General features: G+C 61.7%; 48 protein-coding genes and 16 pseudogenes (1 of these 64 cut by a window edge). 29 read left to right on the top strand and 35 right to left on the bottom strand.

What is annotated here, in order from left to right; genetic code table 11:
* The 4 genes and pseudogenes from M0746_RS00325 to M0746_RS00310 all read right to left on the bottom strand — a co-directional run.
* Positions 1-2075, bottom strand: a pseudogene (locus M0746_RS00325) (alpha-2-macroglobulin family protein) (it extends 2499 nt beyond the left edge of the window).
* Positions 2072-2722 carry a DUF1175 domain-containing protein gene (locus M0746_RS00320; protein WP_258451415.1) on the bottom strand — a complete coding sequence of 217 codons (651 nt, stop codon included), beginning with the start codon at positions 2720-2722 and terminating at the stop codon, positions 2072-2074. The pseudogene M0746_RS00325 and the gene M0746_RS00320 overlap by 4 nt, the downstream one beginning before the upstream one ends.
* Positions 2707-4419 carry a DUF2138 domain-containing protein gene (locus M0746_RS00315; RefSeq protein WP_258447880.1) on the bottom strand — a complete coding sequence of 571 codons (1713 nt, stop codon included), beginning with the start codon at positions 4417-4419 and terminating at the stop codon, positions 2707-2709. The genes M0746_RS00320 and M0746_RS00315 overlap by 16 nt, the downstream gene beginning before the upstream one ends.
* Before the next feature lie 35 nt (positions 4420-4454).
* Positions 4455-5249 carry a YfaP family protein gene (locus M0746_RS00310; protein ID WP_258447879.1) on the bottom strand — a complete coding sequence of 265 codons (795 nt, stop codon included), beginning with the start codon at positions 5247-5249 and terminating at the stop codon, positions 4455-4457.
* A gap of 349 nt (positions 5250-5598) precedes the next feature.
* Between M0746_RS00310 and M0746_RS00305 the strand changes: the two genes are divergently transcribed.
* From M0746_RS00305 to M0746_RS00290, 4 genes are all read left to right on the top strand, one after another.
* Positions 5599-5841 (top strand): exodeoxyribonuclease VII small subunit, encoded by a 243-nt coding sequence (locus M0746_RS00305; RefSeq protein WP_003228627.1) that lies wholly within the window; start codon positions 5599-5601, stop codon positions 5839-5841.
* Positions 5838-6725, top strand: a complete 888-nt coding sequence (ispA, locus tag M0746_RS00300) for a (2E,6E)-farnesyl diphosphate synthase (RefSeq protein WP_258447878.1) — start codon at positions 5838-5840, stop codon at positions 6723-6725. The genes M0746_RS00305 and ispA overlap by 4 nt, the downstream gene beginning before the upstream one ends.
* A gap of 91 nt (positions 6726-6816) precedes the next feature.
* A complete protein-coding gene (gene dxs, locus M0746_RS00295; RefSeq protein ID WP_258447877.1) occupies positions 6817-8715 on the top strand; it encodes a 1-deoxy-D-xylulose-5-phosphate synthase in 1899 nt (632 codons plus the stop codon).
* Between the two features lie 165 nt (positions 8716-8880).
* Positions 8881-10764 carry a TonB-dependent receptor domain-containing protein gene (locus M0746_RS00290; protein ID WP_258447876.1) on the top strand — a complete coding sequence of 628 codons (1884 nt, stop codon included), beginning with the start codon at positions 8881-8883 and terminating at the stop codon, positions 10762-10764.
* 137 nt (positions 10765-10901) lie between these two features.
* Here the strand turns inward: M0746_RS00290 and M0746_RS00285 are convergent, their stop codons facing one another.
* The 12 genes from M0746_RS00285 to nrdR form a co-directional block, all read right to left on the bottom strand.
* Positions 10902-11702: a cobalamin-binding protein gene (locus M0746_RS00285; RefSeq protein WP_258447875.1), complete on the bottom strand. Its 801-nt coding sequence runs from the start codon at positions 11700-11702 to the stop codon at positions 10902-10904.
* Positions 11702-12121 carry an MFS transporter gene (locus M0746_RS00280; RefSeq protein ID WP_258447874.1) on the bottom strand — a complete coding sequence of 140 codons (420 nt, stop codon included), beginning with the start codon at positions 12119-12121 and terminating at the stop codon, positions 11702-11704. Before M0746_RS00280 ends, M0746_RS00285 begins: the two co-directional genes overlap by 1 nt.
* Positions 12118-12735, bottom strand: a complete 618-nt coding sequence (ribA, locus tag M0746_RS00275) for a GTP cyclohydrolase II (protein WP_090286700.1) — start codon at positions 12733-12735, stop codon at positions 12118-12120. The genes M0746_RS00280 and ribA overlap by 4 nt, the downstream gene beginning before the upstream one ends.
* A gap of 251 nt (positions 12736-12986) precedes the next feature.
* The gene (locus M0746_RS00270) at positions 12987-13721 is read right to left on the bottom strand and encodes a substrate-binding periplasmic protein (protein WP_258447873.1); all 735 of its coding nucleotides are present in this window, start codon (positions 13719-13721) and stop codon (positions 12987-12989) included.
* Between the two features lie 31 nt (positions 13722-13752).
* Positions 13753-14256 carry a phosphatidylglycerophosphatase A family protein gene (locus M0746_RS00265; protein ID WP_090286703.1) on the bottom strand — a complete coding sequence of 168 codons (504 nt, stop codon included), beginning with the start codon at positions 14254-14256 and terminating at the stop codon, positions 13753-13755.
* Entirely contained in the window at positions 14253-15218 is a 966-nt protein-coding gene (gene thiL / locus M0746_RS00260) for a thiamine-phosphate kinase (protein ID WP_258447872.1), read from the bottom strand. The genes M0746_RS00265 and thiL overlap by 4 nt, the downstream gene beginning before the upstream one ends.
* Before the next feature lie 27 nt (positions 15219-15245).
* Positions 15246-15746 carry a transcription antitermination factor NusB gene (nusB, locus tag M0746_RS00255; protein WP_258447871.1) on the bottom strand — a complete coding sequence of 167 codons (501 nt, stop codon included), beginning with the start codon at positions 15744-15746 and terminating at the stop codon, positions 15246-15248.
* Positions 15743-16219, bottom strand: a complete 477-nt coding sequence (gene ribH / locus M0746_RS00250) for a 6,7-dimethyl-8-ribityllumazine synthase (protein ID WP_258447870.1) — start codon at positions 16217-16219, stop codon at positions 15743-15745. Before ribH ends, nusB begins: the two co-directional genes overlap by 4 nt.
* Before the next feature lie 90 nt (positions 16220-16309).
* A complete protein-coding gene (gene ribBA, locus M0746_RS00245; protein WP_093097920.1) occupies positions 16310-17401 on the bottom strand; it encodes a bifunctional 3,4-dihydroxy-2-butanone-4-phosphate synthase/GTP cyclohydrolase II in 1092 nt (363 codons plus the stop codon).
* A 21-nt stretch (positions 17402-17422) separates the two neighbouring features.
* The gene (locus tag M0746_RS00240; RefSeq protein WP_090286709.1) at positions 17423-18085 is read right to left on the bottom strand and encodes a riboflavin synthase; all 663 of its coding nucleotides are present in this window, start codon (positions 18083-18085) and stop codon (positions 17423-17425) included.
* Positions 18086-18132: 47 nt separating this feature from the next.
* On the bottom strand, positions 18133-19263 hold the full coding sequence (gene ribD / locus M0746_RS00235) for a bifunctional diaminohydroxyphosphoribosylaminopyrimidine deaminase/5-amino-6-(5-phosphoribosylamino)uracil reductase RibD (protein WP_258447869.1): 1131 nt from the start codon (positions 19261-19263) through the stop codon (positions 18133-18135).
* Positions 19260-19724 carry a transcriptional regulator NrdR gene (gene nrdR / locus M0746_RS00230; RefSeq protein ID WP_172833237.1) on the bottom strand — a complete coding sequence of 155 codons (465 nt, stop codon included), beginning with the start codon at positions 19722-19724 and terminating at the stop codon, positions 19260-19262. Before nrdR ends, ribD begins: the two co-directional genes overlap by 4 nt.
* A gap of 128 nt (positions 19725-19852) precedes the next feature.
* On the opposite strand from nrdR, the gene M0746_RS00225 reads away from it, so the two are divergent.
* The 3 genes and pseudogenes from M0746_RS00225 to trxA all read left to right on the top strand — a co-directional run bounded on the left by M0746_RS00225 (position 19853) and on the right by trxA (position 22024).
* Positions 19853-20317 (top strand): YbaY family lipoprotein, encoded by a 465-nt coding sequence (locus tag M0746_RS00225; RefSeq protein ID WP_093097910.1) that lies wholly within the window; start codon positions 19853-19855, stop codon positions 20315-20317.
* Positions 20314-20967, top strand: a complete 654-nt coding sequence (locus tag M0746_RS00220) for a class I SAM-dependent methyltransferase (RefSeq protein WP_258447868.1) — start codon at positions 20314-20316, stop codon at positions 20965-20967. Before M0746_RS00225 ends, M0746_RS00220 begins: the two co-directional genes overlap by 4 nt.
* A 183-nt stretch (positions 20968-21150) precedes the next feature.
* Positions 21151-22024 (top strand): annotated as a pseudogene (gene trxA / locus M0746_RS00215) (thioredoxin).
* Between the two features lie 4 nt (positions 22025-22028).
* On the opposite strand, the gene M0746_RS00210 reads toward trxA, so the two are convergent.
* A complete protein-coding gene (locus M0746_RS00210) occupies positions 22029-22388 on the bottom strand; it encodes a hypothetical protein (protein ID WP_208939587.1) in 360 nt (119 codons plus the stop codon).
* A 135-nt stretch (positions 22389-22523) separates the two neighbouring features.
* Between M0746_RS00210 and M0746_RS00205 the strand changes: the two genes are divergently transcribed.
* From M0746_RS00205 to M0746_RS00185, 5 genes are all read left to right on the top strand, one after another.
* Complete coding sequence (locus M0746_RS00205) at positions 22524-23123, top strand: DUF2796 domain-containing protein (protein WP_258447867.1); 600 nt, start codon at positions 22524-22526, stop codon at positions 23121-23123.
* Positions 23124-23260: 137 nt separating this feature from the next.
* Positions 23261-23971: an ABC transporter ATP-binding protein gene (locus M0746_RS00200; protein ID WP_016984101.1), complete on the top strand. Its 711-nt coding sequence runs from the start codon at positions 23261-23263 to the stop codon at positions 23969-23971.
* A gap of 1 nt (position 23972) precedes the next feature.
* On the top strand, positions 23973-25238 hold the full coding sequence (locus tag M0746_RS00195; protein ID WP_258447866.1) for an ABC transporter permease: 1266 nt from the start codon (positions 23973-23975) through the stop codon (positions 25236-25238).
* 11 nt (positions 25239-25249) lie between these two features.
* Positions 25250-25768, top strand: coding sequence for a DUF3299 domain-containing protein (locus M0746_RS00190; RefSeq protein WP_203419672.1), 519 nt, complete (start codon positions 25250-25252; stop codon positions 25766-25768).
* 247 nt (positions 25769-26015) lie between these two features.
* The gene (locus M0746_RS00185) at positions 26016-26714 is read left to right on the top strand and encodes an OmpW/AlkL family protein (protein ID WP_258447865.1); all 699 of its coding nucleotides are present in this window, start codon (positions 26016-26018) and stop codon (positions 26712-26714) included.
* Between the two features lie 206 nt (positions 26715-26920).
* Here the strand turns inward: M0746_RS00185 and M0746_RS00180 are convergent, their stop codons facing one another.
* Positions 26921-27853 carry an NAD-dependent epimerase/dehydratase family protein gene (locus M0746_RS00180; RefSeq protein WP_258447864.1) on the bottom strand — a complete coding sequence of 311 codons (933 nt, stop codon included), beginning with the start codon at positions 27851-27853 and terminating at the stop codon, positions 26921-26923.
* A pseudogene (locus M0746_RS00175) lies at positions 27846-28729 on the bottom strand (sugar nucleotide-binding protein). The gene M0746_RS00180 and the pseudogene M0746_RS00175 overlap by 8 nt, the downstream one beginning before the upstream one ends.
* Positions 28730-29032: 303 nt before the next feature.
* Here M0746_RS00175 and M0746_RS00170 point away from each other — a divergent pair.
* Positions 29033-33317: pseudogene (locus M0746_RS00170) on the top strand (DEAD/DEAH box helicase).
* Positions 33318-33440: 123 nt separating this feature from the next.
* Here the strand turns inward: M0746_RS00170 and M0746_RS00165 are convergent.
* Positions 33441-35543 carry a mechanosensitive ion channel family protein gene (locus M0746_RS00165; RefSeq protein WP_258451414.1) on the bottom strand — a complete coding sequence of 701 codons (2103 nt, stop codon included), beginning with the start codon at positions 35541-35543 and terminating at the stop codon, positions 33441-33443.
* A gap of 289 nt (positions 35544-35832) precedes the next feature.
* Between M0746_RS00165 and M0746_RS00160 the strand changes: the two are divergent.
* From M0746_RS00160 to M0746_RS00145, 4 genes and pseudogenes are all read left to right on the top strand, one after another.
* Positions 35833-36758: pseudogene (locus M0746_RS00160) on the top strand (DUF72 domain-containing protein).
* Positions 36755-37552: an endonuclease/exonuclease/phosphatase family protein gene (locus M0746_RS00155; RefSeq protein ID WP_208939579.1), complete on the top strand. Its 798-nt coding sequence runs from the start codon at positions 36755-36757 to the stop codon at positions 37550-37552. The pseudogene M0746_RS00160 and the gene M0746_RS00155 overlap by 4 nt, the downstream one beginning before the upstream one ends.
* Positions 37549-38823 (top strand): cardiolipin synthase ClsB, encoded by a 1275-nt coding sequence (clsB, locus tag M0746_RS00150; RefSeq protein ID WP_203419677.1) that lies wholly within the window; start codon positions 37549-37551, stop codon positions 38821-38823. Before M0746_RS00155 ends, clsB begins: the two co-directional genes overlap by 4 nt.
* Entirely contained in the window at positions 38820-39806 is a 987-nt protein-coding gene (locus M0746_RS00145) for a lysylphosphatidylglycerol synthase domain-containing protein (protein ID WP_258447863.1), read from the top strand. Before clsB ends, M0746_RS00145 begins: the two co-directional genes overlap by 4 nt.
* 112 nt (positions 39807-39918) lie before the next feature.
* Here the strand turns inward: M0746_RS00145 and M0746_RS00140 are convergent, their stop codons facing one another.
* From M0746_RS00140 to M0746_RS00130, 3 genes are all read right to left on the bottom strand, one after another.
* Positions 39919-40677: an alpha/beta hydrolase family protein gene (locus M0746_RS00140; RefSeq protein WP_093097875.1), complete on the bottom strand. Its 759-nt coding sequence runs from the start codon at positions 40675-40677 to the stop codon at positions 39919-39921.
* Entirely contained in the window at positions 40667-41776 is a 1110-nt protein-coding gene (locus M0746_RS00135; protein ID WP_208939575.1) for a DUF3182 family protein, read from the bottom strand. The genes M0746_RS00140 and M0746_RS00135 overlap by 11 nt, the downstream gene beginning before the upstream one ends.
* 299 nt (positions 41777-42075) lie before the next feature.
* Positions 42076-43056, bottom strand: coding sequence for a GlxA family transcriptional regulator (locus M0746_RS00130; protein ID WP_258447862.1), 981 nt, complete (start codon positions 43054-43056; stop codon positions 42076-42078).
* A gap of 101 nt (positions 43057-43157) precedes the next feature.
* Here M0746_RS00130 and M0746_RS00125 point away from each other — a divergent pair, with 101 nt between their 5' ends.
* The 7 genes and pseudogenes from M0746_RS00125 to M0746_RS00095 all read left to right on the top strand — a co-directional run bounded on the left by M0746_RS00125 (position 43158) and on the right by M0746_RS00095 (position 48412).
* On the top strand, positions 43158-43712 hold the full coding sequence (locus M0746_RS00125; RefSeq protein WP_208939573.1) for a cysteine hydrolase family protein: 555 nt from the start codon (positions 43158-43160) through the stop codon (positions 43710-43712).
* A 229-nt stretch (positions 43713-43941) separates the two neighbouring features.
* Positions 43942-44523, top strand: a complete 582-nt coding sequence (locus M0746_RS00120) for a YjfI family protein (RefSeq protein ID WP_258447861.1) — start codon at positions 43942-43944, stop codon at positions 44521-44523.
* A gap of 17 nt (positions 44524-44540) precedes the next feature.
* Positions 44541-45239, top strand: a complete 699-nt coding sequence (locus tag M0746_RS00115; protein ID WP_208939571.1) for a PspA/IM30 family protein — start codon at positions 44541-44543, stop codon at positions 45237-45239.
* A 212-nt stretch (positions 45240-45451) separates the two neighbouring features.
* On the top strand, positions 45452-46102 hold the full coding sequence (locus M0746_RS00110) for a YjfK family protein (RefSeq protein ID WP_258447860.1): 651 nt from the start codon (positions 45452-45454) through the stop codon (positions 46100-46102).
* Between the two features lie 15 nt (positions 46103-46117).
* The gene (locus M0746_RS00105) at positions 46118-46543 is read left to right on the top strand and encodes a DUF350 domain-containing protein (protein WP_208939569.1); all 426 of its coding nucleotides are present in this window, start codon (positions 46118-46120) and stop codon (positions 46541-46543) included.
* Positions 46544-46560: 17 nt separating this feature from the next.
* Positions 46561-47254: pseudogene (locus M0746_RS00100) on the top strand (DUF1190 domain-containing protein).
* Between the two features lie 2 nt (positions 47255-47256).
* Positions 47257-48412, top strand: a pseudogene (locus M0746_RS00095) (glutathionylspermidine synthase family protein).
* Between the two features lie 78 nt (positions 48413-48490).
* Here M0746_RS00095 and M0746_RS00090 read toward each other — a convergent pair.
* Positions 48491-49012: a single-stranded DNA-binding protein gene (locus M0746_RS00090; RefSeq protein WP_042610650.1), complete on the bottom strand. Its 522-nt coding sequence runs from the start codon at positions 49010-49012 to the stop codon at positions 48491-48493.
* Between the two features lie 15 nt (positions 49013-49027).
* Positions 49028-50399 (bottom strand): annotated as a pseudogene (locus M0746_RS00085) (MFS transporter).
* 617 nt (positions 50400-51016) lie between these two features.
* Between M0746_RS00085 and M0746_RS29325 the strand changes: the two are divergent.
* The 5 genes and pseudogenes from M0746_RS29325 to M0746_RS29305 all read left to right on the top strand — a co-directional run bounded on the left by M0746_RS29325 (position 51017) and on the right by M0746_RS29305 (position 53105).
* Positions 51017-51395: pseudogene (locus M0746_RS29325) on the top strand (hypothetical protein).
* Positions 51392-51904: a hypothetical protein gene (locus M0746_RS29320; protein ID WP_446731326.1), complete on the top strand. Its 513-nt coding sequence runs from the start codon at positions 51392-51394 to the stop codon at positions 51902-51904. Before M0746_RS29325 ends, M0746_RS29320 begins: the two are co-directional and overlap by 4 nt.
* On the top strand, positions 51901-52368 hold the full coding sequence (locus tag M0746_RS29315; RefSeq protein ID WP_446731325.1) for a hypothetical protein: 468 nt from the start codon (positions 51901-51903) through the stop codon (positions 52366-52368). The genes M0746_RS29320 and M0746_RS29315 overlap by 4 nt, the downstream gene beginning before the upstream one ends.
* Positions 52347-52646 (top strand): hypothetical protein, encoded by a 300-nt coding sequence (locus M0746_RS29310; protein WP_446731324.1) that lies wholly within the window; start codon positions 52347-52349, stop codon positions 52644-52646. Before M0746_RS29315 ends, M0746_RS29310 begins: the two co-directional genes overlap by 22 nt.
* 177 nt (positions 52647-52823) lie before the next feature.
* The gene (locus M0746_RS29305) at positions 52824-53105 is read left to right on the top strand and encodes a hypothetical protein (RefSeq protein WP_446731323.1); all 282 of its coding nucleotides are present in this window, start codon (positions 52824-52826) and stop codon (positions 53103-53105) included.
* Positions 53106-53515: 410 nt separating this feature from the next.
* On the opposite strand, the pseudogene bfr reads toward M0746_RS29305, so the two are convergent.
* From bfr to M0746_RS00040, 10 genes and pseudogenes are all read right to left on the bottom strand, one after another.
* Positions 53516-53983 (bottom strand): annotated as a pseudogene (bfr, locus tag M0746_RS00075) (bacterioferritin).
* Between the two features lie 145 nt (positions 53984-54128).
* Positions 54129-54365, bottom strand: a complete 237-nt coding sequence (locus tag M0746_RS00070; protein ID WP_258447859.1) for a catalase-related domain-containing protein — start codon at positions 54363-54365, stop codon at positions 54129-54131.
* A gap of 118 nt (positions 54366-54483) precedes the next feature.
* A pseudogene (locus M0746_RS00065) lies at positions 54484-54642 on the bottom strand (hypothetical protein); the annotation flags it as partial.
* A pseudogene (locus M0746_RS29300) lies at positions 54626-54706 on the bottom strand (hypothetical protein); the annotation flags it as partial. The pseudogenes M0746_RS00065 and M0746_RS29300, both read right to left, overlap by 17 nt.
* Before the next feature lies 1 nt (position 54707).
* On the bottom strand, positions 54708-55043 hold the full coding sequence (locus M0746_RS29295; protein ID WP_446731337.1) for a catalase: 336 nt from the start codon (positions 55041-55043) through the stop codon (positions 54708-54710).
* Positions 55043-55153: a catalase gene (locus M0746_RS00060; protein ID WP_258451413.1), complete on the bottom strand. Its 111-nt coding sequence runs from the start codon at positions 55151-55153 to the stop codon at positions 55043-55045. Before M0746_RS00060 ends, M0746_RS29295 begins: the two co-directional genes overlap by 1 nt.
* Before the next feature lie 34 nt (positions 55154-55187).
* A pseudogene (locus M0746_RS00055) lies at positions 55188-55424 on the bottom strand (catalase); the annotation flags it as partial.
* A 71-nt stretch (positions 55425-55495) separates the two neighbouring features.
* Positions 55496-55576, bottom strand: a pseudogene (locus M0746_RS29090) (hypothetical protein); the annotation flags it as partial.
* 264 nt (positions 55577-55840) lie between these two features.
* Positions 55841-56239, bottom strand: a pseudogene (rplQ, locus tag M0746_RS00045) (50S ribosomal protein L17).
* Positions 56240-56281: 42 nt separating this feature from the next.
* A pseudogene (locus M0746_RS00040) lies at positions 56282-56782 on the bottom strand (DNA-directed RNA polymerase subunit alpha); the annotation flags it as partial.

The following is a 56782-nucleotide window of genomic DNA, read 5'->3' as shown; positions in this document are numbered from 1 at the left end:
TCGACTTTGTCGCGTTCCAGCGACAGCAATGCATCGCTGACCGGCTCGGGGAAGGTGATCAGCGCCAGCGCTTCATCGCCGGCCTTGTATTCAGGCTTGTCGAGAACGATCTCGACGGTACCCGGCACGGCTTTGACGCCGTCGCCAGTCACTGAATAACCAGTGGCGCCAAGGACGCGACCGTGTTGATCCTTCAACGTCAGGTTGTAGGTGCCCGGGCGCTCGAACGCGAGGCTGAAGCCTTTGTCGGTGGCGGCGAGTTTGCCTTCGCCGGTGCTCTGGTCTTCGAGACGCACCCAGCCATAGCTGCTCGGCGTCACCGCTTTGCTCTGTTCGGTGCCACCTTCATTCGCGTAGCTGAAGGCAACCTTGTCGCCGACCGCGCTGAAACGCTGCGGCGCGCTTAAACGAAAACTCGCCGCGCCACGGTCGATGAGGATTTCCTTGGTGGTCTTGACCCGATACGCCGCGCCATCGCTGGCAAACACGGTGAGCATGTAACGGCTCGGTTTGTCGGCGGCCGGCAGGTCGAGGGTCGCATTGCCTTTGCTGTCGGTGGTCAGTTCGGTGCTGGTCAGTTCCACCGGGAATTGCCCGAGGTATTGCAGTTCATTGTCGACCATCGACAATTGCTGGGCGCGCAGGCTCAAACTCAGCTTGGCGTTGGCCACCGGTTTGCCGTCCGGGTAGAGCAGCACCAGACTGCCCTTCACTGGCTCGCCGGTGCGGTAATCCTGCTTGGCCAGATTCAGGGAAATCTCGAAGTGCGGCTTGATGTATTCGGCGACACGGAAGGCGCTGCTATAGGCCTGATCCTTGTAGCTGAAACGGATCTCGTAACCGCCGGCCACGGCGTTGTCCGGCAACTGGAAACGGCCCTGAGTACCGGCCTTCGAATCGAGTTTGAGGTCGAGGTGTTGCAACTCGGTACCGGTCGCGTCGAGCACGCTGACGCTGACGTCCGCCGCCCCGGGCAATACCGAATCGCGGGCGTTCTTGAATTCGCGACCGACGATTTTCAGCGACACCCAATCGCCCGGGCGATACAGCGGCCGGTCGGTGAAGGCATACAGTTTGGTGTCGTAGATTTCGCTGTCGTAGTAGAAGTTTTCCGAGACAAACACGCCGCCCTCTTCGTCCTCGCCGATGACGAACGAACGCTCGGGGCTTACGTGTTTCAGGCGCAGCAAACCGTCGCTGTCGGTCGCGCCGCTGCTCATCACCCCGAGGCCGTCGGTCCACAGCACATTGACCTTCGGCACCGAGCTGCCTTCGTGTTTGCGTGCGGCCCAGACCAGCAGTTCGTCACCGGCAATCTTGCTCACCGCCACGGTGTTGGAAACGAAGACCATGGTCGTCGCGCGGTACTTGCCGATCAGCGCCTCGACCAGGTACAAGCCCGGTTTCAGTTGACCCAACGGAATGTAAACGTTGCCCGGCGCGACGCTGACGAAATCACTGGAAGATCCGGCCAGATCGACCCCGGCCGGCGGCTGAATCGGCTTGGCCTGCCACAGCGGATAACGGAACTGGCTGACCACCGGCAGGCCCGGAATCAGCGCAAATTGCGGTTGCGCGTCGTACGGCGTCGGCGCGGCCATCGCGTCGCCCATCTTCAGTTCCGGCACTTCTTCGGTGACCTGTTTGCGCGACTCATAAGAGAACGCGCGCTGCATCACCCGACGGGATTTGCGGTACCAGTTGTCCCACAGGTACGCGAGGGTGTTGGACAGCCCTTCGCCCTTGAACTGGCCGTCGCTGACCACGCGGTGCAGGTTTTTCTGACGCTTGAGAAAATCCAGCGGTTTGTCGATGCGGTACACGCGAATGTCGGCGCCGCCATACGGTTCCATGCGGAAACGCCGGTAGTCACGGCCCGGCGCTTCGAGGCGCACCATGGCCTGTTCGTCCGCCGCAAAACTGCTGTCGGCGAGCAGAAAGAAGCTTTCGCCGGACACCGGCGTGTAACCGCTGGGCTCGACCGAATCGTCGGCATGGACGGTCGCCAGTGGCAGCAACAGGGCCAGCAGCAGAGGAATTCGGGAGCAGATACGCAACATGCGGGCACCGGTCATTGGGAGAGAAAATTCAGTCGATAGACGCCGATGAAGTTGGGGTTGGCTGCGTCGGGTATCCATCGGGTGTCCTTCCATGTCATGAGTTGCTGCAGGCTTGCCGAACGCATGCCGTTGTCTGTGGGAGTGGTGGTGCCGGTGTGATAGGCGATGTAGCGGCCCATCCAGATCATCAGGTGCTGGTCGTCGCCCTGATCGAAAAACATCAGATCACCGGGCCGTGCCTGCGACACGTCGCGGCTGACCAAGTGACTGTTGAACTGAATCAGTTTGATCGCGTTGACGTACGGCCCGACCTTGCCACCACCCTGCTGCCACTGTTGCGCGAGCTTGCGCTGTTCGTCGCTGAGCGACAGTTCCGGCGGCAGGTAGCGATTGGACAGGCCATTGCTGCGCAGCCACCTGTCATCGTGGACCTTCAGCGCTTCGTTGGCAGCGAAGCGCACCAGCCCGGCGCAGTCCTGCTGATACCAGCGCGGACTCGGGCCCTGGCTCAGTTGCTCTTGCGCAATACGCACGAACCAGGCGCGGAACACCTGCGATTGCGCCGGATCCAGCGCTGGCGCTTCGACGGCGCGGGCGCCCGCGCTGAGCAACAGCGCGAGCAGGCCGAGGCTGCGGATCAGTGCAGTCACAGCGCTTTCCATTCCAGCGGCAGCCATTGCCAGTGGCCGTCCGGCTCGCTGCCTTCGGGCAAGGTCAGGGCATATTTGCCATAGCCGCCGAGGGTGCGCAGTTTCGGCAGCAGATAGGTTTGCGCGGCGTTGAAGAATACCGGCTCCATGTCCTGCGGCAGGCTGTCGAGGGTTTCCTGCTGCATCAGTTGGGCCATCGAATCCGGGCCGAAATAGATCGGCATCAGCACGTCTTTCGGCAATACGTCAACCATCGGCGGGAAGCGTTTGTCGAGAGTACCGAGGGCCTTGTCGATAAGTTTGTCGTCCAGCGAAAACAGCAGCGTCGAGCCGTGTCGGGCGAGGCTGACGTTCATGAACGCCTTGCCGGAAATCGCCTCCGGGTTCTGCGCAGTCTTCGCCGCATACGGACCGAAATTCGAGCTGACCTGACGCTGCCAGACGTGGCTCTGGCCTTGCTGTTTCTCGACCACCGGGAACACGTTTTGCGCAACGTTGGGCTCGAACGCGCCGACCATCGAGCCGAACAGCTTGCCCAGATCGTCGTCGAGCTTGCTGCTGTCTTCGTCTTTCAGGCTGGCCACCAGCAGCGGGGTGTACAAGCGTGAATCGGCGTACCAGCAAAGGCCGGCCGCACCGGCGACGTGCTCGGTCAGCGTCTGCGCCACGGCGTCGTCGGCGCCGAGCTTCACCAGTAGCGGTTTCTGCGGTTCGGCTGCCACCGGCAAGGTTACGCAGGCACTGGCGCCCAGCGGCATGGCCTGCCACACCGGTTTGAAATCGAAGTCCGGCTGGTTTTCCAGCTCGTCCATGGCCAGGTAGCTGTGCCAGCCCTTGTCGTCCATGTCGAAACGCAGCCCGGCGAAATTCGGGATAAAGCGCTGATAGCCCATGGCAAGCACGCTGGCATTGACCGACAGCCGCTGCTTGGTTTCAGGGTTTTTCGCCGGCAGACCGAACGCTTCGGGAAAGAGTTTTTCTCCGTTAAGCAATGCCGCCAATGCTTGCGAGGAAACGTGGCCGGATTCTTCAGACGCGCCGTTTTCAGGGTCGTAGTACTTGGCCGGGTTGGACAACACCACGAGTTTGTCGCCATGCGAAGCGAACAGCAGCGATTTGCTGGCGTTGTAGCTGAGCTGATAAAGCGGCACTTCGTCGCTGCCGACCTTGAGATTGCCGATGACGCTGAGCTGGCTGTCATCCAGCGCGACTTTCGCCAATGGTTCGAGCACTTTCGCCAGCCCGCCGCGATCCATCACCAGCAGGAAATCCTTCAAGCGGCCATCGGCGCCACGCCACAGCGCGACATCAGCCGGCTGATCGAAAAGCTGCTCGATCAGGCTGTCCTGCAATTTCAGATCATGCTCGTAGACGATCCGCCGCAGGCTGCCGATCAGGCCGAGGCGATCGGCATGGGTTTCGTAATAGAAGACGAAATCTTCGGTCAGCGTGGCCTTGAGGAACGGCACCGTCAGCAGGTCTTTGGGCAACTGACTCAGCGAGCGGGTTTCCAGCAACGCGTCCGGACGACTGAGACCGAGCTTGTCACTGGCCAGTTCGGCCGGCGGCGCCTTGGGCTTGAGCAGCAGCCAGCCGAACCCGCCCGCCACGCCGGCGATCAGGCACAGCCCGAGCAACATCAACGGCCAGCGCCGCGAAGGTTTGGCAGCCGGAGTAGCAGCAGCCGGGGTAGCAGTGTTATCGCTCATGTTCACAACATCCGAGTTCATCCGTGGCGGGATGCTTAATAGTTGAAAGTCTTGACCAGCAGCAGATCACCGATCGCGCGCAGGGGCACGATGAAGGTTTCGCGTTTTTCGTCGACGGTGTTTTCGTTGAGCACCAGCGTGATTTGCGAGGTGATCACCTCGTTCTGGTTGCTGGTCTCTTCGAAGTTATAGCCGCCGGCGCCGTAGTTGCCCCAATAGTTGACGTAAACCAGATAGGCGCCGTGCAGCGGCGCGGTCATGGTGAACATCTCCGGGCCCGGCCCGTCGACGCCATCCGGGTCGAGACCGCCGCCATTGCTCAGCGCCGGCCGCGCCCAGAACGCATGCTGACCGTCGGGGGTGACAATATGCAGATCGAGTTCGGCTTTCGGGTCGTCCCAGCCCAGGACAAGACGAATCCGCGCCGGCGTGCGCAGATGATTGGCTTCATAAAATTGCACGCGCTTGAGCGACTGACCCTCGGCGCTGATCACCTCGACACTGTTGGAACCGGCGCCGAACGCATACGGCCGGGCGAAGCGGCCCTGGTCGTCGGTGTACAGATTGAGTGGATTGCCATTCACCGCGAGGCTGTGCGGCGGGCGCATATGGCCGAGGGCCTTGAGCTGACCCTGGATCATCGTGCGATTGCGCTGGACGCCGCGATCGATCGGCGGCGTCGGATAGGCGACCTGCGGATTTTCCGTGCGATCGAGCAAACCGTGATAGCGCCAGCCACCCACCGGCTCCGACAATTCGGCACTCGGCGCAGCCGCCCACAGCCCCGGCGCACAGGCCAGGCCGATCAGCAGCAACAGAAATGAACGCATGTGACGCCTCCTGCCATGCCCCAACGAAACCTTGCACCCGATCCTCGGCGCTTCACAGCGGTGAACTGCGTTTCGTCTGATGAACCCGCGAATGCGGGTCGTCGAAGGCGCGAAGATTAGCGATTCGGCAGTTTTTTAACAATCGGATACATGTGCTTTTGCTGTAGGAACTGCGCTGTTTGTGGGACGTGAGCCGAATAGCGCGATTATTCGGCTCACAAAATGAGCCGAATAATCCTCAGCCCTTGTACATCGTCACTGGAACCTTGAGCGTAGACGCCGCTCATTTGCCCATACCCCCCTATCTGCTAGTGTCGCGCCGGTTTAACGTCTACCGGAAATTGCCGCCATGGCCCGCAAAAAAGCTGCACTGGATTTCGAACAGTCCCTCGCCGACCTGCAAACACTGGTCGAGCGTCTGGAGAACGGTGAATTGTCGCTGGAAGACTCGCTGACCGCTTTCGAGCAGGGCATCGGTCTGACCCGTGACTGCCAGGCAGCGCTGGCGCAGGCCGAGCAGAAGGTGCAAGTGCTGCTGGAGCGCGATGGCGAACTCGCCGAGGAACCCTTCGACGCGGAACAGCCAGAATGATTGCAGCGTATTCGGCGACCAGCCAGGCCCGGGTCAACGCGGCGCTGGACAGCCTGTTCAATGCGCCGCTGCCGGAGTTGGCGCGGCTCTACGAAGCCATGCGTTACAGCGTGATGAACGGCGGCAAACGCGTGCGTCCGTTGCTGGCTTACGCCGCGTGCGAAGCGCTCGGTGGCAAGGCCGAGCAAGCCAACGGCGCGGCCTGCGCAGTGGAGCTGATTCACGCATATTCGCTGGTACACGATGATCTGCCGGCGATGGACGACGACGATCTGCGTCGCGGCCAACCAACGACCCACAAGAAATTCGATGAAGCGTGCGCGATTCTCGCCGGTGACGGTTTGCAGAGTCTGGCGTTCAGCGCCCTGCTCGACCCGCGTCTGAGCGATTGCAGCAGCGACATTCGCCTGCAAATGGTCACTGCGCTGGCGCAGGCTGCGGGCCCGGCGGGCATGGTCGGCGGCCAGGCCATCGATCTTGGCTCGGTCGGCTTGAAACTCGATCAGAAAGCCCTTGAACAAATGCATCGGCACAAGACCGGCGCGCTGATCGAAGTCAGCGTGCGCCTGGGCGCCCTCGCCAGCGGCCGGGCCGAGGCGGACGAACTGAAATCCCTGCAGACGTATGCACAGGCCATCGGTCTCGCGTTTCAGGTCCAGGACGACATTCTCGACGTCGAAAGCGATACCGCGACCCTCGGCAAACGCCAGGGCGCCGACATCGCCCGCGACAAGCCGACCTACCCGGCCCTGCTCGGCCTCGACGCGGCCAAGGCCTATGCGCTGGAGCTGCGTGATCAGGCGCTGCACGCCCTGCGACCGTTTGACGCGGCGGCCGAGCCGTTGCGCGAGCTGGCCCGGTATATCGTCGAGCGGCGCAACTGACGGCGAATCGGCCAAAAAAGACCAACGCGTGGGCAGGGGCCGATGCATCAGGTAAACTGCCGCATCTTCTATACCTATAACGATTCGCCTGATGCCCACGACGTTTCATGAGATTCCCCGCAAGCGCCCGACCACGCCCCTGCTCGACCGCGCGAATACGCCGGACGGCCTGCGCCGGTTAGGCGAAGCCGAGCTGGAAACCCTGGCCGATGAGTTGCGCCTGGAACTGCTCTACACGGTCGGCCAGACCGGTGGGCATTTCGGTGCCGGCCTGGGCGTGATCGAGCTGACCATCGCGCTGCATTACGTCTTCGACACGCCGGACGACCGGTTGCTGTGGGACGTCGGCCATCAGGCGTATCCGCACAAGATCCTCACCGGCCGTCGCGAGCGCATGGCCAGCCTGCGCCAGAAGGACGGCATCGCCGCGTTCCCGCGTCGTTCCGAGAGCGAGTACGACACCTTTGGCGTCGGCCATTCCAGCACTTCGATCAGCGCCGCGCTGGGCATGGCGATTGCCGCCCGCCTGCAGGACAGCGATCGCAAGGCCATCGCGGTGATCGGCGATGGCGCGTTGACCGCCGGCATGGCCTTTGAGGCGCTGAACCACGCGCCGGAAGTCAACGCCAACATGCTGGTGATCCTCAACGACAACGACATGTCGATCTCGCGCAACGTTGGCGGGCTGTCGAATTATCTGGCGAAGATCCTTTCCAGCCGCACCTACGCGAGCATGCGCGAAGGCAGCAAGAAAGTCCTCTCGCGCCTGCCGGGAGCCTGGGAAATCGCCCGTCGCACCGAAGAATATGCCAAAGGCATGCTGGTCCCGGGCACGCTGTTCGAAGAGCTGGGCTGGAATTACATCGGCCCGATCGACGGCCACGACCTGCCGACCCTGATCGCCACACTGCGCAACATGCGTGATCTGAAAGGCCCGCAGTTCCTGCACATCGTCACCAAGAAAGGCAAAGGCTTCGCCCCGGCGGAAGTCGACCCGATCGGTTACCACGCCATCACCAAACTCGAGCCACTGGACGCGCCGGCCGCCGCGCCGAAAGCCGCCAGCGGGCCAAAGTACTCGGCAGTGTTCGGCGAGTGGCTGTGCGACATGGCCGCCAGCGACCCGCGTCTGGTCGGGATTACCCCGGCAATGAAGGAAGGCTCGGATCTGGTGGCCTTCAGCGAACGCTTCCCGCTGCGCTATTTTGACGTGGCGATTGCCGAACAACACGCGGTAACGTTCGCCGCCGGCATGGCCTGCGAAGGCGCGAAACCGGTGGTGGCGATCTACTCGACGTTCCTGCAGCGCGGTTACGACCAGCTGGTGCATGACGTCGCCGTACAGAACCTCGACGTACTGTTCGCCATCGACCGCGCCGGTCTGGTCGGCGAAGACGGCCCGACCCACGCCGGCAGCTTCGACCTGTCGTACCTGCGTTGCATCCCGGGCATGCTGATCATGACGCCGAGCGATGAAAACGAGCTGCGCAAAATGCTCACCACCGGCCACCTGTACAACGGCCCGGCGGCGGTGCGTTACCCGCGCGGCAGCGGCCCGAACGCGACCATCGAGAAAGACCTCGAGCCAATCGAAATCGGCAAAGGCATCGTCCGCCGTCAGGGCAGCAAAGTCGCCCTGCTGGTGTTCGGCGTGCAACTGGCCGAAGCGTTGAAAGTCGCCGAGAAGCTTGATGCCACGGTGGTCGACATGCGCTTCGTCAAACCGCTGGATGAAGCGCTGGTTCGCGAGATCGCCGCCAGCCACGAGCTGCTGGTGACCGTCGAGGAAAACGCGATCATGGGCGGCGCCGGTGGCGCGGTCAGCGAATTCCTCGCGCGCGAGAACATCCTCAAGTCGATGCTGCATCTGGGCTTGCCGGATATCTACGTCGAGCATGCTAAGCCGGCGCAAATGCTCGCCGAATGCGGGCTCGATGAGGCCGGGATCGAAGCATCGATTCGCCAACGGCTGGCGCTGCTCGACCGCTAACTCGCTGAACACGCAATACCTGTGGGAGCGGGCTTGCCCGCGAAGGCGTCGGCACAGTCAACCTTGATGTTGAATGTACCGGCCTCTTCGCGGGCAAGCCCGCTCCCACAGTGTTTTGTGGAAGCATAAAGTTTGTGTACATCTGCAATTTCTCACGGACCACCGATGAACCTCTCGCGCCTCGCCCTGCCCTTCTTCCTGCTGCCGACCGCCAACACCTTCGCCGATACCTTCGAGCGCGACCAGGCCCTGAAGCTGCCCGACATGCTGATCAGCGCCAACCGCCAGGTCGAAGCCCGCAACGACAGCAGCGCCGCCAATACCGTGTTCACTCGCGAAGACATTGATCGACTGCAACCGAGCGACGTCCCTGACCTGCTGCGCCGCGTACCCGGCGTGCAAGTGGCGCAGACCGGCGGGCGCGGCAGCCTGCCGGGTATTTACATTCGCGGCACACAGTCGGCGCAGAGTCTGGTACTCGTCGACGGCCAACGCATCGGCAATTCGACGTCCGGTGACAGTAATTTGCAGCATTTGAATATCGAGCAGATCGAGCGCGTCGAAGTGCTGCGCGGTTCACGCTCGGTGATTTATGGCAGCGATGCGATTGGCGGGGTGATCCAGATCTTCACTCGTCGCGGCAATGGCCAGGGCTTGCAGCCACGCCTGCACATGGGCTTGGGCAGCAACCAGAGCTGGGAGCGCAGCCTCGGCTTATCCGGGGGCGACGATAAAACCCGCTTCAACCTTGGCGCCAGCCTCGATGAAAGCGCCGGCATCGACCGCACTCACGACTCCTACCCGAGCGACGGCGATCACGACGCCTACCGCAACCAATCCATCAGCCTGAGCCTCAGCCATGCGCTGACCGCAGACATCGAGGTCGGCGCCAATCTGCTGGATAACCGTGGCAAAAGCGAATTCGACAGTCCATTCGGTAGATATGACTTCGCGACGAATCGGTCCTACCAACAACAGCCCTACAGCGATTTCAACGTCAGCAGTCTCAACAGCTACGTCGACGCGCGGGTCAATGAACGCTGGAAAACCCGCCTCGAGTTCGGCCACACAGAGAACCGCGAAAAAACTTTCGACAAGCTCAGCGACGAACGCACGGTATTCAACACCTACCGTGATTCGGTGAACTGGCAGAACGACCTGACCCTCGATGCGCGCAACAGCCTGATTCTCGGCGGCGACTGGTACGAGGACCGCATCAACAGCAGCACCGCGTTCGACGAGGACAGCCGCTGGAACCGCGCCGCGTTTATCCAGCACCGCTACCAGGGCGACAGTTTTTCCACTGAGCTGGGCCTGCGCCATGACGACAATCAGCAGTTCGGCAGTCAGAACACCTGGAGCGGCACCTTCACCCTGCCGCTCAACCCGGACAACGATGTGTTGCTGAGCTACAGCGAAGGCTTCCGCGCGCCGACCTTTAATGACCTCTACTACCCGGATTTCAGCAATCCTGATCTGAAACCGGAAACCTCGAAAAGCTACGAGCTGCAATGGCGCAGCCAGTTGAGCGACAGCAGCCGCCTCGAAGCGTCGATCTATCGCACCGATCTGGAGGACGCGATTATTTTCGGCAGCAATTCGCGCCCGGAAAACGTCGCTTCGGCACGGATCAATGGCTTTGAAGCGGCGCTCAAGCAGGACCTGTTCGGTTGGCAGAACAATCTGGGCGTTTCGATCATCGACCCGCGCGACCGCGACAGCGGGCACACCCTGGCGCGACGTGCGCGGCGAACGCTGAACTGGGATCTGGATCGGCAGTTCGACCGCTTGAGCCTGGGCGCGAGCTGGCAGGCGGTGAGCAGCAGTTATGACGATCGCGACAACCAGCAATCATTGGGTGGCTATGCGCTGTTCGGCTTACGCAGCAGTTGGGCGCTGAATCGCGAGATCAAGCTGGATCTGAAGGTCGACAACCTGTTCGACAAGGGTTACAGCCGGGCCAATTACAGCTATGACGGCAGCCAGTATGGGTATCGCGAAGAAGGTCGGGTGTGGATGTTTGGGGTGACCTGGACGCCAGAACTCTAATCGGGTTTTGTGGTGGTTTGGCGGGCCTCTTCGCGAGCAGGCTCGCTCCCACAGTGGATCTCTGTTGCACTCAGATCCCGGGTTAAACCCCGATCAAAAGTGGGAGCGAGCCTGCTCGCGATGCAGGCGCTGCGGTCTCAACGGTCGGGCGCAATCAACCGGCAAAGCTTGGCAGTGGCGCTGATCATTTGGCCACTGGGGCGCTCAAGACCTTTGTCAGTCACCAACAGCAACTTCCGCTGCTTCACCGCCGCCACCTGCGGCCAGCTCTTCCACGCCTCCAGCTGCGCTTGGTCTCCCGCCAATATCACCTCGGGATCACGCTGCAACACCGCCTCGATACTCACCTGCGGCGCCGGCAAACTCAGGTCGGCGAAGACATTGCGCGCCCCGCACACCTCCAGCGCATCACTAATGATCTGTCCGCCGCCAATGGTATAGAGCGGCTTGTCCCAGACCTGATAGAACACCCGCAACGGCACCTCGCGACGATAGCGCTGGCGTAGTTCTGCAAGCTGCTGACGCAGATACCCCGCGCGCTTAAGTCCGCGCTCCGGTCGTCCCAGGCGCGTGGCAATCGCTTCAATCTGAGTGGTGAGTTGTTCGAGGGAATGCGGCTCGGCGACAAAGGTCGCAATCCCCAGCCGCTTGAGCTGATCACGCTGCGCCGCGCCGACACTGCCGGGCCAGAGCAACAACAGATCAGGTTTGAGGCTGAGCAAACGCTCGACGTCGAGCTGGCCATATCGCCCAACCGAGGCCACATGCGCAATTGACTCGGGGCGCTCCCCGGCATCGAGCACGCCGACCAGTAAATCGGCGGAATCCAGCTCAACGACAATTTCCGACAGCGACGGCGCGAGGCTGACCACGCGCAGATCCGCCAACACCGGTCCAGCGCCGGTCAGCAGCAGAACCGCCAACCAGAGCCGGCGCATCAGCCGAGTTGACGCGGAATACGGTAGAGGTAAAACAGTACCGCCGTGGACAGTGCCAACAACATTAGCGGCACCGCTTCGAGTCCGACGAACACTGCCAGCGCACCGATCCACGCCGGCAGGGAGGCGACCAGAAACGCCGCCCGACGGCGCGCCGCCAGCGCAATCCACGCCGCCGGTTCATCGGGCGTGTCGAGGGCTTTTTGCGTGGCGATCAGCGCATGCTTGTAGCGGCTGAAAAACTTCAGGCTGACGAACATCGACGCGACGCCGGCAATGAACAACGGCATCGCCAGTACCGGCAGCAGCCCTTCGCCCGCGCCGAACAACGCATTGATGACGAACAGCGGCAACAGCGCCAGCGCCAGGTATTGCCACCAGGCCACCGACAATCGGCGCCGCACCTGTCCACGCGTCACGCGCGGTCGACCTCGCCCTGATGCTCGTTGCCCATCATGTGGTCGAGCTTGCTGGCCTTGGTCGCCAGGTAGAGTTTGTTGTGCGGGTTGTGACCAGTGTGCAGCGGCACGCGCTCGGCGACGACGATGCCCATCTCGGTCAGGGCTTTGACCTTGCGCGGGTTGTTGGTCATCAGGCGCAGGGATTTGACCCCCAGATGTTCGAGCATCGGCAGGCACATGGCGTAGTCGCGCTGATCGGCGGCAAAGCCCAGACGTTCGTTGGCTTCAACGGTGTCGGCGCCACCGTCCTGCAATTCGTAAGCGCGGATCTTGTTCAACAGACCGATGCCGCGACCTTCCTGGCGCAGATACAACAGCACGCCACGGCCTTCGCGGGCGATCGCCTGCAGGGCGGCGTCCAGTTGCGAACCGCAGTCGCAGCGCTGGCTGAACAAGGCATCGCCGGTCAGACATTCGGAGTGCAAACGGCCGAGTACCGGAGCGCCGTCGGCAATTTCACCCAGGCTCAGCACGACGTGCTCGCGGCCGGTGGTTTCATCGAGAAACCCGTGCATGGTGAATTGCGCATAAGGCGTTGGCAGCTTGCAAGCGGCAACAAAGACGACAGGCACCGGTGTGCTCCTGATCTAAAAATTCTGAAAATTCGCAGGCCGGCATTGTAACAGCAGGTACCTGTGGACGCTTAGGCTGAATTATCGGCGATAACGATCAAAAAGTTTGATGACACTGGCCTGCACCCCACCCCTGTGGGAGCGAGCCTGCTCGCGAAGACGTCAGTTCAGTCAACCAAGTGATGACTGATCGACCGCTTTCGCGAGCAGGCTCGCTCCCACAGGTGCATCGTCAGTCATTAGATCTACGATCAGTTCGAGGTGAACGGATACGGCTGCTTCCACTTCTCGAAAACGGGCTTCAGCTCGCCGCTCTTGACCAGTTGCGCCATGCGCCGGTCATACAGGGCCATCAACGCCCTGGCCTGCGGGGTATCGGCGAAACCGAGGAACAACGGCAACTCGGCCAGATGCGAATAACGGTATTGCGCCGGGTCCACCGCGTCACGCACGACGGCTTCGACCTCGGTCCGCGCGTCGATGTAATAATCCGCCCGCCCCTGCTTGAGCATCGACAGAATGCCGCTGCGCCGCTCGATCTGGTTGTAGCGCTTGATGTTCGGCAGGTAGTTTTCGTAGCGATAGCCGCGCACCCACGCCAAGCGGTATTTGCCCAGCGTCGCCAGGGTGGGTTCGGGACTGCTGGCCAGCCCCAGCGCATAGATGTGGTCGGAGTCGAAATGCCATTTCGGATACAGCACCTGCTGGGCTTCATCGCGGTAGGAGCCGACCAGCGCGTCCACCTCCTTCAATTGCACCAGGCCGATCGAGCGGGTGTAGGGCACCGTGCGAATGTCCAGCTTCACGCCAGCCGGTTCGAACACTTTGCGCAATACATCCCAGGCCAGGCCATGACCATCGGCAGCGGTGTAGTCTTCCCAGTCTTCGCTGGCCAGATGGATCACCGCAGGCGGCGGCGCTTCGTGCGCATGGGCGAACGCGCCCAACAGAGCCAAAACCAGCATCGCCAACCCGCGTCGCAGCATTTACCTGCCCCTCACTTGCCCCTGACCCTGATCAGGCGAACAGCCACACCAGCCCCTGCATCGCCAGCCAGGCAAACACCCCGGCGAGCACGTCGTCGAGCATGATGCCGACGCCGCCATGCACGTGTTTGTCGATCCAGCGGATCGGCCACGGCTTGAGAATATCGAAGAAGCGGAACACCAGAAAACCCGCCAGCAGCCAGTACCAGCCTTCCGGCACCAGCCACAGGGTGATCCACATGCCGACCATTTCGTCCCAGACGATGCCTTCGTGGTCGTGCACGCGCAGATCGTCGGCCACTTTGCCACACAGCCAGAAGCCGAACAGCATGGTGATGCCGAGCATCAGCCAATAGCCCCAGTCCGGCAGCATCTGCCACAACGGAATGAACGGCAGCGCCACCAGTGAGCCCCAGGTGCCCGGGGCTTTGGGCAGCGTGCCGGAACCGAAGCCGAACGCGAGGAAATGCCAGGGATTGCGCCAGACCGACGGCGGCACGAATTCAGCCGGAACCTGTTTCGGGTGATCTGTCACGGTGTCTCCTGAAAATGTTGATAACCGCGGGTATGCGGGGTGATATCGCGACCGTCACGATCCAGCAGCACTACGCCCTGGCCGTCGCTGACGCGGCCGATCACGTGGATTGGCCAGCCGGCCGCCAGCAGTGCCGGCAGCTCGTCGGACGGCAGCGTGAAGGCCAGCACGTAATCATCGCCACCACTGAGCGCCGCACGTTCGGCACCGCGCTGCCCGAGAAACGCCACTAAGGCATCCGACAACGGTACACGCTCGCGTTCAATCTCAAGTCGCACCTTCGACGCCAGTGCGATATGACCGCAGTCGGCGAGCAGGCCGTCGGAGATGTCCAGCGCCGCTGTGGCTTTACCCCGCAAGGCCTGACCGAGGGCCAGCTGCGGCTGAGGCGACCAGTAATGATCGAGCAGCGGCTGGGCGATTTCGGCCGCGGCGTCGCGTTGCCCGAGCACCAGCGGCAAAGCCCCGGCGGCATTGCCTAATTCACCGCCGACACAAAGCAGGTCGCCCGTTCGCGCGCCGCTGCGGGTCAACGCCTGGCCAGCGGGTACGCGGCCAAACACGGTGACCGTCAGGCTCAACGGGCCACGCGTGGTGTCGCCGCCAACCAGCGCCACGCCGCAACTCTGCGCCATGCGGTTCAAACCGCGGGCATAGGCTTGCAGCCAATCAGCGGTCACCGTCGGCACAGTCAGGGCAAGGGTAAAGGCAACAGGCGTGGCGCCCATGGCGGCCAGGTCACTGACCGCAACGGCCAGCGAGCGCTGACCGAGCAGAAACGGATCGCAGGGGTCGGCGAAATGCACACCGGCCACCAGCGTATCGGTAGAAATGGCCAACTGTTCCCCGGCGGGAACCGTCAGCAAGGCGCAGTCATCGCCAATCCCGAGAGCAACGCCTTCGCCGCCCTGCGCACAGGGCGCGGCGGCGAAGAAATTGCGGATCAGCTCAAACTCGCCCATGGCTGAGACAAAGTGCTCAAGCGCCGATCAGCGCTTGAACGCCTTCACTTCAGCTTCACGCAGGCGCGGGGCCAGCTTGTCGAGCACGCCGTTGACGAACTTGTGGCCGTCGGTCGAACCGAAGACTTTCGCCAGTTCGATACCTTCGTTGATCACCACGCGGTACGGCACGTCGACGCGCTTGAGCAGTTCCCAGGTGGACAGGCGCAGAACCGCCAGTTCAACCGGGTCCAGCTCTTCGATCGCCAGATCCAGGCAAGGCGTCAGGGCGGTGTCGATTTCGCTCTTGAACTGCGGAACCCCGTGCAGGATCTCGCGGAAATAGGCGCCATCGACATCGGCGAAATCGTTATCAACGCGAAACTGCGCTTCGATCTCGTTCAGCGATTGCTTGGCCATGTGCCACTGGTACAACGCCTGAGTCGCGAGCTGACGGGCTTCGCGACGCTTGACGCTTTTCGAGGGCTTGCCGGCATCCGCAGGTTTCGGATCGCGCGGGTTGAAACGATCGCTTTCGTCGCTAATCACTTGGCCTCCAACTGCGCCAGCAGGCTGACCATTTCCAGAGCGGACAGGGCAGCTTCGGCACCTTTGTTACCGGCCTTGGTGCCGGAACGTTCGATGGCTTGCTCGATGGAATCAACGGTCAGCACGCCGAAAGCGACCGGCACGCCGAACTCCATGGACACCTGAGCCAGACCCTTGGTGCATTCGCCCGCCACGTATTCGAAGTGCGGGGTGCCACCACGAATGACCGCGCCGAGGGCGATGATTGCGGCGAACTCGCCTTTCTGCGCGACTTTCTGCGCAACCAGCGGGATTTCGAAGGCGCCCGGTGCGCGGATGATGGTGATGTCGTTTTCGCTCACGCCGTGGCGAACCAGGGCATCAACGGCACCGCTGACCAGGCTTTCAACCACGAAGCTGTTGAAGCGGCCCACTACCAGAGCGTAGCGGCCTTTGGGGGCGATGAAGGTACCTTCGATGGTCTTCAGGGTCATTCGTCAGTTCTCTTAAAGAGCCGGGACGCGTCTGTTACGCGCCCCTCAGTGATTATTTGCCGCGAATTGGAATCCGGAAACAGCCGGTCATTATTCGGAGGGCACGTATTCTACAACTTCCAGATCGAAACCGGATATCGCGTTGAACTTCATCGGTGCGCTCATCAAGCGCATTTTGCGTACGCCGAGGTCGCGCAGGATCTGCGAACCGGCACCGACGATGCTGTAGGTGGTCGGTTTTTTCGGCGCCGGCTGATCGCCGGTTTCGCGAATGTGCGCCAGCAGCACGTCACCGTCGAGCGGGTGGCCGAGCAACAGCACCACACCGCTGCCCGCCTCGGCGACCGCAGCCATGGCGGCGCGCAGGCTCCAGCGGCCCGGTTGCTTGACCATCAACAGGTCGCGCAGCGGGTCCATGTTGTGCACGCGCACCAGCGTCGGTTCTTCGGCGCAAACGGTGCCCAGGGTCAGCGCCATGTGCACGTCGCCTTCCACCGAATCACGATAGGTCACCAGGTTGAATTGGCCCAGTTCGCTGTCCAGCGGCTGCTCGGCAATCCGCTGAACGGTACGTTCGTGGATCATCCGATAGTGAATCAGGTCGGCAATGGTGCCGATCTTGATGTTGTGCTCAGCGGCGAAGGCTTCGAGTTCGGCGCGACGGGACATGGTGCCGTCGTCGTTCATCACTTCGCAGATCACCCCGCTTGGCTCGTAACCGGCCATGCGCGCCAGATCGCATGCGGCTTCGGTGTGGCCGGCGCGTGCGAGGGTGCCGCCGGCCTGGGCCATCAGCGGAAAGATGTGGCCGGGGCTGACGATGTCTTCAGCCTTGGCGTCCTTGGCAGCAGCGGCCTGCACGGTGCGCGCGCGGTCAGCGGCGGAGATGCCGGTGGTCACGCCTTCGGCGGCTTCGATCGAGACGGTGAACTTGGTGCCGAAGCCGGAACCGTTGCGCGGCGCCATCAGCGGCAGCTTCAACAGCTCGCAGCGCTCGCGGCTCATCGGCATGCAGATCAGGCCACGGGCGTGCTTGGCCATGAAGTTGATGTGTTCAGCCTGGCAGCACTCGGCGGCCATGATCAGGTCGCCTTCGTTCTCGCGGTCTTCGTCATCCATGAGGATGACCATCTTGCCTTGGCGGATGTCTTCAACCAGTTCTTCGATGCTATTGAGCGCCACAAGGCACCCCCTTCTTTTGAATTATTTGAGGTAGCCGTTTTGGGCCAGAAAGCTTTCGGTGATCGTGCTGCCGGCGGTCTTCTCGGCGGCCTTGTCACCCAGCAGCAGACGCTCCAGATAACGCGCCAGCAGGTCGACCTCAAGATTCACCCGGCGACCTGGCTTATACGACGCCATGATGGTTTCGCTCAGGGTGTGCGGGATGATCGTCAACATGAATTCGGCGCCATCGACCGCGTTCACGGTCAGGCTGGTGCCGTCGACAGTGATCGAGCCTTTATGGGCAATGTACTTGGCCAGCTCCTTCGGCGCGCGAATGCAGAATTCCACGGCGCGGGCGTTGTCGCTGCGCGATACCACTTCGCCGACACCGTCGACGTGGCCGCTGACCAGATGCCCGCCGAGACGGGTGGTCGGGGTCAGGGCTTTTTCCAGATTGACCGGGCTGCCGCTTTTCAGGTCGTTCATGGCAGTGCAGTCGAGGGTTTCGCGGCTGACGTCGGCGGCAAAACCATTGCCCGGCAGCTCAACTGCGGTCAGGCAGACGCCGTTGACGGCGATGCTGTCGCCGAGCTTGACGTCGCTCAGGTCGAGCTTGCCGGTGTCGACATGCACACGCACATCACCGCCCTTGGGGGTCAGTGCACGGATGCTGCCGATGGATTCGATGATGCCGGTGAACATGGGGTTCTCCTTGAGAACGGGGCCAGCGCTAAGGCGATGGCCGGGAATTATACGCGCGCCGCAGGGACAGGGCGGGCAGTGACTCGCCAGTCATCGCCGACCGCGCGGATTTCAGTGATTTTCAGCTGCGGCGCATCCCTCATAGAGGCCAGCGGCCAGTCGAGCAGCGGACGCGCCGTGGAGCCGAGAAACTTGCCAGCGATGAAAATCACGAACTCGTCCACCAGACCAAGCTGCGCGAAAGCCCCGGCCAGACGCGGGCCAGCCTCGACCAGCACCTCGTTGACGCCGCGATGGGCCAGCTCCAGCAAGAGTTGGTGCAGATCGACCTGACCGTCGTCACCCGGCACGATCAAGCATTCCGGGCCGTTGGCGTACTGTTCCTCGACGGCCACGCAGGTGGCGACCAGCGCCGGGCCGGCCTTGAAGAACGGCGCATCCAGCGGCACCCGCAGGCGGCCGTCGATCAGCACGCGCAACGGCGGCCGGCTCATGGCTAGCGCGGTTTGCTCGGCATCCAGCCCCAACTCGTCAGCGCGCACGGTCAAGCGCGCACCGTCGGCCAGCACGGTATCGGCGCCGGTCAACACCACAGCCGCCTCAGCGCGCAAACGCTGTACCGCTGAACGCGCCGCCGGGCCGGTGATCCATTGGCTCTCGCCGCTTTCCATCGCTGTGCGACCGTCGAGGCTCATGGCCAGCTTGACCCGCACGAATGGCAAGCCATGCTCCATGCGTTTCAGAAAACCTTGATTGAGCTTGCGTGCTTCTGCTTCCAGCACCCCGCTTTCAGTGGCGATACCGGCATCAGCCAAGCGCTGCAAACCGCGTCCGGCGACTTGCGGATTGGGGTCACGCATCGCTGCCACCACCCGCGCCACGCCGGCATTCACCAGCGCATCGGCGCACGGCGGCGTGCGGCCGTGGTGGCTGCACGGTTCGAGGGTGACATATGCCGTGGCGCCGCGGGCCTGCTCACCAGCAGCGCGCAACGCGTGAACTTCTGCGTGCGGTTCGCCGGCGCGTTCATGCCAGCCTTCGCCGACAATCTGCCCGTCGCGCACCACCACACAGCCGACCCGCGGATTGGGATGGGTGGTGTAGTGACCTTTGCGCGCCAGTTCCAGCGCGCGCGCCATGAAATGCGCGTCGAGGATGGCCTGCTCGGCGGCGGTCATTCTTGCACCGGTTCGCGGGCGAGGCGGTCGATCTCTTCGCGGAATTCGTTGAGGTCCTGGAAGCGCTTGTACACGGAGGCGAACCGGATGTAGGCGACCTCATCGAGCTTTTGCAGTTCGGCCATGACCAGTTCGCCGACCACAAGGGATTTGACCTCGCGCTCGCCGGTGGCGCGCAACTTGTGCTTGATGTGAACCAGAGAGGATTCGAGGCGCTCGACGCTCACCGGACGTTTCTCCAGCGCGCGCTGCATGCCGGCACGGAGTTTTTCTTCGTCGAACGGTTGGCGGCTGCCGTCGGTTTTGATCAGGCGCGGCAACACCAGTTCGGCCGTCTCGAACGTCGTGAAACGTTCGCCGCAGGCCAGGCATTCACGCCGGCGGCGCACCTGTTCGCCCTCGGCGACCAGACGCGAGTCGATGACCTTGGTGTCGTTGGCACCGCAGAAGGGACAGTGCATGGTGGCTGGCAACAAAAAAAGGGAGGGCCATGGTAGCGCATCCCGGTGGCAAGACAAGCCATAGCCTTTGCGGTATACAGAACGGCATGATCGTTTGATCCATGGAATTCATTCTGCCGGAGCCTCCAATGCCGTTACGTCCGCTCGTATTGCTCAGTCTTTTCAGCCTGCTGGTGGCCTGTGGCAGCGACGCACCCAAGCCCCAGCCGCCAACGCCGGGCCCTGCGCCACAGCAGGCACAGAAAAAAGCCAAGGAGGCCGCCGAACTCGGCCCGCTGCCGGCCTATCAACGGGAACTGAGCGGCACCCTGCAAGGCGTACCCGCCGGGGCCGAAGTCGAGCTGGCGTTGCTGGTGATCGATGAAAAGGATCGCCCGCAACAACTGCTCGCCAGCTCGAGCCTGATCGGCACCAATCAGCTGCTGCCGTTTCGCCTGCGCTTCAATCCCGAAGCGTTTCCGGCCGGTGCGCGGGTTGAGCTGCGTGGTCGCGCCAGCCAGTCCGGCCAGTTGATTCTGCACCTGCCGTCGCAGACCATTTCTCAGCCGACCACCCAGGCACTGGGCCAACTGCAATTCGTCAAAGCCCCATGACGGCACCGCTCGACCTGCAACAGGCCTTGGGCGAATTGCTCGGCGACGCCCGCCTGAAAGCCTGCGCGTTGCCGGACACCGATTTGCAGTTATGGCTGATCGACGGCGACAACATGGCCCGCGAATTCAGCCAGGAAGAAACCCAGCGCATCCTGCACGAGCCGCCCTACTGGAGTTTCTGCTGGGCCAGCGGCCTGGCGGTGGCGCGCTATCTGGCGGCGTTTCCCGAGTGGGTGCGCGGCAAGCGCGTGCTGGATTTCGGTGCCGGTTCCGGAATTGCCGGGATCGCGGCGGTGAAAGCCGGCGCGCTGGAAGTGGTGGCCTGCGATCTCGATCCGCTGGCGATTGCGGCGTGTCGGGCGAATGCTGTGTTGAATGATGTCGAGATGAATTATTCGACCGACTTCTTCGCCGAGGCCGATCGCTTCGATCTGATTCTGGTCGCGGATGTGCTGTATGACCGGGCGAATCTGCCGCTGCTCGATGCCTTTCTCAGTCGTGGCCGCGAGGCCCTGGTGGCGGATTCGCGGGTTCGGGATTTCCGCCATCCCTTGTATGAGCGGATCGAAATGCTCGAGGCGATGACCCTCCCCGATCTGGCCGAGCCTGAAGAATTTCGGCATGTCAGCCTTTACCATGCGCGGCGCTAGCTAAAAGCATCGCGGGCAAGCCCGCTCCCACACGGGACTTGTGTCGTTCATAAATCACTGTGGGAGCGAGCCTGCTCGCGAAGGCGCCCTCCCCAGGCAACACATATCCAAAACCCGCCCCGCTTCCGGCCAACCCCCACCAAGCCTTATAGTTGCCCCATCCACGCTTTGACGAGATCCCCCATGAGTGAGCAAACGCCGTACATCTTCGACGCCACGACGGCCGATTTCGACCAGTCGGTGATCGAGGCTTCCTTCACCAAACCGGTGCTGGTGGATTTCTGGGCCGAATGGTGCGCCCCGTGCAAGGCGCTGATGCCGATGTTGCAAGGTATCGCCGAGAGCTATCAGGGCGAGTTGCTGCTGGCCAAGGTCAATTGCGACGTCGAGCAGGACATCGTTGCCCGCTTCGGCATTCGCAGCCTGCCGACCGTGGTGCTGTTCAAGGACGGTCAACCGGTCGACGGCTTTGCCGGTGCGCAACCGGAATCCGCAGTGCGCGCGCTGCTCGAACCGCATGTGCAAATGCCGCCACCGGCCGCTGCCGATCCGTTCGAACAGGCTCAGGCGCTGTTCGATGACGGGCGTTACGCCGATGCCGAAGCGGCGTTGGTAGCCATGCTCCAGCAAGACAACAGCAATGCCAAGGCGCTGATTCTGTATGCACGCTGCCTGACCGAACGCGGTGAGCTGAGCGAAGCGCAGACCGTGCTCGACGCGGTCAAGAGCGACGAGCACAAAGCCGCACTGGCCGGCGCCAAGGCGCAGATCCAGTTCCTCAGGGCTGGCCCGTGACCTGCCGGACGCCGCCGAGCTGAAAAGCCGTCTGGCGCAAAACCCGCAGGACGATGAAGCGGCCTATCAACTGGCGATCCAGCAGCTCGCCCGTCAGCAATACGAAGCGGCGCTGGAAGCCCTGCTCAAATTGTTCATTCGCAATCGCAGCTACGGCGAAGGCTTGCCGCACAAGACCCTGCTGCAAGTGTTCGAGCTGCTCGGTAACGATCACCCGTTGGTGACCGCTTACCGCCGCAAGGTCTTCGCTGCGCTGTACTAAGGGTTCACTCGATCCAGCTATAGAGCGGCGTGTCGGCGCCGCTCTGCACTTTCACCTGCGAACTGTGGCGCAGCCGCACCAGCAAACGCTTGCCCGCCGCTGCACTGCCGGTCAGCCCTTCCAGCTGATCAAGCAAGTCCGGCCCGCTGAGCTGCCCGGCCTGACGCAACAGATCCTTCGCCACCTGCCACAACGCATCGTCCTGGCCCTGTGGTTTGGCCGCCGGCACCGATGCCGCCACTTCAGACTGAGCCAGCGGCGCCTGAGCACTGAGCGCCGAACCAAGCCTGGCCCAGTCACTGTCATCCAGCTCCACCGTCAAATCCACCGGCACCGCGCCGACGGTTCCGCGTATCCGCAACATTGAATTCGCTCCTGCCTTTTTCCGACCTGCATGCTCCCACGGGACTTGTGTAACGCCAAGCACACGGGCAAACTCTGCGCACTTTCGTTATAAGATTACATAACAAACTTTTCATTTCACGTCCCGGAGTTCGCCATGCGTCGTTTGTTGCTCGCTTTGCCGTTTGCCCTGTTGCCGCTGGCCGTTGCCTACGCCGCTGACGAGCATGACCACGATCACGACCATGAGCACGGCAGCCTCGGCGCCCATGAACACGGCGTGGGTCGACTGAATGCCGCGCTCGATGGCCAGACTCTGGAGCTTGAGCTGGAAAGCCCGGCGATGAATCTGGTGGGTTTCGAGCATGCGGCCACTTCGGACGCTGACAAGGCCAAGATCGCTGCCGCTCGTGCGCAGCTGGAAAAACCGTTGGCGCTGTTCAGTCTGCCGGCGGCGGCCGGTTGCAAAGTGGCCAGTCAGGAACTGAAAAGTCCGCTGTTCGGCGACAAGCCGGATGCCGACGATCATGACGAAGATGAAGCGGACAAGGACGGCCACGAGCATCACCACGAGCACAGCGAAATCCATGCGCACTATCAGTTCACTTGCACTGCGCCAGGTGCGTTGAAGACGCTGGATCTGACGAACCTGTTCAAGACCTTCCCGGCCACGCAGAAGGTTCAGGTACAACTGATCAGCGCCAGCGGCCAGCAAGGTACGGAAGTGACGGCCAAAGCCGCGTCGCTGAAGTTCTAAGACTCACCGAATATCCACTGTGGGAGCGAGCCTGCTCGCGAAAGCGGTACTTCAGTCACACTTATATCGACTGATCCGGCGCCTTCGCGAGCAGGCTCGCTCCACAGGGGTTCAGTCTCAACCATGAAATTGGTGCCATGACCCAAGCACTCATCGAACTGTCCGACCTGGGCTTCAACTGGCCCGGTCACCCGCCGTTGCTGGACATTCCGGCGTTTCGCCTGGAAGCCGGCGAGACTCTGTTCCTCAAAGGCCCGAGCGGCAGCGGCAAGACCACGCTGCTCGGTTTGCTCGGCGGTGTGCAGAAGCCCGGCCGTGGCAGTATTCGCCTGCTCGGCCAGGAGCTGACCGAGCTCTCCGCCGGTGCCCGCGACACCTTTCGTGTCGATCACACCGGCTACATTTTCCAGCAATTCAACCTGCTGCCATTTCTCTCGGTGCGCGAAAACGTCGAATTGCCCTGCCACTTTTCGAAACTGCGCGCCCAGCGAGCGAAACAGCGCCACGGCAGCGTCGATCAGGCCGCCGCGACCCTGCTCGCTCACTTGGGGTTAAAGGACGAAAGCATCCTCAGCCGCCGCGCCGATTCGTTGTCGATCGGCCAGCAACAACGGGTCGCGGCTGCGCGCGCCCTGATCGGCCAGCCGGAACTGGTGATCGCTGACGAGCCGACTTCAGCACTGGATTACGACGCCCGCGAGAATTTCATTCGCCTGTTGTTCGCCGAGTGCCGCGAGGCCGGTTCCAGCTTGCTGTTTGTCAGCCATGACCAGAGCCTGGCGCCGCTGTTCGATCGTCACCTGTCCCTGGCCGAGCTCAATCGCGCCGCCACGTCTGCCGAGGTCTGAGATGTATCTGTTTCGTCTGGCCATGGCCAGCCTGGCCAACCGCCGTTTCACCGCTTTGCTCACCGCGTTCGCCATCGCTTTATCAGTGTGCTTGCTGCTGGCGGTCGAGCGCGTGCGCACCGAAGCCAAAGCCAGTTTCGCCAGCACCATCAGCGGCACCGACCTGATCGTCGGCGCCCGCTCAGGCTCGGTGAACCTGCTGCTGTACTCGGTGTTTCGCATCGGCAATGCCACCAACAATATTCGCTGGGACAGTTTCGAGCACTTCGCCAACAACCCGAAAGTGAAGTGGGCGATCCCGATGTCCCTCGGCGATTCCCATCGCGGCTACCGGGTGATGGGCACCACCGAAGCCTATTTCGAGCATTACCAGTACGGCCGTCAGCAGCACTTGGCGCTGGCCGACGGACGTGCGTTTGCGACAGATCCGTTTGAAGTAGTGCTCGGTGCCGAAGTCGCCGAAGCGTTGCACTACAAGCTCGGCGACAAACTGGTGCTGGCCCACGGCGTGGCGGCGATCAGTCTGGTCAAGCACGACGACAAACCGTTCACCGTGGTTGGTATTCTGCAGCGCACCGGGACCCCGGTCGATCGCACGTTGCACATCAGCCTCGGCGGCATGGAAGCGATCCACATCGACTGGCACAACGGTGTGCCGGCGCGCGGTAATGGGCGGATCACGGCGGATCAGGCGCGCAACATGGACCTGACGCCACAAGCGATCACCGCGTTCATGCTCGGCCTCAACAGCAAGATTTCCACCTTCGCCCTGCAACGCGAGATCAACGAATTCCGCGGTGAGCCGATGCTGGCGATCCTCCCGGGTGTGGCACTCCAGGAATTGTGGAGCCTGATGAGCACCGCCGAAAAAGCGTTGTTCGTGGTCTCGCTGTTTGTGGTGTTGACCGGGTTGATCGGCATGCTCACGGCGATTCTCACCAGCCTCAACGAGCGGCGACGCGAGATGGCGATTCTGCGTTCGGTGGGCGCGCGGCCCTGGCACATCGCGAGCCTGCTGGTGCTGGAGGCATTCGCCCTGGCGCTGACCGGGGTGATCGCCGGACTGGCGCTGTTGTACATCGGCATCGCCGCCGCGCAGGGTTACGTGCAAGCCAACTACGGGTTGTATCTGCCGCTGGCGTGGCCGAGCGAGTATGAATGGACGCTGCTCGGTGGCATTCTGGCGGCCGCGCTGCTGATGGGCAGCGTGCCGGCCTGGCGCGCTTATCGCCAATCTTTGGCCGATGGCCTGTCGATCCGTTTATGAGGAAGTTCACCATGCCCCGCGCCGTGCTCGCGCTGCTGTTGCTGATCGCCCTGCCCGTTTGGGCGGCAGCGCCGAAGGACCTGACGTGGTCGGAAATGATTCCGCCGGACGCCGCTCCGGAAGTGCCGAACATGACCCCGCTGCATGACCTGTCGAAGATGGGCGATGCACTGTCGGCCGAGTCCGCGCCGGCGGCCAAGCAGGACCTGCCGAATGCGCCGGTGGTGCAGAGCCTCGACGGGCAGAACATTCGTTTGCCGGGCTACATTGTGCCGCTGGAAGTCAGCGAAGAGGGGCGCACCACGGATTTCCTGCTGGTGCCGTATTTCGGCGCCTGCATCCACGTGCCGCCACCGCCGTCGAACCAGATCGTGCATGTGAAAAGCGAACTCGGCGTGAAGCTCGACGAGTTGTATCAGCCGTACTGGGTCGAGGGGCCACTGCAGGTCAAGGCATCGAGCAGCGAACTGGCGGATGCCGGGTATCAGATGGAGGCGCAGAAGATTTATGCGTATGAGCTGCCGGAGTAAATACCGGTGGTTTTGTGCTGTTTGTTAGGGCCCCATCGCTGGCAAGCCAGCTCCCACAGATTTCGTTGGTGATCACAAAATTGGTGAACGACTCGATCATTGTGGGAGCTGGCTTGCCAGCGATGGGGCCATCAAAGCCCCCACTAAACCTCGCCCCATCACTGTTTCATTGAGCTGAGTCAAAAGACCGGATCAGCTGGCTTCGTACCATAGGGCATCAGATTTCTTATGTCCTTTCGGAGCCCCCATGAACAAGTCCTTGCTCAGCGCCTCGCTGTTGGCCCTCGCGCTCGCAGCCCCGCTCGCCCACGCCCACGAGGCCGGCGACATTCTGATCCGCGCCGGTGCGATCACCGTCAACCCGAAGGCCGACAGCTCCAGCGTCAAGGTCGATCAGGGGCCGTTGAGCGGCGCTAATCTGGGCGGCAAGGCGACCATGAGCAGCGACACCCAATTGGGCCTGAACTTCGCATACATGCTCACCGACCACGTCGGCCTCGAACTGCTCGCAGCCACGCCGTTCGAGCATGACGTCAAACTCAAGGGCACCGCTCTGCCCGCCGCTAACGGCAAGCTCGGCACCCTCAAACACCTGCCACCGACCCTCAGCGTCGTGTACTACCCGCTGGATTCGAAATCGGCGTTCCAGCCCTACGTTGGCGGCGGCATCAACTACACCTGGATCTATGACGAGCACGTCGGCAGCGAAGCCAGCGCCAACGGGTTCAGCAACTTCAAGGCGAAAAACTCCTGGGGCCTGGCCTGGCAGGTCGGTGCCGACTACATGCTGACCGACAACATCATGCTCAACGCCCAGGTGCGCTACATCGACATCGATACCCGCGCTACCGTCGAAAACAACGCCGTCGCGCCGGGCACTCGCGCTCGGGTCAACGTCGATGTCGATCCGTTCATCTACATGGTCGGTTTGGGCTATAAGTTCTAAGTCGATTGACCGAACGTTCACGTGGTGGTGAATGAGGCTTCGTGGCAGGCAGGCGTAGAACTGACGACGACGGTACGCCATTGATCGGGGGACAATGTTCCCTTGCCACTGGGATGGATTGCTTGTTCCGGCCGTGAAAAAGGCGCCTGTTGAAGGGCGCCTTTTTCATGGGTGGGGATTGGTGGTGCGTTCCGATGAGGGCTCTATCAGCCACGCCCAAGCAACCGCGCCAACCCCACACTCATCGGCGTCTGCCGCGGCATTTCAAACCGCTCCAGCAAGCGCCGGTTATCCGCCCGCGAATGGCGAATGTCACCCGCCCGCGCCGGGCCATAACTTATTGGCGGCAGTTCACCGACCACCACTTTCAATGCTTCGAGCATCTGCTTGAGGCTCATCGACTGATTCCAGCCAACGTTCACCGCGCCCACCTGCACATCAGACTTTTCAATCCCCTGCACCAGCAGACTGACCAGATCCTCGACATAGAGAAAATCGCGCGTCTGCTCGCCATCGCCAAACACGGTGATGGGCAAACCTTGCTGCGCGCGTTCGCTGAAAATGCTGATCACCCCGGAGTACGGCGAGGATGGATCCTGGCGCGGGCCGAAGATGTTGAAGAAGCGAAAGATCACCGGTTCCAGGCCATGCTGGCGGCGATAGAAATCGAAATACTGCTCACCGGCCAGTTTGTCCGAGGCGTACGGCGTCAGCGGGGCTTTCGGCGTGTCTTCGCTGATCGACTCGCCCTCGCCGTTGTTGCCGTAGACTGCTGCACTGGAGGCGTATAAAACCCGTTTGACGCCGGCCAGACGCATCGCTTCGCAGACATTCAGCGTGCCGATGAAATTGCTCTGGTGAGTCTTCACTGGATCGTCCACTGACGCCTGCACCGACGCCACCGCCGCCAGATGGGCGACTGCGCTGCAGCCGTGCATGGCGTGCGCCACCAGCGCCGCATCGGCGACATCGCCGACGATCAGTTCAACCTTGGGATTATCCAGCGGCAGGTTGCTGCGTTTGCCGGTCGACAAGTCGTCGAGCACCCGCACCGAGTGGCCCTTGGCGAGCAACGCGTCGGTCAAGTGCGAGCCGATGAAACCGGCTCCGCCGGTGATGAGAACGATACCTTCAGCCATGACGGTAGAACCTGTCCAGTAAGCCCGGGAGTGCAGCACGCCAGGCGCGCGGCTTGATCCCGAAAGTGTGCAGAATTTTCTTGCAGGCCAGCACCGCGTGTTGCGGCTCTTCGGCAGCGTCGGGCCGTGCGGCGTGTGCCTGGGCGGTCGGCGCTTCGATGGCCAGCGCGTGCAGGCTGCGTGCTTCGGTGAGAATCGCCTGGCCCAGCGCCAGCGGCGTGGTCGCTTCATGGCCGGCGTAGTGATACGTGCCCCACAGCGGCGCCGCGCAGTCGAGTTGCTTGAGTACCGAAATGATCACCCGTGCGGCGTCGTCGACCGGCGTCGGGTTGCCGCGGCGGTCATCGGCCAGCAGCAATTCTTCCGGTTGCTCGGCGCGGGCGAGAAAACGCCCGAGCGTGCCGTCCGGGCTGTCATCGAGCAGCCAGCCGAAACGCAGCAGCACATGCTGCGGGCAGGTGGCGCGTACGCTCTGTTCGATACGCCACAAGGCTTGCCCGCGCAGGCCCAGCGGCACTGGCTCGTCTTTTTCGCTGTAGGCGGTGGCGCGCGAACCGTCGAACACCCGATAACTGGACGGCTGCACGAGGACGATGTTGTGATGCTGGCACAGTTCGGCCAGACGCTCGATCGCACGTTCCTGCCCGGCCATGCGGGTTTCGCTGACGGTCTCGGCCTGGAACCAGTCGAAATAGTAGGCGAGGTTGATCAACGCATCGGGACGGGTGTCGTCCAGCAGTTGCGTCAGGCTCGCGGCATCCCAGCCGTTTTCGGGCGGGCGGGGGCGAGGAAACCGATGTCTTCCTCCGCACCGAGGCGAATCAGCGCCTGCCCAAGGGCATTTCCGCCGCCCAGTAACATAAGGCGCATTCGCATAGAGTCAGCAGGCCCAGTCTGATTGGAACGATGGCTTTAGCGACGGTTCTCGTGGAACCGTCGTCGATAATTGCCGGAATCGTTGCATTTTGCGGGTTTAGTGCGCAACCGTCATCCGTAATGTGCAGATCCCGCAATTTGTATTGAGGCAACCGGCCTCATCGCTGGCAAGCCAGCTCCCACAGGTTTTGTGCCAGGCATGAATCCTGTGGGAGTTGGCTTGCCGACGATAAGGACCTGACTGCCTCTGAAGATCCCCAGCGGTACTTGCATCTTCCTTCCCCCGCCCGCATAACTTTATCCATGAATCTGCCCCTCCCCGCCGACAGCGCCCTGGCCGGTTTTCACCCCGCCGTCAGCGCCTGGTTCAGCCACACGTTCCCGGCGGTCACCGCTGCCCAGGCTCGTGCCTGGCCGTTGATCCGTCAGCGCCGCTCGACGTTGATCGCCGCACCGACCGGTTCCGGCAAAACCCTGACTGCGTTTCTTGCCGTACTCGATGATCTGGTTCATCGCGGCCTGGAAAACCCCGACGGCCTGCCCGACGAAACCCTGGTGGTCTACGTTTCGCCGCTCAAAGCGCTGTCGAATGACATCCAGATCAACCTGCAGAATCCGCTGGCCGGCATCACCGAACAACTGCGCCAACTGGGCCTGCCCGAGCTGCAGATCACCACCGCCGTGCGCACCGGTGACACCCCGCAAAAGACCGTGCGGCGATGCGCAAGACTGCGCCGCATATTCTGGTGACCACGCCGGAATCGTTGTACGTGCTGCTCGGTTCCGAGTCAGGCCGCAAAATGCTCGGCACCACGCGTACGGTGATCATCGATGAAATCCACGCGATGGCCGCCGGCAAGCGCGGCAGTCATCTGGCGCTGAGTCTGGAGCGCCTGCAAGCGTTGTGCAGCGAACCACTGACGCGCATCGGCCTGTCCGCCACGCAGAAACCGGTCGAAGCCGTGGCGCAATTTCTCGTCGGCCATGAGCGGCCCTGCGAAATCATCGACATTGGCCACGCTCGCCCTCGGGATCTGGGCATCGAAGTGCCGCCGGTGCCCTTATCGGCGGTGATGGCCAATGACGTTTGGGAGCTGGTCTACAACCGCCTCGCCGAACTGGCCCGCGAACATCGCACCACGCTGATTTTCGTCAACACGCGGCGTTTGGCCGAACGCCTCAGCCGGCACCTGAGCGAACGCCTCGGCAAGCACGCCGTCGCGGCGCACCACGGCAGCCTTGCCAAGGAGTTTCGCCTCGATGCCGAGCAGCGGCTCAAGCGCGGCGAGTTGCAGGTGCTGATCGCCACCGCGTCGCTGGAACTGGGCATCGATATCGGCGAAGTCGATCTGGTCTGCCAGATCAGTTCGCCGCGCTCGATTGCCGGTTTCCTGCAACGGGTCGGCCGCTCCGGCCACCAGGTCGGCGGCACGCCGAAGGGACGCTTGTTCGCCACCACCCGCGACGATCTGATCGAATGCGCCGCCCTGCTCGACTGCGTGCGTCGTGGCGAACTCGACACTTTGCATATTCCACAGGCGCCGCTGGATGTGCTGGCGCAGCAGATCATTGCCGAAGTCAGCTGCCAGGAATGGCCGGAAGACGCGCTGCTGGCCATGTTCCGCCGCGCCGCGCCCTATCGCGACCTCGACGAAAATCACTATCAGGCGCTGCTCAGCATGCTCGCCGAGGGTTACAACGGGCGCCAAGGCATCCGCAGCGCGTACCTGCACCGCGACGCCGTCAGCCGCACCTTGCGTGGCCGGCGCGGTGCGCAACTGACTGCAGTGACCAGCGGCGGGACGATTCCCGACAACGCCGATTACAGCGTACTGCTCGAACCGCAAGGCCTGAACATCGGCAGCGTCAACGAAGATTTCGCCGTCGAGAGCATTGCCGGCGACGTGTTCCAGCTCGGCAATACGTCGTACCGCATCCTGCGCGTGGAGGCCGGCAAGGTGCGCGTCGAGGATGCCCACGGCCAGCCGCCGACCATTCCGTTCTGGCTCGGCGAAGCGCCGGGGCGTAGCGATGAGCTGTCCGCCGCGGTGGCACGCCTGCAAGCGCAACTCGACGAATTGCTCGGCGCCAACCCCGGCGATCTGCAACCGGCGCTCGACTGGCTGACCCAGACCCTGGGCCTCAACCGCGCCAGCGCCGAGCAACTGATCGAATATCTGGCCCGCGCACGCCAGACCCTCGGCGCCCTGCCCTCGCAGGACACGCTGCTGATGGAGCGGTTTTTCGACGAATCCGGCGGCACACAACTGATCATCCACACGCCGTTCGGCAGCCGCATCAACCGCGCCTGGGGCCTGGCCCTGCGCAAGCGCTTCTGCCGCACCTTCAATTTCGAATTGCAGGCCGCCGCCAGCGAAGACGCGATCGTGCTGTCGCTGTCGACCAGTCACAGCTTTGAACTCGACGAGGTGTGGCGCTACCTGCACAGCAACAGTGCCGAACACATCCTCATCCAGGCCGTGCTCGACGCGCCGCTGTTCGGCGTGCGCTGGCGCTGGAATGCCGGGGTCGCGCTGGCGCTGCCGCGCTTTACCGGCGGGCGCAAAGTCGCGCCGCAGTTGCAGCGAATGAAAAGCGAAGACCTGATCGCCAGCGTGTTTCCCGATCAGATCGCCTGCCTGGAAAACCTCGCCGGCGAGCGGGAAATCCCCGAGCATCCGCTGATCGAACAAACCCTCGACGATTGCCTGCACGAAGCGATGGACAGCGAAGGCTGGCTCACGCTGTTACGCCGCATGGAGCGCGGCGAGGTGCGCCTGATCAGCCGCGACCTGCCGGCGCCCTCGCCGCTCGCCGCAGAAATTCTCAGCGCGCGGCCGTACACCTTTCTCGATGACGCGCCGCTGGAAGAGCGCCGCACGCAAGCGGTGATCAACCGACGCTGGAGCGATCCGCAATCGACCGATGACCTCGGTGCACTGGATGCCGACGCCATTACAGCCGTATGCGAAGAAGCGTGGCCAACGGCGAATTCGGCGGATGAAATGCACGAAGCGCTGATGAGCCTGGCCTGCATCAGCGCAGCGGAAGTGGCCGCCAATGACGGCTGGCGCGAGTGGCTGCAGACCCTGGCCAGCAGTGGCCGCGCGTGTTGTCTGCAGGTCGATGCCGAGCATTCTTTGTGGCTGGCCCGCGAACGTCTGACCTGCCTGCAGGCGCTTTATCCACAGGCCACGCCGCATCCCGAGCTGGACGCATTACCGGGCTTCGACGCGGCGTGGAGTTTCGATGACGCCTTGCTCGAAGTGATCCGCGCGCGCCTCGCCGGGTTCGGCCCGCTGCCGTTACTCGCCATCGCCCAACCGCTGGCGTTGCCGACTGCGCAGGTCGCGCAAGTCCTCGCCCGACTGGAGCGCGAAGGTTATGTGCTGCGCGGCCAATTCACGCCGAACCTTGATCAAGAGGAATGGTGCGAACGGCATCTGCTCGCGCGCATCCATCGCTACACGGTCAAGCGCTTGCGCCGGGAAATCGAACCGGTGGCGTTGCAGGACTTCATGCGTTTTCTGTTCGACTGGCAGCACCTGTCAGCCTCGACGCGCGGTCAGGGCAGCGCGGTGTTGCCGGCAATTGTCGGCCAGTTCGAAGGCTACGCGGCAGCGGCTTCGGCGTGGGACAGCGACATTTTGCCGGCGCGGCTCAAGGACTATTCACCGAGCTGGCTGGATGAGCTGTGCCGCAACGGCAAACTGGTGTGGACGCGCCTCAGCGCTCGGCAAAAGGTCAGCGGCACGGCGTTGCGCAGCACACCGATCGTGTTGCTGCCGCGCAGTCAGGTCGGCTTGTGGAGTGCGCTGGCCGAACAGACGCCGGTAGACGAGCTGTCGCCGAAAACCCGCAAGGTCTTCGACGCCTTGAGCCAGCACGGCGCGTTGTTTTTCGATGAGCTGATTCACGAAGCGCACCTGTTGCGCAGCGAACTGGAAATCGCCTTGCAGGAACTGGTCGGCGCCGGGCTGGTGAACGCTGACAGCTTCGCCGGCCTGCGCGCGCTGATCACCCCGCCGAGCAAGCGCCAGCAGCGTAGCAGTCGGCGCGGGCGCGGCGCGTTTGTCGGCGGCATGGACGATGCCGGACGCTGGGCCTTGTTGCGGCGCGGTACAGCTGTGGATAACAACGAAACGCTGGAGCATGTCGCCATGACGTTGCTGCGTCGCTACGGCGTGGTGTTCTGGCGCTTGCTCGAGCGCGAGGCGGACTGGTTGCCGAGCTGGCGCGAATTTTTGCGCACATTCCATCGGCTCGAAGCGCGTGGCGAGATTCGTGGCGGGCGCTTCGTCAGTGGTCTGGCGGGCGAACAATTCGCCCTGCCCGAGGCGATTCCCCTGTTGCGCGAAGTGCGCCGACGCCCGCACGACGGCAGTCTGGTGATGGTCTGCGGGGTCGACCCGCTGAACCTCGCCGGGACCCTGTTGCCCGGGGTGAAAGTCCCGGCGCTGGCGAGTAATCGGCTGGTGTATCGCGATGGGGTTGCGGTGGCGGCAATGATTGCCGGCAAGCAGCAGATCTGGGGGAATGGGGTCAGGTGGTCGTTGAGCAGATAGGCAGGAAACTCATCCGCAATTGAGGGTGTCTGTTCTGGCCTCATCGCGGGCAAGCCCGCTCCCACAGGGTTCTGCGGTGTACACAAAACCAATGTGGGAGCGGGCTTGCCCGCGATGAGGCCGGGACATGCAACGCATCATTCAGATCAGGTCCGCGATTCCTGCGGCACCTGCGCCCCCGCCACCTCATCCACCGCCTGGCGCTTGGGCATCACCACCTGCTGTGGATAAGTCTGGGCAAAATGCACATTCGCAGTGTTATCCACAAGCTTCTTCAAACGCTGGTTGAACGCCCGGCTCACCGCATACTGTCCGCCTGAGACCGTGCGAAATTGCGCGGTCAGCACCACGCCGTTGAGATCCATTCTGTCGACCCCGAACACATCCAGCGGGCCTTGCAGGTTGTACTTGAGGAACGGGTCTTCGCGGATCGAATCGCCGGTCTCGCGGATCAGTTCGATGGCCTTGTCCACGTCAGTGTCATAGGTGAACTGCACCGAGAAAAATGCGAAGGCGAACTGCCGCGACTGGTTGGTAACCGCTTTGATCTGGCCGAACGGCACCGAGTGCACGAAGCCCTTGCCGTCGCGCAGGCGCAGGGTGCGGATGGTCAACCCTTCGACCGTACCGGCATGCCCGGAATCGAGCACCACCCAATCGCCGATCGACAGGGTGTCTTCGATGATGATGAACAGCCCGGTGATCACATCCTGAACCAGTTGCTGCGAACCGAAACCGATTGCCAGACCGACCACCCCGGCCCCCGCCAGCAAGGGCGCAACGTTGATCCCCAGATTGGCCATGGTGGTGATTGCGCAGATCACTACCAGGATGATTTTGATCGCGTTGCGCAGCAGCGGCAGGATGGTTTTCACCCGCGTGCTCGGCTGGCGTGCCGCACGTTTGCTCAGCGGCGGTTTCAGCGCTTCCTGAATGGCCGTGTCCAGCACCACCCACAGCAGCCACGTCACCAGAAAGATCAGACCGATGCTGCTCAAGGCTTCGCTGATCGCCCGGCCCACCGCGCTGCTCTGGGCAAAATCAAGCAACGACACGCCCCAGATCCGTCCGAGAATATCGAGGAAGGCAATCGCGATGACGATCCGCAACAACGCGTGCAACAGGCTAAGAAAGCGTTCCTTGTAGGCGCTGCTGCGCTGGATCGCTTCGGCCTTGCGCGACTTGAACAGGTGCTGCAGCACAGTGCTGAGAAACACCGTGCCAATCAACAATACCGTAGTGAACAAGGCGCAGCGCAGGGCTTTCTGGTTGTCCTCGCCGATGCCGATCAGGCTGACTGCCGAGACCAGCACCATCAGCACGATCGGCCAGTACCACAGCCCGGAAAAAATCCGCAGCGACTCTTGCAATGACGGCTGTTTCAGGCGCTGGCTCAGCGAGCGGTTGCGGATCAGATGCGCCACCGGGCGGCGCAGGCGAATCACCAGCAGGCCGAAAATGATCGAAGCGATCAGGCCGGTGAACACGGCGATGCTGCTGGTGATGTTGCCGCCCAGTTGCCGAGCGATCTGCGGGCTGGTCAAGGCATCGCTGAGCGCGGCAAGAAAGCCGATCAGGAACAGCGGTCGCGGACAGTATTGGCGGATGATTCGCGCGGCGGTGCGTTTATGCCCGACATTGAACACCACGACCACGCACAGCAGCATCGAGGTGGAAAAGATGCCACTGCTGGTCGCGTAAGCCAGACACAGCGCCAGCGCGCGGCCCACCGAGGCTTGCAGAAAATGACTTACATAAAGGGTCAGCGGCAGGCAGATCAGTGCTGGCACGGTGAACGGCAGCAGATAACCGAGCAGGTCCTGACCGCGCTGGCGCGTGCGCAGCCAGCGGCCTTCGCGCAGGCGTTTGGCCAACAGGCTGCCAAGTACGGTCAGCACGGCAAAACTACCGAGCCAGGCGCCGGACAAGCTGAGGAAATCCCCGGCGACGCTCCAGCCCGAGCGATTCGAGGGTTGCTTGACCAGTTTGTCGACCTCATCGGCGGCGCGGTCGGCACGCAGGCGCCAGGCGTCGACCAGATCTTCGTTGAGGTCGAGTTTTTCCTGCACGTCATCAATGCTGGTACTGATCGCGCCGAGCAGCCCGCCCTGCACCAGCGGCTCGGGCTCGGCGGCTTTTTCGCTGGTTTCGGCGTTGGCCGGAACGCCCGGCAGCGCAGCAGCCTCGACTTCACTGGCGCCGAGAAACAGCAGCGCTCCCAGCACAATGGCGATCCTGAACCTGGTCAACACGCGGAGCTCCTGTGAGTGAACCTGTAAGGAACTGATCGGTAATCGCGCGGCAAGTTCAGCATCAGGGCCACACACATCCCTGTGGGAGCGAGCCTGCTCGCGAAGGCGGCTTCATATTCAACCGCTCTGCTGACTGACCCAGCGCTTTCGCGAGCAGGCTCGCTCCTACAATGAACCGGAGGCGATTGGCGATCGTGACCGCCCGTAACACCGCCGAAACTTTCCCGCCCCCGCCGCAGTCATCACAAAACACCGGCAACACGAGGACTTTCTACGGGAGGATGGGATGGCGGCGATTCACATCGGTATTTCAGGCTGGCGTTACGCCCCGTGGCGCGGGGACTTCTACCCGAAGGGACTGGCGCAGAAGCGCGAATTGCAATTCGCCTCGCGCGCCGTCAACAGCATCGAAATCAATGGATCGTTCTATGCGCTGCAACGGCCGGAACGCTACGCCCAGTGGTACGCCGAAACCCCGGACAACTTCGTCTTCAGCGTCAAGGCGCCACGTTTCATCACTCATGTGCGGCGCTTGCGCGAAATCGAAAAACCGCTGGCGAATTTCTTTGCTTCGGGCGTGCTGGAACTCAAGGAAAAGCTCGGGCCGATCCTCTGGCAGTTCCCGCCCAACTTCAAATTCGAGCCTGAACGCTTCGAAAACTTCCTCGCTCAATTGCCGCGCGACACCGAAGCCGCCGCCGCACTCGCCCGTCAGCATGATGAGCACCTGCGAGGCCCGGTCAGCGTCAAAGCCTGGCGTAAAAGCCCCTGCGCCATGCGGTGGAAATCCGCAATGACAGCTTTATCGATCCTGAATTCGTACGCCTGCTCAAGCGCCACAACACCGCGCTGGTGATCGCCGACACTGCGAATAAATGGCCGTACCGCGAAGACGTCACCAGCGACTTTGTCTACCTGCGTCTGCACGGTGCCGAAGAGCTCTACGCCAGCGGATATAGCGCCGAGGCTCTGGAGCGCTGGGCCGAGCGCATCGATGCCTGGCACCACGGCGGGCAACCGCAAGACGCGCAGTTGATTGCCCCGCGCCTGAAACCGCGCGCGCGCAAATCCCGCGACGTGTTCTGCTATTTCGACAACGACATCAAGGTTCGCGCGCCCTACGACGCACGCAACCTGTTGCAGCGTTTCGATCTCGACAAGGACCTCGCCACCGCCCCCGGCGAACCCGCTGGCGAAGGAGTGTTGGCATGAGCATTCCAGAACCGGTCGGCTTCACCGATGAAGGCTCGGTAAGCGCGCCGTCGGTAAGCACCTTCACTGTACTGACGGTCAACACGCACAAGGGTTTCACGGCGCTAAACCGGCGCTTCATCCTGCCGGAGCTGCGCGAAGCGGTGCGCAGTGTCGCCGCCGATGTGGTGTTTTTGCAGGAAGTCCACGGCACCCACGAACACCACCACAAGCGCTTCGACAACTGGCCGACGATGCCGCAGTACGAATTTCTCGCCGACAGCCTCTGGCCGCAGTTCGCCTATGGACGCAATGCGGTATACCCGGATGGCGACCACGGCAACGCGCTGCTGTCGAAATTCCAGATCATCCGGCACGATAACCTCGACGTGTCGATCAGCGGCCACGAGAACCGCGGCCTGTTGCATTGCGTGCTGCGCTTGCCCGGCGACGGCGCTGAGGTGCATGCGATCTGCGTGCATCTGGGCTTGCGTGAGAGCCATCGCAACGCGCAACTGGATCTGCTGATGCAACGCCTGGCCGAATTGCCGCAGGACGCGCCGGTGATCGTCGCCGGCGACTTCAATGACTGGCGCCAGCGCGCTGATGCGCAACTCAAGCCGTGCGGCTTGCGCGAAGTGTTCGCCGAACATCAGGGCAAACCGGCGCGCAGTTTTCCGGCGCGCCTGCCGACCCTGCGCCTGGACCGCATCTACGTGCGCAACCTCAAGGCCAGCCAGCCGAAAGTTCTGGCGAACCGGCCCTGGTCACACCTTTCCGATCATGTCCCGCTGTCGGTGGAGATCCAACTATGAGCAGCTCGCCACTGGAGAAATCCGCCGTGGAGCCGATGACCATCACCCCGCCGGTCCGCGAGCCCGGCCATGTCGATGTCGAGTACCGCTGGCACGGCGGTAATCGCATCGAACTGCTGGAGAACGGCGAGGAATACTTCCCGCGAGTGTTCGAAGCGATGCGCGCGGCGAAAAGTGAAATCCTCCTTGAGACGTTTATCGTTTTTGAAGACAAGGTCGGTGCCGAGCTTCAGGAAATTCTCATCGACGCCGCGCGGCGGGGCGTGCGCACCACGGTCAGCCTTGACGGCTTTGGCTGTGGCGAGCTGAGCACCGGTTACCTCACGGCACTCAGCGACGCCGGCGTGCATTTGCAAATCTTCGACCCCGCCCCCAAGCACCTGGGCATTCGCACCAACTGGTTCCGCCGTCTGCACCGAAAGATCGTGGTGGTCGACGGCACGATCGCGTTCATCGGCGGGATCAATTTTTCCGGCGATCACCTGGCCGATTTCGGTCCCGAAGCCAAGCAGGATTACTCGGTGGAAATCCAGGGCCCGGCGGTCGCCGATATTCACCACTTCGCCTTGCTGCAAAGCGGTCGTCCGGGGCGAGCGAAATTCTGGTGGCAACGCCGGCGCCAGCGACGCGCCGAAATGGCTTTCAACGACCACGACGGCCAGGTGCGCCTGGTGTTTCGCGACAACGACCAGCATCACACCGACATCGAAGATGTGTATTTGCAGGCGCTGCGCCACGCCAAACACCGGGTGGTGATCGCCAACGCCTACTTCTTCCCCGGCTATCGCTTGCTGCGCGAAATCCGTAATGCCGCGCGCCGGGGCGTCGAGGTACGCCTGATTCTGCAAGGTCAGCCGGACATGCTGGTGGCCAAGATCGCCGCACGCATGACCTATGACTACCTACTCAAGGCCGGCGTGCAGATTCACGAATATTGCCAGCGCCCGCTGCACGGCAAAGTCGCGCTGATGGACGAAGAGTGGAGCACTGTCGGCTCGAGCAATCTCGATCCACTGAGCTTGTCGTTGAACCTTGAAGCCAACGTGCTGATCCGCGACCGCGCCTTCAATCAGCATCTGTACGAGCGCCTCGAAGACCTCAGCCGCAACCACTGCAAAGCCATGGACCCGGCGAAGCTGCCGCGCGGGCGCATCTGGCACATGACTGTGGGTTTTCTGGTGTTTCACTTCCTGCGGCATTTCCCGGCCATGGCCGGCTGGCTGCCGGCACATAAACCAAGGCTCAAGCCATTTCGAGGGAACCTGACATGAGCCATTCCGAAACGCATTCGGCCGAGCACTCGGCACCCGCGCAACATTCGAAGTGGAGCCGCTGGAAGCGTCCGCTGACGCTGCTGTTCTTTCTCGCCCTGATCGTCTTGCTGACCATGTTCGCCATGCGCATCGAATGGGCCGAAGTGCTGCAGACCCTTGCCGATTTCAAAGTGCGCACGCTGATCATCGCCGCCAGCCTGACCCTGCTGAGCTTTCTGGTCTACGCCAGTTACGACCTGATTGGCCGCACCTACATCGGCCAGGATCTGACCTGGAAGCAGATCCTGCCGGTGGGGATCATCAGTTACGCGTTCAACCTCAATCTGAGTGCCTGGGTCGGCGGCATCGCCATGCGCTACCGCCTGTATTCGCGGCTGGGGGTGAGCAAAAGCAACATCGCCAAGATTCTCGGCCTGAGCCTGGCGACCAATTGGTTCGGCTACATGACCATCGCTGGCGTGGTGTTCACCAGCGGTTTGGTGAGCATGCCGCCGGGCTGGAAAATCAGCAGCACCGCGTTGCAGGGCATCGGCGTTTTACTGTTGCTGGTGAGCGCGGGTTATCTGGCCGCGTGCCGCTTTTCCAAACGCCGTGAATGGTCGATTCGCAATGTTGAAATCAACCTGCCGTCGCTGCGCATGGCAGTTCTGCAACTGCTGCTCGGTGCGTTGAACTGGTCGTTGATGGCGGCGGTGATTTTCACCTTGCTGCCGAGCAAGCTCGATTATCCGTTGGTGCTGGGCGTGTTGCTGATCAGTGCGATTGCCGGCGTTATCACCCATATCCCGGCCGGACTTGGCGTGCTCGAGGCGGTGTTCGTCGCGCTGCTGCAACATGAGGTGTCGCGCGGCAGTCTGGTGGCGGGGTTGCTGGCGTATCGGGCGATTTATTTTTTGCTGCCGTTGCTGATTACGCTGGTGATGTATCTGGTGGTGGAAGCGAAGGCCAAGGCGTTGCGGATCGAGAAGAAGCCTTCCTGAGATTAGTGGTGAAGCTGATGGCCCCTTCGCGAGCAGGCTCGCTCCCACATTTGGAATGCATGCAACCTGTGGGAGCGAGCCTGCTCGCGAAGAGGCCAGAAAACCCAACACATCATCTGGACTGGATGATACTCAACCGCTCCCCGACCACCATCTCGGTAATCCAGTCCACCAGAATCGAGGTATACGCCTGCTGCGACACCGGATCGCTCAGCGCGTGATCGGCGCCGTCGATGATCCGGTGCGTCAGTGAGTGGGTCTGCTGACACGCCGCGCGATAACTCATGATCGTCGCGTGCGGGACGAAGTCATCGGTTTCGGATTCCACCAGCAACACGTCCCCGGTGAATTGCGAACAGGCATGCAAGGCGCGGTTGCTGTCCGCTCGCACCAGCGTGCCGCGATAGTCACGCAGATCCGCCTTGTCCAGATCGCGCTTGGGCGTGTGCCACTGCTCGTCGCGGTACAGCGCCGGCACCCGCAGCGCCAGCCAGCGCACCGGGCGCAACGAAGTCAGAATCGAGGCCAGATAGCCGCCATAACTGGTGCCGACCACGGCGATCGCCGAGGTATCCAGCGCCGGGTGCGCCAGCAGGCGATCGTAGGCGGCGAGCAAGTCGCGCAGATTATCCTCCCGGGTCACCCGGCTCAGCGGAATACCGGTGCCGCCGGTGTGCCCGCGCAAATCGAAGGTGAGGCACACGCAACCCAGACCGGCGATGCCCTTGGCGCGCTCCAGGTCACGCTCCTGACTGCCGCCCCAACCGTGCACGAACAAAACGCCCGGCACTTTCGATTTGGGACTCAGAAAGGTCCCGCTCATCTGTTCATCATCAATGTCGATTTGAATGCTTTCGCTTCTAGCCGTCATAGGATTTGACCGTTACATATTTGAGAAGAAATTCGCTGTTCTCGGCCGGGCCGCGATAGACCTCGATGGCGTCCGCCGGCAGCGCCTGATCGGTGTAGGTTTCCACCGAAGACACACGGATCGCGCGCATCCCCGGATCGTTGACGAAACTCTGCAGCGCCGCGACTTCGGCGCTGCTTGCCCCGCCCATGCGCCAGGATTGCTCAAGTACGCCGCTGCGCGGGTTGCCACTGCTGTCGAGGCCTTGGGCGATGTCGTAATTACGTCGCGAGGCGAAGAATCGCGGGTAGGCTTCGTCAGCGGCGCTGTCGAACACCTGGGCCTGTTCGATGGCCAGGCGCACGTCGTCGGGCAGATCCAGCGCCAGCAAGGCTTCATAACCGCCCTGCACCACCAGCAGATTGGACCCGCCGTAGACTTCCTCGCCCTGACCATCCTCGGTCAAGTATTGCTCGCCGCAGTAACTCAGCACTTTGCCGCCGATGAATGACTGGCCAACGCTGTGGGTCACCACTTTGCTCAAATCCTGCTCGAGCACCACGCCTTCGCCGAACAGCTTTTCAGCGTCGGGCCGGGCGAGGATTTCATCGAAGGCGTCGAGGCTTTTGATGACTTCCTGGCCGCGACCGGCGCAGGCATGAATCGGCTTGATGCGAATCGGCCCGGCATACAGCAGATGCTCGGCGGCTGGCCGTGCATCTTCCAGGGCGAATACGCTGAGCCCATCGAGCACGACGTTGCGCACCCGCTCGGAAAACAGTGGTGACCAGCCCGGCGGCGCGTGGGCCAGGTGGCTGCGTAAACCGTGGCTGATAGCTTTGGTGCAGATGAAGTCATGTTCGACGTAGCCGCCCCACAGATCGTCCGGGCCGCTGATGCCGAGCCCCTCGGCGTGGGCGGCACCGACGATAGTCTGCGTGGGCAGTAGATACAGGTCGCGGCCGCGGTGTTTTTCCGCATCGTAACTGCCGCCGAACTTGCACCCTAGAATCTGCGCCAGCCAGCGCGCCAGGGCTTTGTTGGTCTGGACTTCGTGTTGCGGCGCGTCGGGACGCACCGAGTGAGCGACAACGATTTTCTTGCGTGGTGTCGGGGTCATGCGTTCCCCTTTTGCTGGTTCAATGGTTTCCCGTTGAGAGGTGCAGAGATCAGGCCAATCGTTGCACGCGGCAAAGCTACTGAAAATCAATCAGTTACCGAGAAAATGCTGGCACCACGCCTGTTTCAAACTGCACGACAGCGCAGAAAATTCCGGCAAATTGCACGATTAATGGCTTCCACAACACACCTGTGGGAGCTGGCTTGCCAGCGATTTCGGTAGGTCCCTCACCAATGGCTTTAGCTGGAAGACCGAATCGCGGGCAAGCCCGCTCCCACAGGTTTTTCAGGCGCTGCTGACTAACGGGACAGACCAAACCGCCCCCGATAATCACTCGGCGTCAGCCCGGTAATCTTCTTGAAAATCGCGCGAAACGCGCCGGGATCCTGATAGCCCACCGTCCACGCAATGTGATCGATCGTGCCGTTGCTGAACTCCAACATCTCCCGCGCCTTGCCCACCCGCAGATGCTGGCAATACTCGGTCGGTTTCAACCCGGTCGCGGCGCGGAACCGGCGCAGAAAGGTACGTTCCTCCAACACCGCACGTTCAGCCATTGCGGCTAACGAAACATCCGTCGCGCCGGTGCTTTGCAGCCAGTGCTGGACCTTCAGAATGGCGGCGTCGCCATGGCTGAGAATCGGCGCGAAGTTGCTGCCGCAGGCGCTGGCGCTGTCGCTGTGCTCCATCACTAGAAAATGCGCGGTGCGAGTGGCGATGCTCGGGCCGAGCAAGCGGTTGACCAGGCGCAGGCCCAGCTCCGACCAGGCCATCAGCCCGGCCGTGGTGATCAGGTCGCCATCGTCGACGATCGGCGTATCGGCTTTGAGCTTGATCTTCGGGTAACGCTCGCTGAAGCCCTGCGCCGCCGTCCAGTGCACCGTCGCGCTGCGGCCGTCGAGCAGGCCGCTTTCGGCGAGCATCAGCGAACCCACGCAAACCCCGCCCAGCGTTGCCCCGCGTGCGTGCTGATCACGCAGCCACTGCATCAGCCGGGTCGGCGTTTGCGCCGCCGAGAAGCCGCTGATCGACGGCGGAATCAGCACGGCCTGCAAATTGGCTTCATCACCGGCGAGACTGGCGTAGATCCGCGTCGGCGGCCGATCATCTTCGGCCTGCCAATGGCTGACACGCAGCCTCGGCAGATGTGCGGTCTGCTGCTCTGCGGCAATCCGGTTGGCCACCGCAAACAGGTCAGTCAGCCCATGCACCGCGGCCATCTGCGCGCCGGGATAAATCAGCACGCCGAGTTCAGCGATGGCGGCGTTTTCTGCGCCCATTGTCAGTTTTCCCCTGTCTATTGTCGGTGCGGCCAATCCTCGAAGCGCTGCTCAGCGCCAATACTGGAGTCACTTCCAGCCAACACATCGAGGACACACCCATGGCCAAGCAAGCGCTCATCGTAGTCGATATCCAGAATGACTACTTCCCTCAAGGCAAGTGGCCGCTGGCCGGCGCCGACGCCGCTGCCGACAATGCCGCCCGATTGATCGAAGCCTTCCGCGAGGCGGGCGATTCAGTGGTGCACATCCGCCACGAATTCACTTCGCCGGACGCGCCGTTTTTCACCCCGGGTTCGGACGGCGCCAAGCTGCATCCGAAAGTGCTCAACCGCGCCGACGAGCCGGTGGTGCTCAAGCACTTCGTCAACTCGTTCCGCGAAACCGAGCTGAAAGCGGTTCTCGACGAAAAAGGCATAACTGACCTGGTGGTGGTTGGCAGCATGAGCCACATGTGCGTCGACGGCATCACTCGCGCCGCAGCAGACATGGGTTACAGCGTCACGGTGATTCACGACGCCTGCGCCAGCCGTGACCTGGAGTTCAACGGCGTGACCGTGCCGGCCGCGCAGGTGCATGCCGCGTTCATGTCGGCGCTGGGTTTCGCCTACGCCAGCGTGGTCTCGACAGACGAATTCCTGCGCAGCAATGCCTAGCAACAACTGCAATGCCCACTGGCCCGCCGCGTTGCGGGCCTTTTTTGCCTGTCATGAAAATCTCACGCGTGAGTCATTGATGGCACTTTGAATTGGTTGTAGTGTGGCCCACGCGTGAGACATTCATAACCGGATTTCAGCCATGACAAGCCGCTCAAAGGCGCACGCCGCAGCAAGCCCGAAAGGCGAGCGCGCCAAAACCTCCGCAAAGAAACCGTCGAGCTTTTATATGAAGCAGATGCGCGCGGGTCTGGCCGCCGCCGGTTATGTGAAACACGAAACTTGGGTGCTTCCCGAAAACCGAAGCTTGCTCAAGCAAATGGAGCAACAGCTACGCCAACCGATTCTGGCTGGCTCATTCATGTCGGAGAATTACATGAGCGCAGGCAACAACTGGACCATCGATAGCCTCTTCAACGCCCTCAAGGCCCTGGACGAGGTGGCTTCGCAAGAAATCACGCTGTCGCTGATCCAGAGCTCCGAGCCGAGCATCAAGCTGGAAATGAACGAATTCGGCGGTCTGCCGATTCACATTGCCCTGGCCGGCCAGCAGATCATCGTCGACACCGTACTGGTCGATATCGATTCGATCAGCAACGTCCCGGCCTTCAACGACGCCGTGCTGCGCAGCCGGGAGATGTTCCCGCTGTCGTCGATCGGTATCGAGTCGATGCCCAACGGGCAGACCGTTTACAACATGTTTGGCGCCCTCAGCGCCGACTCGAGCTTGACCAACATCGTCACCGAGGTGAAAACCCTGGTCGACAACGTGCAGCGCGCCAGCGAAGCCTTCGAACACTTCTTCAAGTAATCAACAGGGAATATCCAATGACTCAGTCCATCTGGAGCAAGTTGTTCACCGCACTGCGCGGCGGCGCCAATGAAGTCGGCGAAGCCATCGCCGATCAGCAGGCCCTGCGCATCCTCGATCAGGAAATCCGTGACGCCGACAGCGCGCTGTCCAATGCTCGTCGCGAACTGGTCACCATCATGGCCAAGCACAAACTGGCCGCTGATCGTGTCAGCGAGTACGACGCCAAGATCAAGGACCTCGAAGCCAAAGCCGTCGCTGCACTCAACGCCGGCCGTGAAGACCTGGCGCTGGAAGTGGCCGAAGCGATTTCGACCCTGACCAATGACCTCGATGCCGAGAAGAAACTCAGCGATGAATTTGGCGCCTACGCCGACAACATGCGCAAGGACATCAGCAAGGCCGAGTCGCGCATCAAGAGCCTGCGCCAGCAAGTGGACATGGCGAAGGCCCGCGACAGCGTACAAAAGGCACAGGTCAGCGCTTCCATCGCCAGCGGTGGTGCCAATGGCAAGCTGGAAACCGCCGTCGGCACCCTGAACCGCCTGCAAGCCAAGCAGCAGCAACGCGCTGCTGAACTGAGCGCTGCCGACGAACTGGCCGACGCGTCGACCGGCAACGACCTGGAGCGCAAACTGCGCGACGCCGGCATCACGCCGAACGAAGGCAGCGCCAATGCGATTCTCGAGCGCCTGAAGCAGAAGTCCGCGCAGTAAGCTATTGCGCAAACCCTTGTAGGCCTTCGCCTGCTCGCGACGGGGCCGGAACATTCAACTTCAGTGTTGACTGACCCGCCGCCATCGCGAGCAGGCTCACTCCTACATCGTTTGCGCTGAGCAATTGCCTCTGCTCGTTCACCGCTTCGCCCGGTACACTACCGCCACTTTTACACCCCCGAACACCTCCACCCGCTTCAAGGAACGTACCCATGGGATGGTTTAAAGACTTGCTCGGCACCAGCAATTGGCAGGCCGCTGCGCCAACGAGCACCGGCGCCAGCGGCCCGCTGGGCATGGCGCAGGGCAAAGGCGTGCGTTTCGACACGACCCTGGCCTTGCTGCTCGAAGGCTCGACTTCAGTGCGGGTGCCCTTCGATCAGGCAGTCTGGAGCGCAGGCTGGGTCGACCTCGGCCAGTCCAACAAACTGCACCGCTATTACATGAATGACGAAGATTTCTGGGTGCAGATCCACGTCACCGGTGAGGACCAGATCGAATCGGTCACGCTGTTCAATTACCTCAGTTACGTGACCGTCAACAGTGACGCCGAACTGCAGCGTCTGGCCGGTCCGAACAGCCAGATCGGTTTGCCGAACTACACCCACGCAGGCATCGCCTACGCCCGCGAGTGGGGTACCGAACAGGGCCAGACCGAGCTCGTGCCGATGACCGAACATGTGGTGAATCCGGACGAGAGTTACACCATCAACCACCATTCGATGCTTTACGCGCGTGACACCGGCCTGACCGATCGCCGCGAATTGCTGCTGTTCTCCGTCGAACAGGACGAAGAAGGCACCGTCAGCCTGAGCACTTCGCTGGGCATCTCGCTGTACACGACTGATTTGAGCGCCATTTAAAAAAGGAAGTTTTTCATGCTGGAAGTGTTGGCCGTTTCCCTGAACAAGACCGCACTGGTCGGTTTCGTCGTCTACCTGATTGGCGCCGTGCTGCTGTTCATGTTGTTTCAATTCGTCTACACGCGCATCACCGCGCACAAGGAGTTCGAGCTGATCCGCGCCGGCAACACCGCCGCCGCTGTCGCACTGTCCGGCGCGATCATCGGTTTTGCCATTCCCGCCAGCAACGTGATCGCTTATTCGGTCAATGTGCTCGACTTCGTACTCTGGGCGGTGATTGCCGCCGTCGTGCAATTGCTGGCATTCCTCGCCACCGGTCTGGTGCTCAAAGGCACGTCCCAACGCATTGCAAACGGCGAAGTCGCCGCCGGCATTTACGTCGCTGCGGTGGCAATCAGCGTCGGCATGCTCAACGCCGCGTGCATGACACCGTCCAACTGATCGGCAGGAAGCCTTCGATGAAACGCAGCAAATACGTTCAGTTGTCCTCGCCGCCTCGGTGGCCATGGCCGTTTCCGGCCAGGCGAGCGCCGCGGAGCAACCGCGCAGTTTCCAGAGCGTCGAGCAATGCGTCGACGCCGAAATGGCCGCCGATGTCTGCTCCAACGCCTACGTCGCGGCCTTGGCCGAACACCGACGCATCGCGCCGGCGTATGACGACAAAGCCAAGTGCGATGCGGATTTTGCCGCTGACTGGTGTCAGAAAAATTCCGATGGCCGCTTTGTGCCGAAACTTGGCGGGTTCAAGATTCCGCAGAACGGTGAAGCCGAACAGAACCTCGATGCAATCGCCAATGCGCAAATACCTGCCGGTGACAGCACCGCACAGAATGCGGGAACCACTTCGCACTATTCCGGTGGCGGTGGTGGTGGCGGCAATGGCTGGCTGACCGGTTGGCTGATCGGCAACGCCATGAGCAATAACGCCGATCGCACGGTTTATCGCGACCGCGAAACCCGCCAGACTTACAACACCTCGACGCAGTACCGCCGAGCCGAAACGACGGCGCGCAGCCAACCCGATTACGAAAGCAGCAAGAGTAAACCGGTCAACGTGGCTTCTTCGACCTCCCGTGGGGCTTCGGCAGCCAGTCCAGCGCCCGCAGCGGCTGGGGTGGCTGGAGCAGCAGTTCCGGGCGTTCGAGCAGCTGATCATGAAGAAGATCGCCTGCACCGAGCGGCCCGACTGGAAGCACACCGCCGAGAGCCTCGGCTTTCTGTTCCATACCATCGACAACGAGCCGTACTGGGACGAAAGCGCGTATTACCAGTTCAGCCTGACGCAGATTGAAAACGATCTCGAGGACCCGACCACCGAGCTGCACGAGATGTGCATGGATCTGGTCGACCGCGTCGTGCACAGCGAAGAACTGCTGGATCGCCTGAGCATTCCGCCCTCGTACTACGACCTGATCCGCACCTCCTGGCTGGAAGGTCATCCGCATCTGTACGGGCGTATGGACTTTTCCTACAGCGGCAACGGCCCAGCGAAACTGCTCGAACTCAATTACGACACGCCGACCAGCCTCTACGAAGCCGCAGCGTTTCAGTGGGGCTGGCTGGAACAGTGCATCGAGCGCGGCACGCTGCCGCGCCATGCCGACCAGTTCAACAGCATCGACACCAAACTGCACCAGGCTTTCGCCGAACTGCAGCTCAAGCGTCCGTTCTATTTCGCCTCGATGAAGGATTCGCTCGAAGACAAGGGCACCACCGATTACCTGCGCCTGATCGCAGAAAAGGTCGGCATCGAGTCGCGGCACATCGATATCGAAGACATCGGCCTGACGACTGAGGGTCGCTTCGTCGATCTTGAGGATCGCTGGATTCCGCACCTGTTCAAGCTGCATGCCTGGGAGTTCATCTTCCACGAACCGTTCGGCGCAGCGATTGCTGAATGCGACACGCAGTTTTTCGAGCCGGCGTGGAAAGCGATTCTGTCCAACAAAGGCGTGCTGCCCTTGTTGTGGAGATGCACAAGGGCCACCCGAATCTGCTGGCGGCGCATCTCGATCCAAATCCGCAAAGCGCGGTGCCGAAAGGCTGGGTGCGCAAGCCGTACTTTTCCCGCGAAGGTGCCAACATCGAGCTGCAAACCGCTGAAGGAATAATCGTCAAAGAGGACGGCCCCTACACCGATGCGCCATTTATCCTGCAGGAATTTGCGCCGTTGCCGAGGTTTGGCGACAGCTACACGCTGATCGGTTCCTGGTAATTGGTGATGAGGCGACGGGAATTGGCGTGCGTGAGGACAACAGCCTGATCACCAAAGACTCCAGTCGCTTCTTGCCGCACCTGATCCTCGACTAGACACCAATCCCAAAGGCACAAAAAGGCCCGTCGCGTAACACGACGGGCCTTTTCATTTACAGCGGATGCAGCAGCAAATCAGAACGGAATATCGTCATCGAAGCTGTCGAAATCCGGAGCCGGTTGCGGTGCGGCCTGCTGTGGCGCTGGCGGGGCCGAACGCTGCTGTGGTGCCGACTGCTGCGGGCGCGGAGCCTGCTGGCGTGGCGCCTGCTGCTGGTAGTTGTTGCCGCCGCCTTGCTGGTCGCCCTGTTGTGGACGGCCGCCGAGCAGTTGCATGGTGCCTTGCATGTCGACCACGATTTCAGTGGTGTAACGCTTGATACCGTCTTTTTCCCATTCACGGGTCTGCAACTTGCCTTCGATGTACACCTGCGAACCCTTGCGCAGGTATTCGCCGGCAATCTCGGCAACCTTGCCGAACATCGAAACGCGGTGCCACTCGGTCTTCTCGACCTTCTGACCGGTTTGCTTGTCGGTCCATTGTTCGCTGGTGGCCAGACTCAGGTTGGTCACGGCGTTACCGTTCGGCAGGTAGCGAACTTCGGGATCCTGGCCGCAAGTGCCGACCAATATGACTTTGTTAACCCCACGGGCCATAACGTTCTCCTAGGCTTAGCACGCAGCCCCGGCCGGGTTTTTCACCAGGCGTTCGAGGGTGTCGCGATCCACTAATTCTTTGTCCAGTTTGATGTAAACAGCCGCCTCGTCAGCGACTATCACTGCATCCGTTACCCCTACGAGGGCCTTGAGACGCTCGACCAGACCCGCTTCGCGGATCGCTTCGGGCGACAACGGCAAGCGCAGGCTCGTCACGTAGGGAGGTTCGCGCATGGTAACAGCAAAGGCCAGCCAAAGTGCAGCCAGCCCGGCACATCCAAGGAACACAACCGACAGACCGCCATGCTGAAACAGCCAGCCGCCGAGTATCCCGCCGAGTGCCGATCCGAGGAACTGGCTGGTGGAGTACACGCCCATGGCCGTGCCCTTGCCGCCCGCCGGTGAAACCTTGCTGATCAGCGACGGCAACGAAGCCTCCAGCAGATTGAACGCGGTGAAGAACACCACCGTCCCGATCACCAGAGCGCGCAAGCTATCGCCGAACTGCCAGAAGAATAGTTCAGTCAGCATCAGTGTCATGACGGCGCCGAGCAAAACTCGTTTCATTTTGCGTCGCTTCTCGCCATAGATGATGAAAGAAAAGGATCATGGCGAAGAAGGAAATCACCAGTGCGGTGAGATACACCCACCAGTGCTGCTCCTTGGGCAAACCGGCTTTTTCCACCAGCGCCAATGGCAAAGCGACGAAGCTCGACATCAACATGGCATGTAACACAAAGATGCCCAGGTCGAGGCGCAGCAGGTCCGGATGCTTGAGCGTCGGTAACAATGCCTGCCGCGCCACCCCGGATTCACGATGCTGCAGCGGCCCGGTTGAGCGCGGCACCATGAACATGATGATCAGAATGCCGACCAGCGCCATGCCGCCAGTGGCGAGGAACAGACCGGACAGCCCGAACGCACGGGTCAGCAACGGCCCGACCACCATCGCCACGGCGAACGACAGGCCGATGGTCATGCCGATCATCGCCATGGCTTTGGTGCGATGTTGTTCGCGGGTCAGGTCGGACAGCAGCGCCATCACCGCTGCGGAAATCGCCCCGGCACCTTGCAGGATCCGTCCGGCGATCACGCCCCAGATCGAATCGGCCTGCGAGGCCAGGACACTGCCGAGGGCGAAGACGATCAGTCCCAGATAAATCACCGGACGGCGGCCGATGCGGTCGGAAATGATCCCGAACGGAATCTGGAAAATCGCCTGGGTCAGGCCGTAAGCGCCGATCGCCAGGCCGATCAGGGCCGGAGTCGCGCCCGCCAGATCCATGCCATAGGTCGCCAGTACCGGCAACACCATGAACATGCCCAGCATACGGAAGGCGAACACCAGGGCCAGACCGCTCGCCGCGCGGGTCTCGCTGCCACTCATGCGTTCGCTGTGGGATCATGCATGGAAAAACCTCGTGTGAACCGGCGGCGATTCTACCAGTCCCATCGGAAGACGGGGTATATCGCGACGCTATGACGCGTATAGATGAAACTCTCTTCATGAACGGTGAAACGCCCTTCGTTTGATAGTGTGCATCCATCCAGTATTTGCCCGTATACTCCTACGTTTTCGACGCCCGCCGAGCGAGGCCACTTTGGACAAGATCCTGATACGTGGGCCCGTACCCACAACCTGAAGAACATCGACCTGACCCTGCCACGGGACAAACTGGATTGTCATCACCGGCCTGTCCGGATCCGGCAAGTCGTCCCCGCATTCGACACGCTGTATGCCGAAGGTCAGCGCCGCTATAGTCGAATCGCTGTCGGCCTACGCCCGCCAGCGTTCCTGTCGATGATGGAAAACCCGACGTCGACACCATCGAAGGCCTGTCGCCGGCGATCTCCATCGAGCAGAAGTCGACCTCGCACAACCCGCGTTCCACGGTCGGCACCATCACCGAAATCTACGACTACCTGCGCTTGCTTTACGCTCGCGTGGGTACGCCGCGCTGCCCGGATCACGACATTCCGCTGGAAGCGCAGACTGTGAGCCAGATGGTCGATCTGGTGCTGGCCCAGCCGGAAGGCAGCAAGCTGATGCTGCTGGCGCCGGTGATCCGTGAGCGCAAAGGCGAACACCTGTCGGTCTTTGAAGAGCTGCGCGCAGGGCTTTGTCCGCGCACGGGTCAATGGCCGCATCTGCGAGCTCGACGAACTGCCGAAGCTGGATAAACAGAAGAAGCACTCGATCGATGTGATCGTCGACCGCTTCAAGGTCCGCGCCGATCTGCAGCAGCGCCTGGCCGAGTCGTTCGAAACCGCGCTGAAACTGGCCGACGGCATCGCCCTGGTGGCACCGATGGACGACGAACCGGGCGAAGAAATGATCTTCTCCGCGCTTCGCCTGCCCGATCTGCGGCCATGCGATCAGTGAGCTGGAAACCCAAGCTGTTTTCCTTCAACAACCCGGCCGGCGCCTGCCTGACCTGCGATGGCCTTGGGGTGAAACAGTTCTTCGATATCAAGCGCCTGGTTAATGGCGAGCTGACCCTGGCCGAGGGTGCCATCCGCGGCTGGGACCGGCGTAAGTCTACTACTTCTACAAGCTCGGGGCGCTGGCGCTTCGCATTAAAGTTCAGCCTCGACAAGCCTTTCAACGAACTGACCGCCGAGCAGCAGAAAAAACATCCTGCACGGCAGCGGTTCGCAGAACGTCGACTCCAAATACCTCCACGACCGGGGCGATATCGTCAAGCGTTCGCACCCGTTCGAAGGCATCGTGCCGAATCTCGGAGCGCCGCTACCGCGAGACAGAGTCGGCAAGCGTACGCGAAGAGCTGGCCAAGTTCCTCAGCCACCAGGCTTGCCCGGATTGCCGCGGCACTCGCCTGCGCCGTGAAGCGCGGCACGTCTGGGGTCGGCGAAAAACCCTGCCGGCCGTGACCAACCTGCCGATCGGCGATGCCTGCGAATATTTCGCCGGGCTGAAGATGACCGGCCGTCGCGGCGAGATCGCCGACAAGATCCTCAAGAAATTCGCGAGCGCCTGCAGTTCTGGTCAACGCCGGGCTCGATTACCTGTCGCTGGATCGCAGCGCCGACACCCTGTCCGGGGCGAGGCGCAGCGCATTCGTCTGGCCAGCCAGATCGGCGCGGGTCTTGTGGGCGTCTTGTACATTCTTGATGAACCGTCCATTGGCCTGCATCAACGCGATAACGACCGCCTGCTCGGCACGCTCAAGCACCTGCGCGATATCGGCAACACGGTGATTGTGGTCGAGCACGACGAAGACGCGATTCGTCTGGCTGACTATGTCGTGGATATCGGCCCGGGCGCCGGCGTACATGGCGGGCAGATCGTCGCCGAAGGTACCCTGACGAAGTCATGGCCCACCCGGACTCGCTGACCGGTAAATACCTGTCGGGCCGGGTGAAGATCGAAGTGCCGGCCAAGCGCACGCCACGCAACAAAAAGCTCAACCTGTCGCTCAGAGGCGCGCGTGGCAATAATCTGCGCAACGTCGATCTGGACATTCCGATCGGCCTGCTGACGTGCGTGACCGGCGTGTCCGGCTCGGGCAAGTCGACACTGATCAACAACACGCTGTTCCCGTTGAGCGCCACCGCGCCCAACGGCGCGACCACGCTGGAAGCGGGCCGCACACGACAGCATCAAAGGGCTTGAGCATCTGGACAAGGTCGTCGATATCGACCAGAGCCCGATCGGCCGTACACCGCGTTCCAACCCGGCGACGTACACCGGGCTGTTCACGCCGATACGCGAATTGTTCGCCGGCGTGCCGGAGTCGCGTTCGCGCGGTTACGGGCCGGGGCGTTTTTCGTTCAACGTCAAGGGCGGGCGTTGCGAGGCCTGCCAGGCGATGGCCTGATCAAGGTGGAGATGCACTTCCTCCCAGACATCTATGTGCCGTGCGACGTGTGCAAGAGCAAGCGCTATAACCGCGAAACCCTTGAAATCAAATACAAGGGCAAGAGTATTCACGAGACCCTCGAGATGACCATCGAGGAAGCCCGCGAATTCTTCGACGCGGTGCCGGCGCTGGCGCGCAAGCTGCAGACGCTGATGGATGGGCCTGTCGTACATCAAGCTCGGGCAGTCGGCGACCACGCTATCGGGTGGTGAAGCACAGCGGGGTCGGGGTTGTCTCGCGAGCTGTCCAAGCGGGAACTGAACCGGCAAAACCCCGTACATCCTCGATGAGCCGACCACCGGTTTGCACTTCGCCGATATCCAGCAATTGCTCGATGTACTGCATCGCCTGCGCGATCACGGGCAACACGGTGGTGGTGGATTGAACACAACCTCGATGTCATCAAGACTGCCGACTGGCTGGTCGACCTTGGAGCCGGAAGGCGGTTCCAAGGGCGGACAGATCATCGCCACGCGGTACGCCAGAGGAAGTGGCCGGGGATGAAGCAATCTACACTGGCCATTACCTCAAGCCGCTGTTGATCCGCGACCGGGCGTAAACGCCGGGCATGAAAAAGCCCCTGTCACCGTTGAAGTGACAGGGGCTTTACTATCGGTTACAATCAGGACGCGTGGGACTGCAGGTAGTTCTCGAGACCGATGAGCTTGATCAGCCCCAACTGCTTTTCCAGCCAGTAGGTGATCTTCTTCGGTGTCGTTGAGCTGAACCCGCAGGATCTCGCGAGTGACGTAATCTTTATTGCAGCTCGCCACAGCTCGATGCCTTTGCACAGGGCAGCGCGAACTTTGTATTCGAGACGCAGATCCGCCTCGAGCATGGGTCGGCAACGTTGTGCCCACATCCAGATCATCCGGACGCATGCGCGGCGTGCCTTCGAGCATCAAAATCCGCCGCATCAGCGCGTCGGCGTGGCCTGCCTCTTCTTCCATTTCGTGGTTGATTCGCTCGTAGAGCTTGGTGAACCCCCAGTCCCCTTACATCCGCAATGAACAAAATATTGGTCACGCGCGGCCAGTTCGCCGGTCAGCAACGTGTTGAGGTAATCGATTACGTCTGGGTGGCCTTGCATCGCCTACATCTCCCTGCTTGAAAGTCTGTAGTTTGAACCAACCTGACCACAAGGTCACCCGCTGAGCGCAACAAAAGCGAAGAATATCCGAGAAAAGCAGCAAATAACGCAAAACCGCCCAAATGAGGGCGGTTCTGCTTCTCGTTTAGACTTCGTTAAGCTGTACGTTGAGCAGCTTTGCGATTGCTTCTCCATACGCCGGATCGGCTTTGTAGAAATGCTGCAACTGGCGGTCTACCACATCGCTGGAAACCCCGGCCATTGCACCGGCAATGTTGCTGACCAGCAGCGCTTTCTGCTCTTCACTCATCAAGCGGTACAGTGCACCGGCGTGGCTGTAGTAATCGGTATCTTCGCGGTGATCGCTAACGATCGGCGGCACCACTCAAGGCCAGCAGGTTCAGCATAGTGCGGCGGCCTTGCTTAGGCGGGATTCGATGTAGCTGTTCGGCTCGTAGTTAGGCGCCGCACCACCGTTGCTACCAAACGCCATCGAGCCATCACGCCTGATAGGTGTTCACCGGGCTGCGCGGGGCGTTCACCGGCAGTTGCTGGTGATTGGTGCCGACGCGGTAGCGGTGGGGCGTCGGCATAAGCGAATACACGACCTTGCAGCATGCGATCTGGCGACAGACCAACACCCCGGACCATGTTGCTCCGGGCCAAAGCGCGGCTTGCTCGACTTCGGCAAAGTAGTTGAGCGGGTTGCGGTTCAGCTCCCAGCTCACCGACTTCGATCAGCGGAAATACCCTTCTGCGACCAGGTTTTGGTCACGTCGAACGGGTTTTCGTAATGCGCGGCTGCCTGGCTTCGGCTTCCGGTCATGATCTGAATGCACACGCGCCAATTCGGGAACACCGCGTCCCCCTCGATCGCTTCGAACAGGTCGCCTGGGCGTAGTCCGGATCGGTGCCGGCCAAGGCGTGCAGCATGGCGGGGGCGCAAGGTTCTTGATGCCCTGCTGGGGTCTTGTAATGCCATTTCACCCAGTGACGCTCGCCCCGCGTTGATCAGGCTATAGGTGTGGCTGCCGAAACCGTGCATGTGGCGGTAGCCGATCAGGAATGCCGCGATCGGAGAACAGAATCTCGTACCTGGTGCAGTGCCTCAGGCGAGTGCGACCAGAAATCCCACATCATCTGCGCCTTTTCAGATTGCTCTGCGGGCAGGCGTTTTTGCGTGTGGATAAAGTCAAGGGGAATTTCAGTGGGTCGCGGTCGAAAACACTGGTGTGTTATTGCCGACGATGTCCCAGTTACCTTCTTCGGTGTAGAACTTCAGTGCGAAACCGCGTGGATCACGCTCGGTGTCGGCTGAACCGCGTTCGCCACCCACAGTGGAGAAGCGCAGGAACGTCGGGGTTTGCTTGCCGACCGCTTCGAACAGCTTGGCGCTGGTGTAGTCGGTGATATCACGGGTGACGGTGAAGGTGCCATAAGCACCCGAGCCTTTCTCGCATGAACGCGGCGCTCAGGGATGTTTTCGCGGTTGGAGTGGGCAAGCTTCTCGATCAGGTGAAAGTCATCGAGCAGCAACGGATCGCGTGGGCCGGCGGAGCGAGAATTCTGGTTGGTCAGCAACAGGTGCGCCACTGGCGGTTGTAAGCGCTTTGGTCTGGCTCATGCGGTCTTCTTCCTCTGTCATTCCTTCTAACTTGCCGGCTAATGGCAATGTGGAGAGTATCGATCATCGCTGCGACAGCCACAAATTCATTAACTTGCAGAAGTCGACAGATAATTACTAATTATGTTCCGCCCGCACATACTGGCATTACGACGTGTCAGAAACTCTGTACGAACCGCGCATTTCTAGCAGGTGAGAAAAAGCCCGGGGCACTAAGGCCCGGTCCTTTGTCCTCAGACTGACGTCTTACTCGGCGCAGATGCAGCCTCGCCGGCAGTAGCACGATCAACCAACTCGACGTACGCCATAGGCGTTGTCGCTCCAGCGCGGAAACCGCACCCGAGGATGCGCAGGTAGCCACCCTCACGGGTAGCGTAACGCTTGCCCGGTCCGTTGACTTACCAAACGATGGCTTTCGAACGAGTACGGTCGAAAGCCAGACGGCGGTTAGCCAGGCTATCTGTCTTGGCCAGAGTGATCAGCGGCTCGGCAACGCGGCGCAGTTCTTTGGCTTTTGGCAGAGTAGTTTTGATCAGCTCGTGCTCGAACAGCGCACACCGCCATGTTTTGGAACATGGCCTTGCGGTGCGAGCTGGTGCGGCTCAGGTGACGACCACTTTACGATGACGCATGGTTCATTCCTTACCAAACACTACGTTCGGTGATTACGACGATCAGGCGGTCGCCTTGTCGTCCTTCTCTTAAGACTTGCAGGCGGCCAGTTGTCGAGGCGCATGCCGAGGACAGACCGCGGGAGGCCAGAACGTCCTTGATTTCAGTCAAGGATTTCTTGCCAAGGTTCGAGTCTTCAACAGCTCTACTTCGGTACGCTGAATCAGGTCGCCGATGTAGTAGATGTTTTCCGCCTGCAGTTAGCCGAACGTACAGTCGGTTCCAGATCGTCAACCGGGCGAAGCAGGATCGGATCGATCTCGTCTTCCTGCTCGACAACCACTGCCTCACTGTCACCCTTGAGGTCGACGAACGCAGCCAACTGCTGTTGCAGAATGGTTGCAGCGGCGGATAGCCTCTTCAGGATCCAGAGTACCGTTGGTTTCCAGATCAATAACCAGCTTGTCGGAGGTTGGTACGCTGTTCGACACGGGCGTTTTCCACCACGTAGGCGATACGGCGAACCGGGCTGAACGAAGAGTCGATCTGCAAGCGGACCGATG

It is taken from the genome of Pseudomonas sp. S11P7 (assembly GCF_023195435.1).
Classification (GTDB): Bacteria; Pseudomonadota; Gammaproteobacteria; order Pseudomonadales; family Pseudomonadaceae; genus Aquipseudomonas; species Aquipseudomonas fluorescens_G.
The sequence above is the reverse complement of the archived record's forward strand: the minus strand, read 5'-3'. Positions and strand labels throughout refer to the sequence as shown.

Excerpts from the sequence above, each read along its gene's own strand:
- M0746_RS00125 (WP_208939573.1), top strand. The coding sequence starts at position 43,158 with ATGGCCAAGCAAGCGCTCATCGTAGTCGATATCCAGAATGACTACTTC.
- M0746_RS00320 (WP_258451415.1), bottom strand. The coding sequence starts at position 2,722 with ATGGAAAGCGCTGTGACTGCACTGATCCGCAGCCTCGGCCTGCTCGCG.
- M0746_RS00200 (WP_016984101.1), top strand. The coding sequence starts at position 23,261 with ATGACCCAAGCACTCATCGAACTGTCCGACCTGGGCTTCAACTGGCCC.
- M0746_RS29310 (WP_446731324.1), top strand. The coding sequence starts at position 52,347 with ATGGCCCACCCGGACTCGCTGACCGGTAAATACCTGTCGGGCCGGGTG.
- M0746_RS00290 (WP_258447876.1), top strand. The coding sequence starts at position 8,881 with ATGAACCTCTCGCGCCTCGCCCTGCCCTTCTTCCTGCTGCCGACCGCC.
- M0746_RS00195 (WP_258447866.1), top strand. The coding sequence starts at position 23,973 with ATGTATCTGTTTCGTCTGGCCATGGCCAGCCTGGCCAACCGCCGTTTC.
- M0746_RS00180 (WP_258447864.1), bottom strand. The coding sequence starts at position 27,853 with ATGGCTGAAGGTATCGTTCTCATCACCGGCGGAGCCGGTTTCATCGGC.
- M0746_RS00190 (WP_203419672.1), top strand. The coding sequence starts at position 25,250 with ATGCCCCGCGCCGTGCTCGCGCTGCTGTTGCTGATCGCCCTGCCCGTT.
- M0746_RS00305 (WP_003228627.1), top strand. The coding sequence starts at position 5,599 with ATGGCCCGCAAAAAAGCTGCACTGGATTTCGAACAGTCCCTCGCCGAC.
- M0746_RS00155 (WP_208939579.1), top strand. The coding sequence starts at position 36,755 with ATGAGCATTCCAGAACCGGTCGGCTTCACCGATGAAGGCTCGGTAAGC.
- dxs (WP_258447877.1), top strand. The coding sequence starts at position 6,817 with ATGCCCACGACGTTTCATGAGATTCCCCGCAAGCGCCCGACCACGCCC.
- M0746_RS00110 (WP_258447860.1), top strand. The coding sequence starts at position 45,452 with ATGGGATGGTTTAAAGACTTGCTCGGCACCAGCAATTGGCAGGCCGCT.
- M0746_RS00135 (WP_208939575.1), bottom strand. The coding sequence starts at position 41,776 with ATGACCCCGACACCACGCAAGAAAATCGTTGTCGCTCACTCGGTGCGT.
- ispA (WP_258447878.1), top strand. The coding sequence starts at position 5,838 with ATGATTGCAGCGTATTCGGCGACCAGCCAGGCCCGGGTCAACGCGGCG.
- ribH (WP_258447870.1), bottom strand. The coding sequence starts at position 16,219 with ATGACCCTGAAGACCATCGAAGGTACCTTCATCGCCCCCAAAGGCCGC.
- M0746_RS00185 (WP_258447865.1), top strand. The coding sequence starts at position 26,016 with ATGAACAAGTCCTTGCTCAGCGCCTCGCTGTTGGCCCTCGCGCTCGCA.
- M0746_RS00240 (WP_090286709.1), bottom strand. The coding sequence starts at position 18,085 with ATGTTCACCGGCATCATCGAATCCATCGGCAGCATCCGTGCACTGACC.
- M0746_RS00105 (WP_208939569.1), top strand. The coding sequence starts at position 46,118 with ATGCTGGAAGTGTTGGCCGTTTCCCTGAACAAGACCGCACTGGTCGGT.
- M0746_RS00220 (WP_258447868.1), top strand. The coding sequence starts at position 20,314 with ATGACGGCACCGCTCGACCTGCAACAGGCCTTGGGCGAATTGCTCGGC.
- M0746_RS00145 (WP_258447863.1), top strand. The coding sequence starts at position 38,820 with ATGAGCCATTCCGAAACGCATTCGGCCGAGCACTCGGCACCCGCGCAA.
- M0746_RS00120 (WP_258447861.1), top strand. The coding sequence starts at position 43,942 with ATGAAGCAGATGCGCGCGGGTCTGGCCGCCGCCGGTTATGTGAAACAC.
- M0746_RS00130 (WP_258447862.1), bottom strand. The coding sequence starts at position 43,056 with ATGGGCGCAGAAAACGCCGCCATCGCTGAACTCGGCGTGCTGATTTAT.
- M0746_RS00270 (WP_258447873.1), bottom strand. The coding sequence starts at position 13,721 with ATGCTGCGACGCGGGTTGGCGATGCTGGTTTTGGCTCTGTTGGGCGCG.
- M0746_RS00315 (WP_258447880.1), bottom strand. The coding sequence starts at position 4,419 with ATGAGCGATAACACTGCTACCCCGGCTGCTGCTACTCCGGCTGCCAAA.
- ribD (WP_258447869.1), bottom strand. The coding sequence starts at position 19,263 with ATGACCGCCGCCGAGCAGGCCATCCTCGACGCGCATTTCATGGCGCGC.
- M0746_RS00115 (WP_208939571.1), top strand. The coding sequence starts at position 44,541 with ATGACTCAGTCCATCTGGAGCAAGTTGTTCACCGCACTGCGCGGCGGC.
- clsB (WP_203419677.1), top strand. The coding sequence starts at position 37,549 with ATGAGCAGCTCGCCACTGGAGAAATCCGCCGTGGAGCCGATGACCATC.
- nrdR (WP_172833237.1), bottom strand. The coding sequence starts at position 19,724 with ATGCACTGTCCCTTCTGCGGTGCCAACGACACCAAGGTCATCGACTCG.
- M0746_RS00140 (WP_093097875.1), bottom strand. The coding sequence starts at position 40,677 with ATGACGGCTAGAAGCGAAAGCATTCAAATCGACATTGATGATGAACAG.
- M0746_RS00090 (WP_042610650.1), bottom strand. The coding sequence starts at position 49,012 with ATGGCCCGTGGGGTTAACAAAGTCATATTGGTCGGCACTTGCGGCCAG.
- M0746_RS00285 (WP_258447875.1), bottom strand. The coding sequence starts at position 11,702 with ATGCGCCGGCTCTGGTTGGCGGTTCTGCTGCTGACCGGCGCTGGACCG.
- M0746_RS00310 (WP_258447879.1), bottom strand. The coding sequence starts at position 5,249 with ATGCGTTCATTTCTGTTGCTGCTGATCGGCCTGGCCTGTGCGCCGGGG.
- M0746_RS00225 (WP_093097910.1), top strand. The coding sequence starts at position 19,853 with ATGCCGTTACGTCCGCTCGTATTGCTCAGTCTTTTCAGCCTGCTGGTG.
- M0746_RS00205 (WP_258447867.1), top strand. The coding sequence starts at position 22,524 with ATGCGTCGTTTGTTGCTCGCTTTGCCGTTTGCCCTGTTGCCGCTGGCC.
- M0746_RS00210 (WP_208939587.1), bottom strand. The coding sequence starts at position 22,388 with ATGTTGCGGATACGCGGAACCGTCGGCGCGGTGCCGGTGGATTTGACG.
- thiL (WP_258447872.1), bottom strand. The coding sequence starts at position 15,218 with ATGGGCGAGTTTGAGCTGATCCGCAATTTCTTCGCCGCCGCGCCCTGT.